61 protein-coding genes (1 of these 61 running past the window's edge) are annotated in these 57,671 nt (G+C 35.1%); 6 read left to right on the forward strand and 55 right to left on the reverse strand.

The window, feature by feature from the left end:
* Nucleotides 1-147: 147 nt before the first annotated feature.
* Together RH915_RS09325 and RH915_RS09330 are read right to left on the reverse strand one after the other, a co-directional pair.
* Nucleotides 148-1,551 (reverse strand): sensor histidine kinase, encoded by a 1,404-nt coding sequence (locus RH915_RS09325; RefSeq protein WP_310479582.1) that lies wholly within the window; start codon nt 1,549-1,551, stop codon nt 148-150.
* A 6-nt stretch (nt 1,552-1,557) separates the two neighbouring features.
* On the reverse strand, nt 1,558-2,241 hold the full coding sequence (locus RH915_RS09330; protein WP_310479583.1) for a response regulator transcription factor: 684 nt from the start codon (nt 2,239-2,241) through the stop codon (nt 1,558-1,560).
* A gap of 265 nt (nt 2,242-2,506) precedes the next feature.
* On the opposite strand from RH915_RS09330, the gene RH915_RS09335 reads away from it, so the two are divergent.
* The gene (locus RH915_RS09335; protein WP_310479584.1) at nt 2,507-3,544 is read left to right on the forward strand and encodes an HD-GYP domain-containing protein; all 1,038 of its coding nucleotides are present in this window, start codon (nt 2,507-2,509) and stop codon (nt 3,542-3,544) included.
* A 73-nt stretch (nt 3,545-3,617) separates the two neighbouring features.
* A complete protein-coding gene (locus RH915_RS09340) occupies nt 3,618-4,655 on the forward strand; it encodes an HD-GYP domain-containing protein (protein WP_310479585.1) in 1,038 nt (345 codons plus the stop codon).
* A 157-nt stretch (nt 4,656-4,812) separates the two neighbouring features.
* Here RH915_RS09340 and fabZ read toward each other — a convergent pair whose 3' ends face one another.
* From fabZ to RH915_RS09390, 10 genes are all read right to left on the reverse strand, one after another.
* Nucleotides 4,813-5,253, reverse strand: coding sequence for a 3-hydroxyacyl-ACP dehydratase FabZ (gene fabZ / locus RH915_RS09345; protein ID WP_310479586.1), 441 nt, complete (start codon nt 5,251-5,253; stop codon nt 4,813-4,815).
* Nucleotides 5,240-5,566 carry a rod-binding protein gene (locus RH915_RS09350; protein WP_310479587.1) on the reverse strand — a complete coding sequence of 109 codons (327 nt, stop codon included), beginning with the start codon at nt 5,564-5,566 and terminating at the stop codon, nt 5,240-5,242. Before RH915_RS09350 ends, fabZ begins: the two co-directional genes overlap by 14 nt.
* A 21-nt stretch (nt 5,567-5,587) precedes the next feature.
* Nucleotides 5,588-6,379: a flagellar basal-body rod protein FlgG gene (flgG, locus tag RH915_RS09355; protein ID WP_310479588.1), complete on the reverse strand. Its 792-nt coding sequence runs from the start codon at nt 6,377-6,379 to the stop codon at nt 5,588-5,590.
* Nucleotides 6,380-6,401: 22 nt separating this feature from the next.
* The gene (locus RH915_RS09360) at nt 6,402-7,478 is read right to left on the reverse strand and encodes a flagellar hook-basal body complex protein (RefSeq protein WP_310479589.1); all 1,077 of its coding nucleotides are present in this window, start codon (nt 7,476-7,478) and stop codon (nt 6,402-6,404) included.
* A 74-nt stretch (nt 7,479-7,552) separates the two neighbouring features.
* Nucleotides 7,553-8,578 (reverse strand): rod shape-determining protein, encoded by a 1,026-nt coding sequence (locus RH915_RS09365; protein ID WP_310479590.1) that lies wholly within the window; start codon nt 8,576-8,578, stop codon nt 7,553-7,555.
* A gap of 384 nt (nt 8,579-8,962) precedes the next feature.
* Nucleotides 8,963-9,214, reverse strand: coding sequence for a sporulation transcriptional regulator SpoIIID (gene spoIIID, locus RH915_RS09370; RefSeq protein ID WP_310479592.1), 252 nt, complete (start codon nt 9,212-9,214; stop codon nt 8,963-8,965).
* 141 nt (nt 9,215-9,355) lie between these two features.
* The gene (locus RH915_RS09375; RefSeq protein WP_310479593.1) at nt 9,356-10,240 is read right to left on the reverse strand and encodes a peptidoglycan DD-metalloendopeptidase family protein; all 885 of its coding nucleotides are present in this window, start codon (nt 10,238-10,240) and stop codon (nt 9,356-9,358) included.
* Between the two features lie 75 nt (nt 10,241-10,315).
* Nucleotides 10,316-11,317 carry a stage II sporulation protein D gene (spoIID, locus tag RH915_RS09380; RefSeq protein WP_310479594.1) on the reverse strand — a complete coding sequence of 334 codons (1,002 nt, stop codon included), beginning with the start codon at nt 11,315-11,317 and terminating at the stop codon, nt 10,316-10,318.
* A gap of 96 nt (nt 11,318-11,413) precedes the next feature.
* The gene (gene murA / locus RH915_RS09385; protein ID WP_310479595.1) at nt 11,414-12,664 is read right to left on the reverse strand and encodes a UDP-N-acetylglucosamine 1-carboxyvinyltransferase; all 1,251 of its coding nucleotides are present in this window, start codon (nt 12,662-12,664) and stop codon (nt 11,414-11,416) included.
* A gap of 28 nt (nt 12,665-12,692) precedes the next feature.
* Nucleotides 12,693-13,523, reverse strand: coding sequence for a YwmB family TATA-box binding protein (locus RH915_RS09390; protein WP_310479597.1), 831 nt, complete (start codon nt 13,521-13,523; stop codon nt 12,693-12,695).
* A 377-nt stretch (nt 13,524-13,900) separates the two neighbouring features.
* Between RH915_RS09390 and RH915_RS09395 the strand changes: the two genes are divergently transcribed.
* On the forward strand, nt 13,901-14,311 hold the full coding sequence (locus RH915_RS09395; protein WP_310479599.1) for a NusG domain II-containing protein: 411 nt from the start codon (nt 13,901-13,903) through the stop codon (nt 14,309-14,311).
* Between the two features lie 103 nt (nt 14,312-14,414).
* On the opposite strand, the gene atpC is transcribed toward RH915_RS09395, so the two are convergent.
* From atpC to prmC, 25 genes are all read right to left on the reverse strand, one after another.
* The gene (atpC, locus tag RH915_RS09400; RefSeq protein WP_310479601.1) at nt 14,415-14,825 is read right to left on the reverse strand and encodes an ATP synthase F1 subunit epsilon; all 411 of its coding nucleotides are present in this window, start codon (nt 14,823-14,825) and stop codon (nt 14,415-14,417) included.
* An 8-nt stretch (nt 14,826-14,833) separates the two neighbouring features.
* A complete protein-coding gene (gene atpD / locus RH915_RS09405; RefSeq protein ID WP_310479603.1) occupies nt 14,834-16,228 on the reverse strand; it encodes a F0F1 ATP synthase subunit beta in 1,395 nt (464 codons plus the stop codon).
* A 21-nt stretch (nt 16,229-16,249) separates the two neighbouring features.
* On the reverse strand, nt 16,250-17,119 hold the full coding sequence (atpG, locus tag RH915_RS09410) for an ATP synthase F1 subunit gamma (RefSeq protein ID WP_310479604.1): 870 nt from the start codon (nt 17,117-17,119) through the stop codon (nt 16,250-16,252).
* 44 nt (nt 17,120-17,163) lie between these two features.
* On the reverse strand, nt 17,164-18,684 hold the full coding sequence (atpA, locus tag RH915_RS09415; RefSeq protein WP_310479605.1) for a F0F1 ATP synthase subunit alpha: 1,521 nt from the start codon (nt 18,682-18,684) through the stop codon (nt 17,164-17,166).
* Nucleotides 18,685-18,701: 17 nt separating this feature from the next.
* The gene (locus tag RH915_RS09420; RefSeq protein ID WP_310479606.1) at nt 18,702-19,244 is read right to left on the reverse strand and encodes a F0F1 ATP synthase subunit delta; all 543 of its coding nucleotides are present in this window, start codon (nt 19,242-19,244) and stop codon (nt 18,702-18,704) included.
* Nucleotides 19,232-19,741, reverse strand: coding sequence for a F0F1 ATP synthase subunit B (gene atpF, locus RH915_RS09425; RefSeq protein ID WP_310479607.1), 510 nt, complete (start codon nt 19,739-19,741; stop codon nt 19,232-19,234). The genes RH915_RS09420 and atpF overlap by 13 nt, the downstream gene beginning before the upstream one ends.
* A 72-nt stretch (nt 19,742-19,813) precedes the next feature.
* Nucleotides 19,814-20,071 (reverse strand): ATP synthase F0 subunit C, encoded by a 258-nt coding sequence (gene atpE, locus RH915_RS09430; protein ID WP_310479609.1) that lies wholly within the window; start codon nt 20,069-20,071, stop codon nt 19,814-19,816.
* Between the two features lie 89 nt (nt 20,072-20,160).
* Nucleotides 20,161-20,706 carry an ATP synthase F0 subunit C gene (gene atpE / locus RH915_RS09435; RefSeq protein ID WP_310479612.1) on the reverse strand — a complete coding sequence of 182 codons (546 nt, stop codon included), beginning with the start codon at nt 20,704-20,706 and terminating at the stop codon, nt 20,161-20,163.
* Nucleotides 20,707-20,734: 28 nt separating this feature from the next.
* Nucleotides 20,735-21,436, reverse strand: a complete 702-nt coding sequence (gene atpB / locus RH915_RS09440) for a F0F1 ATP synthase subunit A (RefSeq protein WP_310479613.1) — start codon at nt 21,434-21,436, stop codon at nt 20,735-20,737.
* 3 nt (nt 21,437-21,439) lie between these two features.
* Nucleotides 21,440-21,853 carry an ATP synthase subunit I gene (locus tag RH915_RS09445; protein ID WP_310479614.1) on the reverse strand — a complete coding sequence of 138 codons (414 nt, stop codon included), beginning with the start codon at nt 21,851-21,853 and terminating at the stop codon, nt 21,440-21,442.
* A gap of 5 nt (nt 21,854-21,858) precedes the next feature.
* Entirely contained in the window at nt 21,859-22,095 is a 237-nt protein-coding gene (locus tag RH915_RS09450; RefSeq protein ID WP_310479617.1) for an AtpZ/AtpI family protein, read from the reverse strand.
* 588 nt (nt 22,096-22,683) lie between these two features.
* The gene (locus tag RH915_RS09455) at nt 22,684-23,142 is read right to left on the reverse strand and encodes a deoxycytidylate deaminase (protein WP_310479620.1); all 459 of its coding nucleotides are present in this window, start codon (nt 23,140-23,142) and stop codon (nt 22,684-22,686) included.
* 24 nt (nt 23,143-23,166) lie between these two features.
* A complete protein-coding gene (gene upp / locus RH915_RS09460; RefSeq protein ID WP_310479622.1) occupies nt 23,167-23,796 on the reverse strand; it encodes a uracil phosphoribosyltransferase in 630 nt (209 codons plus the stop codon).
* A 52-nt stretch (nt 23,797-23,848) separates the two neighbouring features.
* Complete coding sequence (rpiB, locus tag RH915_RS09465) at nt 23,849-24,295, reverse strand: ribose 5-phosphate isomerase B (RefSeq protein ID WP_310479623.1); 447 nt, start codon at nt 24,293-24,295, stop codon at nt 23,849-23,851.
* Between the two features lie 282 nt (nt 24,296-24,577).
* Entirely contained in the window at nt 24,578-25,273 is a 696-nt protein-coding gene (locus RH915_RS09470; RefSeq protein ID WP_310479624.1) for a low molecular weight protein arginine phosphatase, read from the reverse strand.
* A 22-nt stretch (nt 25,274-25,295) separates the two neighbouring features.
* Nucleotides 25,296-26,348: an L-threonylcarbamoyladenylate synthase gene (locus RH915_RS09475; RefSeq protein ID WP_310479626.1), complete on the reverse strand. Its 1,053-nt coding sequence runs from the start codon at nt 26,346-26,348 to the stop codon at nt 25,296-25,298.
* A gap of 2 nt (nt 26,349-26,350) precedes the next feature.
* Nucleotides 26,351-27,763 carry a peptidoglycan D,D-transpeptidase FtsI family protein gene (locus tag RH915_RS09480; RefSeq protein WP_310479628.1) on the reverse strand — a complete coding sequence of 471 codons (1,413 nt, stop codon included), beginning with the start codon at nt 27,761-27,763 and terminating at the stop codon, nt 26,351-26,353.
* 2 nt (nt 27,764-27,765) lie between these two features.
* Nucleotides 27,766-28,956 carry an FtsW/RodA/SpoVE family cell cycle protein gene (locus RH915_RS09485; RefSeq protein WP_310479630.1) on the reverse strand — a complete coding sequence of 397 codons (1,191 nt, stop codon included), beginning with the start codon at nt 28,954-28,956 and terminating at the stop codon, nt 27,766-27,768.
* The gene (locus RH915_RS09490) at nt 28,956-29,393 is read right to left on the reverse strand and encodes an FHA domain-containing protein (protein ID WP_310479632.1); all 438 of its coding nucleotides are present in this window, start codon (nt 29,391-29,393) and stop codon (nt 28,956-28,958) included. Before RH915_RS09490 ends, RH915_RS09485 begins: the two co-directional genes overlap by 1 nt.
* 175 nt (nt 29,394-29,568) lie before the next feature.
* Nucleotides 29,569-30,306: a ZIP family metal transporter gene (locus RH915_RS09495; protein WP_310479633.1), complete on the reverse strand. Its 738-nt coding sequence runs from the start codon at nt 30,304-30,306 to the stop codon at nt 29,569-29,571.
* A 435-nt stretch (nt 30,307-30,741) separates the two neighbouring features.
* Entirely contained in the window at nt 30,742-31,239 is a 498-nt protein-coding gene (gene queF, locus RH915_RS09500) for a preQ(1) synthase (RefSeq protein ID WP_310479634.1), read from the reverse strand.
* A 60-nt stretch (nt 31,240-31,299) separates the two neighbouring features.
* On the reverse strand, nt 31,300-31,806 hold the full coding sequence (locus RH915_RS09505; RefSeq protein WP_310479635.1) for a QueT transporter family protein: 507 nt from the start codon (nt 31,804-31,806) through the stop codon (nt 31,300-31,302).
* Between the two features lie 277 nt (nt 31,807-32,083).
* Nucleotides 32,084-33,379 (reverse strand): transglutaminase domain-containing protein, encoded by a 1,296-nt coding sequence (locus tag RH915_RS09510; protein WP_310479637.1) that lies wholly within the window; start codon nt 33,377-33,379, stop codon nt 32,084-32,086.
* A 335-nt stretch (nt 33,380-33,714) separates the two neighbouring features.
* Nucleotides 33,715-34,785 carry a peptide chain release factor 1 gene (gene prfA / locus RH915_RS09515; RefSeq protein ID WP_310479639.1) on the reverse strand — a complete coding sequence of 357 codons (1,071 nt, stop codon included), beginning with the start codon at nt 34,783-34,785 and terminating at the stop codon, nt 33,715-33,717.
* A gap of 64 nt (nt 34,786-34,849) precedes the next feature.
* Nucleotides 34,850-35,713 (reverse strand): peptide chain release factor N(5)-glutamine methyltransferase, encoded by an 864-nt coding sequence (gene prmC, locus RH915_RS09520; protein WP_310479677.1) that lies wholly within the window; start codon nt 35,711-35,713, stop codon nt 34,850-34,852.
* Nucleotides 35,714-35,975: 262 nt separating this feature from the next.
* Between prmC and RH915_RS09525 the strand changes: the two genes are divergently transcribed.
* Complete coding sequence (locus tag RH915_RS09525) at nt 35,976-36,815, forward strand: HAD family hydrolase (protein WP_310479640.1); 840 nt, start codon at nt 35,976-35,978, stop codon at nt 36,813-36,815.
* Between the two features lie 302 nt (nt 36,816-37,117).
* Here the strand turns inward: RH915_RS09525 and phnE (RH915_RS09530) are convergent, their stop codons facing one another.
* From phnE (RH915_RS09530) to fsa, 11 genes are all read right to left on the reverse strand, one after another.
* Nucleotides 37,118-37,924, reverse strand: a complete 807-nt coding sequence (gene phnE, locus RH915_RS09530) for a phosphonate ABC transporter, permease protein PhnE (RefSeq protein ID WP_310479641.1) — start codon at nt 37,922-37,924, stop codon at nt 37,118-37,120.
* Nucleotides 37,924-38,730 (reverse strand): phosphonate ABC transporter, permease protein PhnE, encoded by an 807-nt coding sequence (gene phnE, locus RH915_RS09535; protein ID WP_310479642.1) that lies wholly within the window; start codon nt 38,728-38,730, stop codon nt 37,924-37,926. Before phnE (RH915_RS09535) ends, phnE (RH915_RS09530) begins: the two co-directional genes overlap by 1 nt.
* Nucleotides 38,730-39,509, reverse strand: a complete 780-nt coding sequence (gene phnC / locus RH915_RS09540) for a phosphonate ABC transporter ATP-binding protein (RefSeq protein ID WP_310479644.1) — start codon at nt 39,507-39,509, stop codon at nt 38,730-38,732. The genes phnE (RH915_RS09535) and phnC overlap by 1 nt, the downstream gene beginning before the upstream one ends.
* Nucleotides 39,510-39,614: 105 nt before the next feature.
* Nucleotides 39,615-40,508: a phosphate/phosphite/phosphonate ABC transporter substrate-binding protein gene (locus RH915_RS09545; RefSeq protein ID WP_310479646.1), complete on the reverse strand. Its 894-nt coding sequence runs from the start codon at nt 40,506-40,508 to the stop codon at nt 39,615-39,617.
* Between the two features lie 735 nt (nt 40,509-41,243).
* Nucleotides 41,244-42,182, reverse strand: a complete 939-nt coding sequence (locus RH915_RS09550) for a DUF1385 domain-containing protein (protein ID WP_310479647.1) — start codon at nt 42,180-42,182, stop codon at nt 41,244-41,246.
* Between the two features lie 841 nt (nt 42,183-43,023).
* On the reverse strand, nt 43,024-44,277 hold the full coding sequence (locus RH915_RS09555; RefSeq protein WP_310479648.1) for an HlyC/CorC family transporter: 1,254 nt from the start codon (nt 44,275-44,277) through the stop codon (nt 43,024-43,026).
* A gap of 239 nt (nt 44,278-44,516) precedes the next feature.
* Nucleotides 44,517-45,104, reverse strand: coding sequence for a thymidine kinase (locus RH915_RS09560; RefSeq protein ID WP_310479650.1), 588 nt, complete (start codon nt 45,102-45,104; stop codon nt 44,517-44,519).
* A 131-nt stretch (nt 45,105-45,235) separates the two neighbouring features.
* Nucleotides 45,236-45,433 (reverse strand): 50S ribosomal protein L31, encoded by a 198-nt coding sequence (gene rpmE, locus RH915_RS09565; protein WP_310479651.1) that lies wholly within the window; start codon nt 45,431-45,433, stop codon nt 45,236-45,238.
* A gap of 191 nt (nt 45,434-45,624) precedes the next feature.
* Nucleotides 45,625-46,926 (reverse strand): transcription termination factor Rho, encoded by a 1,302-nt coding sequence (gene rho, locus RH915_RS09570; protein WP_310479652.1) that lies wholly within the window; start codon nt 46,924-46,926, stop codon nt 45,625-45,627.
* Nucleotides 46,927-46,983: 57 nt separating this feature from the next.
* Nucleotides 46,984-47,952, reverse strand: coding sequence for a class II fructose-bisphosphatase (glpX, locus tag RH915_RS09575; protein WP_310479653.1), 969 nt, complete (start codon nt 47,950-47,952; stop codon nt 46,984-46,986).
* 71 nt (nt 47,953-48,023) lie between these two features.
* Complete coding sequence (fsa, locus tag RH915_RS09580) at nt 48,024-48,665, reverse strand: fructose-6-phosphate aldolase (RefSeq protein ID WP_310479654.1); 642 nt, start codon at nt 48,663-48,665, stop codon at nt 48,024-48,026.
* A gap of 530 nt (nt 48,666-49,195) precedes the next feature.
* Here fsa and RH915_RS09585 point away from each other — a divergent pair.
* Both RH915_RS09585 and RH915_RS09590 read left to right on the forward strand, forming a co-directional pair.
* Nucleotides 49,196-50,692 carry a sodium-dependent transporter gene (locus RH915_RS09585; protein ID WP_310479655.1) on the forward strand — a complete coding sequence of 499 codons (1,497 nt, stop codon included), beginning with the start codon at nt 49,196-49,198 and terminating at the stop codon, nt 50,690-50,692.
* Between the two features lie 429 nt (nt 50,693-51,121).
* Nucleotides 51,122-52,615, forward strand: coding sequence for a sodium-dependent transporter (locus tag RH915_RS09590; protein ID WP_310479656.1), 1,494 nt, complete (start codon nt 51,122-51,124; stop codon nt 52,613-52,615).
* Between the two features lie 398 nt (nt 52,616-53,013).
* Here RH915_RS09590 and RH915_RS09595 read toward each other — a convergent pair whose 3' ends face one another.
* The 7 genes from RH915_RS09595 to hisC all read right to left on the reverse strand — a co-directional run.
* Nucleotides 53,014-53,166 (reverse strand): hypothetical protein, encoded by a 153-nt coding sequence (locus tag RH915_RS09595; RefSeq protein WP_310479658.1) that lies wholly within the window; start codon nt 53,164-53,166, stop codon nt 53,014-53,016.
* 47 nt (nt 53,167-53,213) lie between these two features.
* Nucleotides 53,214-53,840 (reverse strand): bifunctional phosphoribosyl-AMP cyclohydrolase/phosphoribosyl-ATP diphosphatase HisIE, encoded by a 627-nt coding sequence (gene hisIE, locus RH915_RS09600; RefSeq protein WP_310479659.1) that lies wholly within the window; start codon nt 53,838-53,840, stop codon nt 53,214-53,216.
* A gap of 10 nt (nt 53,841-53,850) precedes the next feature.
* Complete coding sequence (gene hisF, locus RH915_RS09605) at nt 53,851-54,609, reverse strand: imidazole glycerol phosphate synthase subunit HisF (RefSeq protein WP_310479660.1); 759 nt, start codon at nt 54,607-54,609, stop codon at nt 53,851-53,853.
* On the reverse strand, nt 54,610-55,317 hold the full coding sequence (gene hisA / locus RH915_RS09610; RefSeq protein ID WP_310479661.1) for a 1-(5-phosphoribosyl)-5-[(5-phosphoribosylamino)methylideneamino]imidazole-4-carboxamide isomerase: 708 nt from the start codon (nt 55,315-55,317) through the stop codon (nt 54,610-54,612).
* Nucleotides 55,317-55,916, reverse strand: a complete 600-nt coding sequence (gene hisH / locus RH915_RS09615; RefSeq protein WP_310479662.1) for an imidazole glycerol phosphate synthase subunit HisH — start codon at nt 55,914-55,916, stop codon at nt 55,317-55,319. The genes hisA and hisH overlap by 1 nt, the downstream gene beginning before the upstream one ends.
* 19 nt (nt 55,917-55,935) lie before the next feature.
* Nucleotides 55,936-56,523 (reverse strand): imidazoleglycerol-phosphate dehydratase HisB, encoded by a 588-nt coding sequence (hisB, locus tag RH915_RS09620; protein WP_310479663.1) that lies wholly within the window; start codon nt 56,521-56,523, stop codon nt 55,936-55,938.
* A 268-nt stretch (nt 56,524-56,791) separates the two neighbouring features.
* Nucleotides 56,792-57,671, reverse strand: partial view of a histidinol-phosphate transaminase gene (gene hisC / locus RH915_RS09625; protein WP_310479664.1) — the 3' portion only. 170 nt of this gene lie beyond the right edge of the window; 880 of the gene's 1,050 nt are visible here — the last part of the coding sequence; the start codon falls outside the window, past its right edge — the gene reads right to left on this strand; its stop codon occupies nt 56,792-56,794.

Below are 57,671 nucleotides of genomic sequence, written 5' to 3' on the forward strand. Positions count from 1 at the left end.
GCCAGTGATAATTTCATTTTACTGCGAGGTTTCTTTCTTTGCAAAGTTCAAATTTAGTTAATTACAGGAATGCTCCTCTTCTCATTTGATGTAATTAAATTATACTACCCTTTATTAAACATACCCTTAAGAAATGTAAAGAAACTGTTAAGCTTTCATTAAAGCTTCTTGAGGAATTTCAATAATAAATTTGCTTCCTACACCGAGTTCACTCTCCACATGAATGCGCCACCCATGTAAATCAATTATTTGTTCTACAATTGAAAGTCCAAGTCCAGCCCCTCCAGTATCCCTTGCTCTTGAAAAATCTGCCCTAAAAAACTTATCAAAAACCAGATCTTTATCTTTATCTGTCATAGCTATTCCATTATCAGCAATCACTAATAGATACTTTTCTTTTTTCCTTTTATCATAAATCCATATTTTATTCTTTTCTTTATTTTGATCTCTATACTTAATTCCATTGTCAATAAGATTGATGAATACCTCTTTGATCTTATTTTCATCACACTTTACTTTCAGGGTATTCTTTAAATCTATTTCAACAATTACTTTGTTTTTATCCATTAAAGGCTTCATTCCTTTAACCGCACTTTTAGCTATATTGTTCAAGGATAGGATTTCTTTCCTAAGTCCCATTGCTTCCATTTTTGTTATGGATAATAATGAATTCACTAAACTTGTCAAACGGTCAATTTCACTGTCCATATCGCCTATGTATTCTTTATACACTTCTATATCGTCTTCGCCATATATTAATGACTCAATCAAAGCCTTCATAGACGCTAGGGGTGTTTTTAATTCGTGGGATACATCCCCAATAAATTGAAGTCTCCCTTCATCTATGCGTGCTAGCTCATTACTCATATAATTAAAATTCTCAGTAAGTTTTCCTATTTCATCTTTCGTCTGAACCACTATTTTTTCTTTAAAATTCCCTTGGGCTATTTTTTTAGATGCTTTTGATAAATTTTCAATTGGTTCTGCAATTTTATTACTAGCAAAAACTGCGCCTGCTAACCCTAATAATGCTGCAGCAAAGGATATCATATATAATTGCTGTTGAAATTCATCAACCTGGATTAATTGTTCTTGTACTGAGCTAGATATCAATACAGCTCCTAAAACTTCTCTAGAGCCACTTCGTCTTTTAATAACTGGAACTGCGACATGGAGTGTGGCTTGTTCAGGATAAAATCCAATACCTTCGTTCATATTTAATGCGTTACGAATTTCTCGATTATTTATTCGCTCCCCTTCATAACTGTGAAAACTATCAGCTAATACCTCATTGTCTTTATTTAAAACGATAATCCTACCATCTATAGGTAAACTATGTTCTGTTAAAGTTCGATTAAGTTCAAAATAGTTATTAAAATCATTTTGCAATAGCGTTGAAATAATATTCGCATTTTTCAATTGGGTTACCTGAATTTCATTTAAAATGGACTCTTGCATATTCTGTATAGCAAGATAATTTATAATAATTAAAGGAACTGCGATCAAAGTTATGTATACAAGGATCAGCTTTCTTCTTATTGTTTTTAACATTGTGCATCAGTCCCTTCTAAAAAAATATCCCACGCCCCACTTTGTTTGAATAATCTGCTTAGTCTCATCATGATCTTTTAATTTTTCTCGTATATTTTTAATATGCACATCTATGGTTCGAGTATCATAGCAGGGTTCCTCCCAAATAAGTTGGAAAATCTCTTCTCTTGGAAAAACTCGGCCTTTATTTCTAATTAATAGGGATAATATATCAAATTCTTTTTGTGTTAATTCAATTTCAGTACCAGCTTTTTTTATTGTTCTAAATTTTGTATCTAGCTCTATATCTTTTGAATAATATACTTGATCTTTTTCAGTTATTTCACTTTGATTTTCTACTCGCCTTAATATTGCTCGTACCCTTGCAATTAACTCTCGGGTATTAAATGGTTTTGTCATGTAGTCATCCGCACCCATTTCCAACCCTAATATTTTATCTATATCTCCATCTCTAGCCGTTAACATAATAATCGGCGTGTCCTGTTTTTGTCTAATCATTCTACAGAGGCTTATGCCATCAATTTTTGGCAACATTAAGTCAAGGATAATTAGATCATAGGTGTGATGATTGATAAACTTTAATGCTTCCTCCCCTTCAAAGGCAACTGATACTTGATATCCTTCTGTTTCTAAACTTCTTTTTAATCCTTTTACTAAGGTTTTTTCATCATCTACAATTAATATGTGCATATTTTATCTCTCCTTTTTGTCCCTTTATAAATTTATAAGCAATGAGAAAATGAACTAGTAACGAATTTTTATAAACTTTTATTAATATACTTATCCAAAGTTTAAAAAAGAAAACCTGCAATTGTCAAATTATGTACACAGTGGTAATATATATATTATATTTTACTATACTTAATAAGTAAGCTCATTGCATTATTTACTATAAGTATCTAATTAAACTAAAAATATGATTATTTTTATTAAAAAATAGGAATGAGGGATTACTTTGCCAGCAGTAAATTTTTCAAATCTGACACCTGGTATGGTAATTGAAAAAAACTTATATTCTTCGAATGGTGTTTTTCTTTTACCTAAAGACACTGTACTCACTCAACATATTATATATTACTTAACTAAGTGGGATCTAGAGCATGTAAACATCGTTAACGAACCAAAAGAAACAATTGAAGATCGAAAAGAAAAGGATCAAAAAAAATATGATACCTATCATTTAGCAACAGAAAAAATTATTAAGTTTATGGACGGTTTAAAAGGATGTAACAAACTAAAACTTGATGAAGTACGAAATGTCGTTAATGAAATTATGCAGTTTAAAGATATCCACGAAGCACTACAGGTTATTAACAAACTAAAGGACGAAGATCATTACACCTATCAACACTGCATTAACGTGGCTATCTACACCATGTTTTTAGGACGATGGTTAGCCCTTGATACAAGCAGTTTAAAAAAGCTTGTTTATGCTGCACTCCTGCATGATATCGGCAAAAACAGAATTTCACCAAACATCATTATGAAACCTGGTAAGCTAACTGACGACGAGTTTAGTGAAATTAAAAAACACACCATATATGGATATAATATTGTTCGTTACCATACTTACTTTTGTCATGATATTACCCTGGGTATTCTACAACATCACGAAAAAGAAGATGGATCTGGTTACCCCTTTGGTATAAAAAAGAATAAAATTCACTTTTATGCTAAAATCATCGCTGTATCCGACATATTTGATGCAATGACATCAAAAAGGGTATATAAAGACAGGCAGTCCCCTTTTAAAACTGCAGAATTACTTTTATCTAGCTCCTACGGACAGCTTGATCCTTTTATTGTTTCCACTTTTATTAAAAAAATGGCTGACTTTTATATTGGTTCAAGTATTGTTCTTAACGACGGTCGTGTTGGTAGAATTGTAATGAAAAACCCAACAGAGCCAACTAGACCTTTGATAAAGATTAAAGATCAATTTATTGATTTAAGTAACGAAGGTGACCTTTACGTTCAAGATATATTGTATTAAGTTTATTAAGTAAGGAAACTGGTAAGTAATTAAACTTAGACAAGTACTTTTCATTAGAAAAGAGGGATCCCTATTGCCTAAAGTTGTATTCCATCAACTTACTAGCGGTATGATTTTAAAAACAGATTTGTATTCAGAAAATGAACTATTATTATTACCAAAGGGAACTGTTATTTCTGACCACCTTATTAACTTCTTATCGAAATGGAATATTGAGTATTTTGAAATTCTTAATGAACCACAATCTAACATTGATAAAAGATATAAAAAAGAAAAACGAATGTATGATACATATAAGAAATCTACTGAAAAAGTCGTAGATTTTATGGACGAAATTCAAAGTAATAATACTTTACAACTGGATAAAATCAATAATCTTATTGATCAAATGTCCCACTTTACTGATATACAAAAAACCTTTCACATTATGGCCCAACTTAAAAATGAAGATTTATATACTTATCAACACAGTGTGAATGTTAGTATATATGCTATGTTCATCGGTAAGTGGCTTAGTCTAAATAATTTAAAACTTAAAAATTTAATTTCTTCCGCCCTACTACATGACATTGGGAAATTAAAAATTTCTAAAGAAATTGTAATGAAACCAGGGAAGTTAACAGTAGAAGAGTTTCGTCAAATAAAATCTCATCCTACATTAGGTCATGATCTATTTAAGTTAAGTGACCATTATCAGTATGATATTGCAATGGGAATTCTACAACACCACGAAAAAGAAGATGGGTCTGGCTATCCCTATAGTATAAAAGGAAATCGCATTCATTTATTTGGAAAAATTATTGCAGTAGCCGATATTTACGATGCAATGACAAGCAAGCGCGTTTATAAAGATAAACAGTCTCCATTTAAAACTGCTGAACAACTTCTGTCCGATTGCTTTGGTCAGTTAGATTCCAAGATTGTGACTACCTTTATTAAAAAAATGAGTGACTTTTATATTGGTGCTAGTGTACTGTTAAGTAATGGTCTGATTGGACAAATTATTATGAATAATCCTCAGTCACCAACAAAACCATTAGTAAAAGTTAAAGATGAATTTATCGACCTTAATAAAGCACATTCTCTTTATGTTCAAGATATTCTATATTGAGAAAATACAAATCAATGTTAATGACTTTTTATAAGAGTGCATTTATATAGATGTTATGGAAATTCTTCAATGTCTAAAATTACTTAACCCATATTTTATCACTAGAATAATATAACCCAGTATCAGTGGATACTGGGTTATATTATATTCAAATCATTTACATGCCTTTATTTTCTATTAGGGCAAAGGTTAAAGTTGCAGAGCAGGCAAGCTCACCATCAACCGTAGCTTTTGCTTCTGCTTTACCAATACCTCGCCTTAATGAAACCATTTCGATCTCAAGGGTTAGTTTATCTCCTGGCACGACTTGTCGTCTAAATTTACATTTATCAATACCAGTAAAAACCCCAATTTTTCCTTTGTTTTCTTCTAATTCCATACAACATACTCCCGCAACCTGAGCAAGGGCCTCAACAATCGTCACGCCAGGCATGATTGGATTCCCTGGAAAATGTCCTTGAAAAAAGGGTTCGTTGATGGTTACATTTTTTATTCCCACAGCCTTTTTACCTGGTTCCATCTCGACAATTCTGTCCACTAGTAGGAATGGATATCTGTGTGGAATTCTACTCTGGATATCTATACTATTCATCTCCATCTACCTTACCCCTTTCTTGACTTCTAGACAATTGGTTATATAACTGCTTAGCAAGTCCAGTTCCTTTACCTCGTGCCATTTCAACAGATAACTTTTCATCATGCATACTTTCAAAAATTTCCCTCGCTTGGCTTTTTTCCGTCAATCCATCTGTTGGAATGGTTTTACGCATTTCCTTCATCATCATATTAAGAAAAATAGCTTCAAACTCACGGCAAGCATCCATCAGTTTTTCTCGATCGTCTATCTTATCTAATGATTTTCCATTAATTCCTTTATTCATATGTTGTAGTGCTAAGTCTTGAATGTTCATCTAATCACCACGCTCTATATTTTATCGGCGTAAATTATTCGCCATACCTAACATTTCGTCAGCGGTTTGTATCGTCTTTGAACTGATTTCATATGCCCTTTGAGCAGTAATCATTCTTACCATTTCATCTACCATTTGGACATTAGAAGTTTCTAGAAAACCCTGCCTAATATTTGTATCTCTTTCTTCTTCCATAGGAATGAGTTCCCCTGACGCTGCAGTTTCTCGATATAAGTTTCGTCCAGTAGCCTCTAAACCAGCAGGGTTAATAAAGTTTACTAATTCCACCGTTCCTAATTCAAGAATTTCTCCGGCTTCATTTTCTACAGTAATAACGCCTAACTCCGATACTGTGAAATTTTCCATTCCTGGTTCTAATACAATCGGTGTATTTTCATTATTTAATAAAGGGTATCCGTCAGAAGTAACAATGGTAGATACACCATCCTGTACACTTAGTTTAAAACTGCCATCTCTTGTATAAAGTTGCTCCCCTGCATTGCCTTGAACAACAAAGAAACCTTCCCCATCAATCGCTAAGTCTAAAGGGTTTTCCGTGCTTTCTAGACCTCCATTAGTAAAAAAGCGTGCTGTTGATCCTGGCATTACACCATGACCTACTTGCAGGTTAACTGGCCTTTCTGCTTCTAGTTCGCCATTGTTTCTTCTTAGGTTCGCATAAAGTAAGTCTTTGAACTCAACCCTTTGTTTTTTATAGGCTGTTGTATTCACATTTGCTAAATTATTCGATACTGTATCAATATTTAGTTGTTGCGACTTCATCCCTGAAGCTGCTGTCCATAAAGCTCTCATAGTTCCCCTCCTTCATTCTAAATTACAATCTTCCTATGTCATTAACTGCCTTCTGTAGTATATCATCGTAGGCTTGTATTACTTTTTGATTTGATTCATATAGTCTAAGTATGCTAATCATTTCTACCATTTCTTCAATGGTATTAATATTTGATCCCTCTAAAAATCCTTGAACTACTCTACCTTCGAAGGGCAATACTTCAATTTCTACTCCTTCGTTTACGTAGTACATACCCATTCCGTGTTTTCTTAAGTCTTGTAAATTTGCAATATTAAAAATCTGAACCGTATTAATAACCTCACCATCAACAATAATTTCTCCGTTGTCGCCTAAAATAAAATCGTTACCGTTTGTATTAATAATACCTTGTTCGCCTAAGAGGAAATTTCCTTCTGAATCTATAATATCACCGTTGGAATTTAAAGTAAAACTACCGTCTCTAGTAAACATAGTACCTTGAGGCGTTTCTACTGCAAAAAAGCCTCGACCTTCAATTGCAAAATCTAATGGGTTCGTTGTTTCTTCCATTGTTCCTTGGTTAAAATTTGTATGAATACGATCTAGTCTTACCCCACTATTCATCGTACCGATTGCCGTCCTTGGGGCATTACTCATAAGGTTTGCTACCGTTTCTCCATTTGAAACAACTTGACCTTGAGGAGTAATATCAAATTCTCCATCTCCTACAAAAACCCGATCCCCTTGTCTATTTAATATATAGTTACCCGCTGTTGTATCTGGCAGTCCATTAGCATCTCTTAAAAAAGTCCTTAAAAATCCTTCTTCATCTACTGTAAAGGCTGTCGACCGATTATAACTGGTACCATTTATTGTTTCTGAAGCGAAAAAGCCTCCTTCTGCTGAAAGATACACTTCTTGTCCACTTCTTGTTACATTCACTTCCAACTGATTGTTTAATCTATTTGTTCTTATATCTCCATTTAGTTTATGTAAAAAAACCTCTGGAAACGCCTCTGTTACAACTACATCTTTTTTAAAACCTGTTGTGTTCATATTAGACATGTTGTTAGAAGTAATGTCTAGTTTCTTTTGTGATGTTTGCATAGCTGATGTTGCAGTATAAAGCCCTCTAAACACAAACTTCACCTTCCTTCTTTATTAATTAAGTCCTACTTATTATTATCGGTTATTTTATATAAAATGTTAAGGGTTTACCTATATTTATTTCTTCCATTATTCGACTTATTCTCTATGATATTCATGGATTCTAATGCTTTTCCAGTTCCTTTTGCTACGCAGGATACTGCTTCTTCTGCTACAAAAACTGGTATACCCGTTCTTTTTTCAATTAGTCGGTTTAAGCCCCATAGTAGTGCGCCCCCACCAGTCATTACAATGCCAGTGTTTGCAATATCCGAAGCAAGTTCTGGTGGTGTTTTTTCTAAAACAGAGTGAACTGCATCAGCTATAGCCGATACACTTTCATCTAGGGCTTCTAATACTTCGTTACTTGATACTTCTAAGTTAACTGGTAAGCCTGATACTAAATTTCTTCCCCTTACGCCCATCTTGACTTCCTTATCTCTTGGGAATGCTCCACCAATTTGAACTTTCATTTCTTCAGCAGTACGCTCACCAATCATAATGTTATGTTTCTTTCTCATATAACGTACAATTGCCTCGTCAAACTTATCTCCAGCTACTTTTATTGAAGTGCTCACAACGATTCCACCTAGAGAAATAACAGCTACGTCTGTCGTTCCTCCACCTATATCTACGATCATATGTCCGCTTGGTTGAGCAATATCCATTCCAGCACCTATAGCCGCAGCAATAGGCTCTTCAATTAAGTGAGTCATCCTTGCCCCTGCTTCATTAGATGCATCTATTACTGCTCTTTTTTCAACTTCTGTCACACCGCTTGGTACACACACAATGATTTTAGGCTTGAAAACAAATCTTTTCCCTGTTGTCTTTCTAATAAAGTATTTAAGCATTTTTTCTGTTATTTCATAGTCTGAAATAACACCATCCTTTAAAGGTCTAATTGCTACGATATTACCCGGTGTTCTACCTAGCATTCTTCTAGCCTCTTGTCCAACAGCTAAAATATCATTGGTATTTTTATCAATCGCCACAACAGAGGGTTCTTGCAGTACAATCCCTTTCCCCTTTACAAAAACTAATACACTAGCCGTCCCTAAATCGATACCAATATCCGTTCCAAATCCAAACATTTTTTTCCCACCTTTAGTTAATTTTATGTGTATATCTAATCAATGAAATAATCCCTTATAACACTGATCTATTCTAATGTATAAATGCATCACTTATAAGATTTCGATATTTTTTTACAAAATCCTCTAGGAAAATACTGTTTTTTTTATATTTAAAAAATTATTTTTAAAATTAATATACAAAAGTATTATCCTAGGAAATCATATAAAAAAGGTGGCTTGCGCCACTTCGCTAGAAATCCTGGTTTTTTGACGGTAACTTTGTTACCTGAGCAACTTCGTGAAAGCGGTCATGGGATTTTGTATTAAAGGAATCCACAAAAGAAAACATAAAAGAAAAAAAGAGTGATAAATTCACTCTTTTTTTCTTAAAGATTAATTAAATTAGCACGTTCTTTTATACTTCATCCTCGTTGCTTTTCCACCTCTAATATGCCTCTCAGCTTTATTAATATCAAGTACATCTTTTACTTGATTCGCTACTAAAGGGTTTATCTTAGGAAGCCTTTCTGTCACGTCTTTGTGGACTGTGCTTTTACTTACACCAAATACTTTTGCTGTCTGTCTTACAGTCGCCTTCTCATCCAATATGTAGTTGGCTATTTGCACAACCCGCTTTTCGATGTAGTCCTTCAACGTAGCAACCTCCCCCTATTATAGTGTCTTAATCTATAATATGAGGGTATATTTTGTTTTAGAATTATAAATTTAATGATTTTCCAAATTTATCAATGATTTAGCTTGTTTTTTATTATTTGAAACCTTTAATTATATACTTTATTCTATTTTGGGTAAATAGATCTGTGGGTCTACAGGTCTTGTGTCATAAACAACTTGAAAGTGCAATAATGGTCCTTCAACCTTTTTTATCGAAGCAGTTGTTCCTACACCACTAATTACCTGACCTTTTTCCACATGATCGCCTACAGCAACCATCTTTGGTGTTGATAAGTTACTGTATCTTGTTAATAAATTCTCATCATGTTGTAGGGTAATGGTTATACCCATTAACTGATCTGTTACCACTTCTATTACTTCCCCTTCAAGGGCTGCTCTAACTGGTGTGCCCTCTTCAGCGTGTAGATCAATTCCCTTGTGGGTAGCCCAATGATTAAGGGTTCTGTGCTCTACTAGTTCATCCTCAGCAAAATGCATTCCTAGGGTCCCCATTACTGGCAATGTCATGTTGTAATTACCAACTGAATGGATCCATTGGGTTTCCTCTTCAGCTTGAGCTTGTTCTTCTTCATCTGGTTCTGTTTCATCTGGTTCTGTTTCATCTTCTGCTTCAACGGAAGCATCTACACTTTTTTCTACATTCTCGTCTTTTTGCTCATCTTCCTTTTCATCTGTCTCTTCTCTACTTTCGTTCCCCATAACCGCTTGATCCTGTTCCCCATCATCTTCATGGTTTTCTACCAGGGTAACATCTGGACGATTATAATTATCCTCAAAATCATTCCAGTCACTTTCTGAGAAATAAAAATCATCCTCTGGTTCTCTAGAAGACCAAATAGCGGCTACTCCAACAATACATATGCATACTAGTAGAATAATATAAAATCCTTGCTTGTCTAAAAAAGAATATGTACTTTCAGTTGTCTTTTTCTTTTCATTTTTCTTGTTGTTATTTTTTTTGTTATTATTGTTTTCTACAGACATAAAATCCACCTCCACCTGTAAGTATCACCAAAAATAAGTTGATTATACAGGTGGATATGGTTATTTTTTTGTTTTTCAATCACGATAACTTTTGATTTTGCTTAATGTCACCCCTAAATAGTAATGCTCTAATATCTCAACAAAGTTTGATCCTTGTTCAGCCATACCTTGTGCACCCCATTGACTCATACCTACACCATGACCATAGCCCCTTGTTGTAAATTCTACTGTATTTCCATCCACATCAATTTCAAAATCTGCAGATCTTAGTTCAAATAACCTTCTTATCTGACTTCCTGTAAGAGTCTCATTTCCTATTGTGATTTCCTTAATAGTTCCACCCTGAGTTCGTTCCCCTATCTTTATTTGGGACATTAAATTTCTTTCACTTAAACGTATATTCGATTTTTCCTTTTTAATCGTGTTGACAAATTCTTTCACACTTATACGCTTAGTGTCTACTAGCACAGGCGATTCGGTTTCATATGGGCTTGATACACTTCTTAAATAAGGAACCGCTGAAGTAAAAATATCTTCAGAGTTTTCAGTAACGCCACCACTTGTTGAATGGTACAGCGGTTCAATTGGTTTCATATCGTAAGTCATAACTATACCAGTTGTTGTGTTTACGGCTTCTTGTATTTTAGGCCAATAGGTTTTCATCCATTCACTACCGTGCCTTTCCTTTAATTCTTCTTTAGACAACCACTCCTGGCAATGTTGATGACTTGTGCACAATACCGCTCCCGGATGTTCAGGATGTCCTTCCTCTCCATGACTTAAATAGCGCCAGATTGCGTAAGTCCTTGCTGCTACACTTTGTGCTTTTAATGCTTCCATTTCAAATCTTGCCGGCATTTCCGCTGCTACTACATTTGCTATATATTCCTCTAAATCTAACTTCATGATTTCATCAGTTTTATGATTATACACTGTTACTGTTAGATCTGACTCTACTATATTTTTTTCTACATAATCATTTTTTTCTACTGATAAATCACAACTAGTAAATATAAATATGGGAATTAAAATTACTACAATGATAAATATAATTATGGCAAAAAAAATACCCCGCATAGATGACATCACCCTTAGAAATAGACTTAAAATCTTCTTCTATAAAGGTATATGTCCAAGCTAGGGAATTTAGAACTTTATAAACAATCGATTTATTTACGCTCGATAAATTTTCGCACCTAAATTTCTGAATTTTTCTTCTACACCTACATAACCCCGATCTATGTGATAAACTTCTGAAATCTCAGTTTTTCCATTTGATACCAATCCACTTATAATAAGTGCTGCACCTGCTCTTAGATCTGTAGCTTTAACCTGAGCACCCATTAATTTTTCCGTTCCTTCTATAACTGCACTACGTCCCTCAATCTTTATATCAGCACCCATTCTTTTTAACTCACTAACATGCATATATCTGTTTTCAAATACGGTCTCTATAAGTACACTTGTTCCCTCTGCAATGCTTAAAAGGGCCATAAATTGTGCTTGCATATCTGTCGGAAAACCTGGATAAGGCATTGTCTTTATATCTACCGCAACAGGTCTATCTTTCCCAATTACTCTAACTGATTTTTCCCCTTCTATAACCTCTACTCCACTTTCTCTTAACTTAGCAATCATAGGTTTTAAATGTTCTAAAATAACATTTTCTATTAGCACCTCTCCTCTTGTAGCTGCAGCTGCGACCATATATGTACCTGCTTCTATTCTATCTGGAATAACACTATGACTTGTACCTGTTAACTTTTCAACCCCTTCTATACATATTCGATCCGTACCAGCTCCCGTTATCTTAGCACCCATCTTATTTAAGAAGTCTGCTAGATCAGTAATCTCAGGTTCTTCCGCAGCATTTTCTATAATGGTTTCACCTTCGGCTAGTACTGCCGCCATCATTATATTCTCTGTTGCACCTACACTGGGAAAATCTAAGTAAATCTGATTTCCTTTTAATTTTTCTGCTCTTGCTTCTACAAAACCATGACCTATTGTTATTTCGGCTCCTAGGGACTTAAAGCCCTTTAGATGTAAATCAATGGGGCGTGTACCAATGGCACACCCACCGGGCATTGAAATTCTTGCTTCTCCTGTCCTTGCTAATAAAGGGCCCATCACTAAGAAGGATGCTCTCATCTTTCTTACAAGATGATAAGGTGCTTCAAAATTATCAATATTTAAAGCATTTATTTCAATTCTATCTCGCTCTAACCGCTTTACATCAGCTCCTAGACTTGCCAATACTTCACATATAACGTCCACATCTTTCAGAGCCGGTATCTCATCCAACAAACATTTTTCCGTTGACAATAATGACCCAGCTAAAATTGGCAGAACAGAATTTTTAGCACCACTGACCCTTACAGTTCCTTTTAATGGCCCACTTTTTTCAACAATTATCTTCGTCAACTCATTTTCCTCACTTTCCATAGATGTCTTAGTATGAAGTTGTAATTAAAGGTGTCGCAACCCATAGGTAAGTTTGATCCTCATATCCACTATAACGCATCGCAATATTAAAGTTTACTGTATTTTTTCCATATTGTATTACTTCTCCTAAGTATGGTGTATAAGCTGTTACACTAGTATATATATTGTCCGTTACCTTCTCCACTGTTTTTCCCTTAGCAAACCCGATTAATTTATCAATTTTATTTGTTGTTTCTTCTTGAGATAATCTTCCAGGAAAAGTGCCAACTAGAGAAGTGGTTATATCTATATCATTCCCATATTTCTTTAAAACATTTTTACTTTTTTCTAAATCCGAAATCATATTATCATAGCTTTTACTTTTAGTTGTGTCTAATATAATATAAGATTGCTTTTGATCCCCATATTTTGTGGAGTGCAGTATAAAGGCTGTTACATCGCCATTTCTATGTATAAAAGTACCAGTAATTTGATTCAAATCCGTCTCAGATATTTCTGTAACGTAAAAAGTATTTAAACTGAAATCTTCATGCTCATAGATAATCTGTGGATCATAAGATTCTTTATTATGTATAAGCTCAATTTCTCCTTCTAAATTAAAGTCCGTGATCAATTCTTGTTTTATTTCCTTAAGTTCTTTCAGTTCAAAAAAATGATTTTCTAAATTTAAGCTAAGGTGTACATTTGTTTCTAGTATATCTGCTTCACTTTTATCAAAAACTTTTAATAATATTTCCTCGCCGGTTTCCACAGCAGATACTTTTAAAAAAGATGTTCCTACACAAAAATAAGATAATAGTAATATACATATAATACCGAGCATAGACCTTTTTTTCATTTTTTTACCTCCTATCATATTTTTAATATTTTAGTTATCTCAAATAAAAAAAGGGCAGAGTCAGCTGTTTAAGTATGATGTTAAAGGGGGACGAAAAACATCTCCTTAGCAACTTTCTCTTCCCTTTCTAGTATCATTATTGACATGATAAATGGAGGATATACGCTCTTTTATTTTTTAAAATAATTATTTTTTTATTTAGTTATGCTTGTAATTTTTTACTGTAGAATACGTATCTGATGCATTTTACATATAAATCATATATAATATATAAGTGCGAGTAATATTGGTGGAAATTCGAGTATCAAAGATGAGGTATTATCTCTTAAATAAATTAATAAATTTAGATTAATTTAATAGGATCCAGGAGGTTTATAATGAAAATTTTTACAAAAGCAGATATTGCACTAATTGTACTTATTGTTATTTTAAGTGCCTCTTCTATATTTGCTATACCGAGGCTTTTTTTAGATGAATCAGAAGCAAAAGAAATTGTTGTTAATGTAGATGGTCAAGTGATTCATCGTTTTCCTTTAGTTAACTCCCCAGAATCTGAAATTATTGAGTTTCCATTTACTCATGATAATGAATCATATACAGGAAGGCTAGAAGTGAAAGACGGTGCTGTGAGGCTACATCGTCTATCTAAAGACATCTCTCCCCGATCTATACATGCAGATATGGGTTGGATACAACACTCCTATCAAATGATCATTGCCTTGCCAGTTCGATTACACATTACAATTGAAGAAATAGAAGACCATGAATTTGATGCTATTTCATACTAGGTTTCTTTCGACAACAAAGCTGTCTGATCACTTTCCTACTATATAAGAAGCCCCATCGGTTATCATTAAACCGATAGGGCTTCTTATAATTTAAACACTTATATTATTTTCTAAAGGTTTCCCTTACATAAATACGATTAAGTGCTTTATTAAGTGCAATTTCTGCACGCCTAGTATTTACATCCTCTGTTTTTTGTTGCAAGCGTTTTTCAGCTCGTTCTTTTGCAGCTTCAGCTCGCTCCGGATCTATTTCATCAGGCCATTCTGCAGCATCTGTTATGATGGTTGTTTTATCTAACCCAACTTTTATAAATCCACTTGCTACGGATGCGCCTAAAATCTCACCATCTTTTTTTATTTTAACTCTACCAATAGGTATTCGTGATGCCATTTGTATATGATCACTCATAAGACCTACGTCTCCGTCGTCAGTGCGGACAACTACCATGGTTACTTCTTCATCAAAGAAAACCCGATCTGGTGTAACAATCTCTAAACGAAACTTAGAAGCCATAATTTCACCTACTCTCCTTTAGCCTTCTCCACCACTTCATCTATGCTTCCAACAAATAAAAAGGCAGACTCAGGAAGGTCGTCATGCTTACCATCTAAGATCTCTCTAAATCCTCTAATTGTCTCTTTTAAAGGTACGTACTTCCCATCCATACCTGTAAACTGTTCTGCAACATGGAATGGTTGTGATAAGAAACGTTGAACTTTTCTTGCCCTTGATACCACTAATTTATCTTCATCGGATAACTCATCCATACCAAGAATAGCAATAATATCTTGAAGTTCTTTATACCTTTGAAGTACTTCCTGAACATCCCTAGCTACTGCATAATGTTCTTCTCCAACAATAGCAGGATCTAAAATCCTAGAAGTAGAATCCAAAGGATCCACGGCTGGATAAATCCCCAACTCTGCAATTTGTCTTGAAAGAACAGTTGTTGCGTCCAAGTGAGCAAAAGTTGTAGCAGGTGCAGGGTCAGTTAAGTCATCCGCTGGTACATAAACCGCTTGAACAGAAGTAATCGATCCTTTTTTAGTCGAAGTGATTCGCTCTTGTAACGCCCCCATCTCGGTCGCTAAGGTTGGTTGATAACCAACGGCACTAGGCATACGTCCAAGTAATGCAGAAACCTCACTACCTGCCTGGGTAAACCTAAATATATTATCTATAAATAAAAGAACATCCTGATTTTCTTGATCTCTAAAGTACTCTGCCATTGTTAGTCCTGTTAAACCAACACGCATTCTTGCCCCAGGTGGCTCATTCATCTGACCATATACCAAGGTGGTTTTATCAATAACCCCTGAATCAATCATCTCGTGATATAGATCATTTCCTTCTCTCGTTCTTTCTCCAACACCAGCAAATACAGAAAGACCACCATGCTCTTTAGCTATATTGTTAATAAGCTCCATAATCAAAACAGTCTTTCCTACACCAGCTCCACCAAAGAGTCCAATTTTTCCACCCTTAGCGTAAGGAGCAATTAGGTCAACAACTTTTATCCCTGTTTCTAATATTTCTGTCGCTGCTTCTTGTTCATCGAAAGCTGGTGCAAGTCGATGAATTGGTGACTTGAACTCCGAGTTTACACTTTCTTTTTCGTCGATCTCTTCACCTAATACATTAAATATTCTTCCTAAGGTTGCTTGCCCAACAGGAACTGTGATTGGAGCACCAGTGTCTACAGCTTCTAAACCTCTTACAAGCCCCTCTGTTGAACTCATAGCAATACATCTTACTGTATCATCACCAGTGTGTTGTGCTACTTCAACGGTTACATTTTCCTTAGGTCCTTGGATCACAATAGCGTTTAACAAAGCTGGAAGTTGACCATTGTTAAACCTAATATCTACAACCGGTCCGATTATTTGAACCAGTTTACCTACATTTTGTTCTGGCATTCCTGTACCTCCTTTTTACGATCATTTAAGTGCTTCTGCTCCACCAACAATCTCAGCAATCTCTTGAGTTATTGATGCCTGTCTTGCACGGTTATATTTAAGCTCTAGCTTATCAATCATATCTATCGCATTATCTGTCGCACTTTCCATTGCTACCCTTCTAGCACCTTGTTCACTTGTAGCGGATTCAATTAAGGCACCATAGACCATGCTTCTGACGTATTTAGGAATCAAGTAATCTAAAAATACCTCAGCGGATGGCTGAAATTCCATAAATTCTTGTTCCTCCATAGTATCTTCACTGGTTTCTGAAGCATCCACCTCTAGGGGTAGTAATTTCATGACTTTTGGTTGATGAGAAATTGTACTTACAAACTCTGTGTACACTAAATTAACCTCATCTACCTCCCCTTGATCATATAAATCTATTGCTAGCCCTGCTACGTTTTCAGCATCTTGCAAACTAGGGTTTTCAGAAATTTGCATAAAGTCTCCAAACAGATGATAGTTACGTTTTTTAAAATAATCCCTTGACTTTGTGCCAATAGCAACAATGGATGTATTGTCTTTATGATCCATGTGATTTAGGGCGGCTTTGATGGCATTTGTATTATAACCTCCACACAATCCCCTATCTCCAGTAATCACAATATATAATGCTTTTTTCACTTCTCTTTTATTAATATATGGATTGTTAATATTATTAGCAGAAGCCATTAACTCTCCAACTGTATTTTTAATTGTTGTAAAATATGAACGAGACTGTTCCAAGCGTTGTCTTGCTTTTCGAAGTTTTGCTGATGAAACTAACTCCATCGCCTTAGTAATCTGCTTTGTACTGTTAACGCTTTTAATTCGTCTCTTTATATCTCTCATACCTACTCCAGCCAATATTTCACCTCCCATATTTGGGTATTTAGCCGCTGGCTACATGTTTAAGCTTGTTTTTCTTCTTTAAATTGTTTTTTGAACTCATTTATTGCATCAATTAGTTTTTGTTCTGTTTCTTTATCTAAATTTCCAGTATCAATGATATTTTTTCCGATTTCCGAGTACTGAGTATTCACATAATCTAAGAAACCTTTTTCAAATGCTTTTATATCTTCTACTGCAATATCCGCCAAATATTTATTAATAACCGCGTAGATGATCATTACCTGATTTTCAACAGGCATTGGGTCATATTGTGGTTGTTTTAACATCTCAACCAGTCGTTCCCCTTGTGATAATCTCGCTTGGGTTTCTTTATCTAATTCAGAACCAAATTGAGCAAAAGCTGCAAGCTCTCTGTATTGGGCTAGCTCTAACCTTAGCTTTCCAGAAACTTTTTTCATTGCTTTAATTTGCGCTGCGCCCCCAACCCTGGATACTGAGATCCCAGCATTAACTGCAGGTCGTACTCCCGAGTGAAATAACTCTGACTCAAGGAATATCTGACCATCAGTAATCGATATAACATTGGTTGGAATATACGCAGATACATCACCAGCTTGGGTTTCAATAATCGGTAGGGCGGTTAATGATCCTCCACCACGTTCATCATTTAGTTTCGCTGCCCGCTCAAGAAGTCTACTATGTAAATAGAAAACATCTCCTGGGTAAGCCTCACGACCAGGTGGACGTCTTAATAATAACGACATTGTACGGTAAGCTACCGCATGCTTGGATAAATCGTCATAAATGATTAAAACATGCTTACCATTTTCCATAAACTCTTCACCCATAGCACAACCTGAATATGGTGCTATATATTGTAATGGTGCAAGCTCACTAGCTGTAGCAGATACAATAATAGTGTAATCCATTGCACCATTTTGCTCTAATGTATCTTGTATTTGTGCAACGGTAGATTTTTTCTGTCCAATAGCAACATAAATACAGATTACACCAGTATCTTTTTGATTAATAATTGTATCAATGGCTATAGCAGTTTTACCTGTCTGTCTATCACCGATGATCAGCTCCCTTTGACCCCTTCCAATTGGAATCATAGAGTCAATGGATTTCAGCCCTGTTTGTAATGGCTCTTCAACAGACTTTCTTGCAATAATTCCCGGTGCTACTCTTTCAACTTCTCTATGTTTATCCGTGTTGATTGGTCCTTTACCATCAATGGCTTGCCCTAATGCGTTTACAACACGACCAAGTAGTGCATCTCCAACCGGCACCTCAACAATTTTTCCAGTTCTTTTAACCGTGTCGCCCTCTTTAATGTTGTCATCTGATCCTAAAAGAACACAACCTACATTGTCTTCCTCTAAGTTTAGGGTCATACCATATACATCTCCAGGGAATTCAAGAAGCTCACCAGCCATACATTTTTCTAAACCATGTATTCTGGCAATCCCATCACCCACCTGAATAACAGTACCGACATCTTTGATTTCTAATTTATTTTCGTACCTTTTAATTTGCTCTTTAATAATAGAGCTAATCTCTTCAGGTCTAAGATTCACGCATTTCACCCCTATTCCTATATTATGATTTCCGCTAATTGTTGTTTTACATGTCCTAAACGCCTTTTAAGGGTACCATCAATGACTTTATCTCCCATTTTTATTAGCACGCCACCTAGGACAGTGGTATCTACTTCATTTTTTAATGACACAGTTTTTTTAGTAACTGAGGACAGCTTTTGCTCTAATACAGAGATATCTGCCTCACTCATAGGAATAGCAGTTATTGCTACAGCCTCTTCACGATTTTCTACTGCATCACACATGGTTTTAAATTTTTTCGAAATATCTTTTATGTAACTATATCTTGTTTTATCCAGTAAAATAGATAGAAAGTTTTGTACTTCTTGAGAGACTTTTCCCTCTAGCACTTTAGATAATACCTGCTTCTTTTCTTCCGATGTCACCAAAGGAGTTTTTAGCAGTTCATCGAATTCTGGATGTGCTTTTAATATATTTACAATGCTCTCTAATTCACCTTGCACTTCTTTATGTTTATTCGATTCATAAGCAACGTCGAAAAGGGCTCTGGCGTATCTGTTTGCAACTAATTCAGCCATTGTTCTTCCCCTACCTCTTCAATAAACTCTTTTATAAGCGCATGATGGGATTGTTCATCAATCTCTTTTTCAATTACTTTCGTCGCAGCTAAAATGGAAAGTCCAGATATTTCATCCTTAAGTAAGTTAGCTGCTTTTTGTCTTTCTCTTTCTATATCACGCATGGCCCTATCCATAATTTTTTGCGCTTCATCTTGTGCTTCTTTAATAATTTCATTGCTGCGCTCATCGGCTTTTTTCGTTGCCTCTTTAATCATTTGATTTCTTTCTTCTTTTATGTTTTCAAGCTTAGCCGTGTACTCCGCTTTCACTTGATCCGCTTCTTCATTTTTAACCTTAGCCTCTGTTAAAGCATTTTCTATCCCTTTGGTCCTGTTTTCCATAAACTCTGTAACAGGCTTAAATAATAGTCGCTTTAATATGGCATAGATAATTAAAAAGTTAATAATAGTGAAGAAAAATGTCCAACCAAATTCCACTAATCCCATAGATCCCATATACTATTGCCTCCTTTCTTTACCTTTGGAAGGTCCTCCTTCCTGTTTTAAAAGCTATAGATAAAATCTGGATTATACTAGTGGATTTGCAAATAACAGTAGTAATGCAATAATTAATCCGTAGATACCAGTTGTCTCCGCAACCGCTGCACCAAGTAGCATTGTTCTTGTAATATCCCCTTGGGCTTCTGGCTGTCTTCCTACACTCTCTGCTGCTTTACCTGCGGCGTATCCCTGACCGATCCCAGCTCCGATACCTGCGATCATTGCTAATCCTGCTCCTATTGCTGATGCTGCTAAGACTAAGGCTTCTCCTGTAATTGGTTCCATAATATAACTCCTCCTTTAAATTTTAAATTATTTTTATATTTTAAATTTTCCTCTGTATTGACCTTTACTTTTAAAATCAAGTAATGCGTCTATAACAGTGGGTTTGCAAACAATAATAATAAGGCAATAATCATGGCATATATACCCGTTGTTTGGGCAACTGCCTGTCCTAGAAACATTGTTCTAATGATAGCTGACTGATGTTTTGGTCTTTTCCCTACCATCTCAGCCCCTTTTCCTGCTGCAATTCCTTGACCTATTCCTGCTCCAATTCCTGCAATCATCGAAAGACCTGCACCAATTGCGGATGCAACCATTACGATTGCTGTTCCCTCCATGCCTATTAGCGGATTGGCAAATAACATAATGAGGGCAACCACCAAGGATAGGATCCCGGATGTTTCTGCTACTGCAGCCCCTAAAAGCATTACCATCGTTGCCTGCTTCCCACTTTTACGATTGTAACTTACTGCTTCGGCGCCTTTTCCTGCAGCGATTCCTTGGCCTATACCAGGACCAATTCCAGCAATCATTGCTAAACCGACACCAATAGCCGTGGCGGCAGCTACAAGGGCACTTGTTTCAAAGGTCATTAGCCAATCTAAAAATACTGTTATAAAATTTGCATTTTCCAATTTTTCACCCCCTAGGCGGCAAATTAAATTAATCCATTGCTACGGATACAAATACCATCGTAAGCATGATGAATATGAAACTTTGTAATACACCTGCAAAAATATCAAAATATAGATGCAGTGCTACTGGTATCCCCGCTTGAAATATGGGGAAAAACTCTAACCCTACTGCTTCACTTACTGACAACAACCCACCATAAGCCAGTGCCATAATGATTAAGCCACCTACAATGTTACCAAACAAACGAAAGGAAAGAGAAACAGGGGTTGCCAATTCACTTATAATATTCAATGGTAACATAAATGGAAATGGTTCCATGAAACCCTTCAGATAGCCTCCTACACCTTTGCTTTTTGCGCCAAAGAAGTGAATCATCAGAAAGGTCAAAGCTGCTAAGGCAAAGGTTGTATTGACATCTGCAGTCGGTGGTCTTAGCCCTACTAGCCCTAATACATTTGAGACTGTTATAAATAGAAAAAGTGCCCCAATGTAGCTGCTAAAGTATTTTTTATCTTCTCCCATGGTCTGAGATGTTAAATTGTTAATTACTTCTACTAAAGCTTCTACTACATTTTGTTTCCCTGTAGGCACTTTTTTCATGACCCTGGTGCTTACAATTGCAAATATGGTTAATGCAATCATAATAATCCATGTATTTACAACAGTATCAGTAATAGGGATGCCACCAAAAATCGGAATTTCAAAGATAATCTGTGGTCCAAACTCCATCTATTATTCCTCCTTTCTTTGAAAAATATTTTTAAAATATTGTTTGTTATTAAATAAACCTTTTTTTATTATTACAAATTTAATTGTAATTAATCCTATTATTGTTCCTAGTACATGAATATGTGGCCTGATGATCGATATGTAAATGACAATTCCAGTTAGGGCATATCTTATTAAGTATCTTGAAGCAGCATAAAATTTCGCCTTAGAATCAGACATATTCAGTGCTTTGTTTAAAGTTATGTACAATAGTCTGAAGTTCAATATTGCAATAATTGTGCCAAATAGCATTCCGACAACAAAGGGCCTACCTAAATCTGTAAGAAAATAAGTCAATAAAGCAATCAATGCATTAAGCATTATAACGCCTTTGACTATTAAAATCTGTGTGCTTTTTACCTCGGTACTTCCATTCAATATATTCACTTCCTTGGATTTTTTTTCGTGTCTTTTAATCCCAACTTAAATAAATTCATAAAAGCAACGATTATGCCACAAATAATTAGGATAAATAAAAATATTGGACCTGTATTTAAGCGGCGATCAATCCAGTTACCTATATATACCCCCGCAATAATTGGTATAATCATAGAAATTCCAATCTGGGTAACTAATGCTAAATTTTCTAATATGCCTAAATTTTTATATTTGTTACTCATAATGTCCCCTTTCAAACTTATAATTACACGTAATCAAACTAAAATAGTTTAAATATTTGGGGGAAGTCTTTATAAATTTGTTAAATTACTGTACACTAATTTAATTCCACTTAACAATCCCAAACATTTTTATTATATTATCTGTTATTCAATAAAATACTAGAAATATCCTTTAAAGAAAAATTAAATATTTTTTTCACAATCATTTTTCTGTTAGTCATCCTGAGCAAGGGGCAAGTTGGAAAGCGAAAAGTTGGAAAGTTGGAAAGTAGAAAGTTGGAAAGGGAAAAAACAAAACCGGATACTTCACTTTCGTTCAGTATGACGGAAAGTTGGAAAGCGAAAAGTTGGAAAGTAGAAAGTGGGAAGGGAAAAGACAAAAACAGGATACTTCACTGTTGTTCAGTATGACGGGAAGTTAGCAAGTGGAAAGGGAAAAAATAAAACCGGATACCTCACTTTCGTTCAGTATGACGGGAAGTTAGCAAGCGGAAAGTTGGAAAGCAGAAAGTGGAAAGGGAAAGATAAAACCACAAAAAAAAACACTGAGTCATTGACTCAGTGCAGAAATAACGACTTATTAATTTGTTATACAACCACTTCTTTTGCATTCGCTATAATCATCTCTACTCCAGCTTCCTTTAGGATATTCTCTGATAAAGCATCTGGATAATCCCCTTGGAATACTAAAGTATTTATCCCAGCATTCACGATCATTTTGGCACAAATCACACAGGGTTTATGGGTAACATACATGGCTGCCCCTTTAATAGATGCACCATGTAGTGCAGCTTGTATAATAGCATTTTGTTCCGCATGAAGCCCTCTACAAAGTTCATGTCTTTCTCCAGAAGGAACATTTAATTCCTCCCTTAAGCATCCTGTTTCATCACAGTGGGCAATACCTGTGGGTGCACCATTATAACCACTTGCCAAAATGCGTTTCTCTTTAACAATAACTGCTCCAACCTTGCGACGACTGCAAGTCGCTCTTTTTTTAACAACTCCGGCTATTTCCATAAAATATTCATCCCAATGTGGACGCATGTTTATCCCCCTTTTAAAACCTAACTATTTTGTTCCAAATAGACGATCTCCAGCATCTCCTAATCCTGGAATGATGTAAGCATGTTCGTTTAATCTCTCGTCAACTGAAGCAACGTAAATATCAACATCATCATGAGCTTTTTGAACCGTAGCAACGCCTTCCGGTGATGCGATTAAGCAAACTAACTTTATTGAAGTTGCGCCTCTATCTTTTATAAACTGAATCGCTGCATTAGCAGATCCACCAGTCGCTAGCATTGGATCAAGAACGATCAGCTCTCTTTCTTCAACATCTGAAGGTAGTTTACAATAGTATTCTACCGGTTGTAATGTTTCTGGATCTCTATATAACCCAACATGTCCAACTTTTGCAGCTGGCATAAGTTCTAGCATCCCATCAACCATCCCTAAACCTGCTCTTAGAATCGGTACGATCCCTAGTTTTTTTCCTGCAATCGCTTTAGACTTGGTTTTACAAACCGGTGTTTCTATATCTATTTCCTCTAAAGGTAAATCCCTTGTAATTTCATATCCCATTAGCATAGATATTTCTTTTACTAGGTCTCTAAAATCCTTAGAACCTGTATTTTTATCCCTAATTAATGTTAACTTATGTTGAATTAATGGATGATCAATTGTTACTACTTTGCTCATTAATAATTTCCTCCTAGTTAGTTTTATTCATTTTTTATATTCTAAATTTCCTCTAACAATACTTCTTTTCTAGGTCAGCTATTTTATCTATTCTTTTTTGATGTCTGCCCCCTTCAAATGCTGTCGCAATCCATATATCAACAATTTCTAAAGCTAGTCCTGGACCTACAACTCTGCCTCCTAGGGCAAGTATGTTACTATCGTTATGCTGCCTTGTTGCTTTTGCAGAGAAACAATCAGACACTGTAGCACATCTAACTCCCGGCACTTTATTTGCAGCAATGGAAATGCCAATCCCTGTACCGCATATGAGAATGCCTCTGTCAAATTCACCTTTCACTACTGCTTCACTTACGGGTAAAGCAAAGTCAGGATAATCACAAGAATCTTGTGAATCCGTACCAAAATCCTTTAGTTCAAATCCCTTTTTTTCTAGATGGTCCTTAATTAATTCCTTTAATTCCAAACCGCCATGGTCACTTCCTAGGGCAATTTTCATTTCTTATCCCTCCTAAATCTAAATTGATAAAGGTACTTTAACAACCTCTACTACAAAGTCAAACCCGAGATCCTTTATATACACTCAGGATGACATCCACTATCAAACCTGATTTTAAATACTTAAGCGCTCCACACTAAGATATTTTGTCATTCTGAACAGCGTGAAGAATCTCAGTTTTGTGATTCTAAATACTTAAGTGAACAAGTTGTAAATATATTTCATTGATAGCATCCGATACTAAATATAATTTAACACTTTCCTAAAGTACAATAAAATCCTCTATATATTAAATACTTTTTGAAGCAATTTTTCAAGACATTCTTCGATTTCTTTTGCACTATGTCTATAAACATCGATTGGTTGACCGAATGGGTCCATAATATCGATATTTGGCATTTTCTTTTTTAACCGAATTAGTTCATCTTCATCTTCTCCAATTTCTTCTCGAAATTCATCTTCGATACGATTTAATTCCTTCGTAATAGCATCTAATTCTTTCAATAAAGCTTCCCTCTTTTTCTTTAATTCTTGAAGCCTATCAATATTATTAGCCAAAAACTTCTGTTTCTTTCCTTCAATATTTTTATATACTTCATTCATTGCATCCAAAACATCATCTGTTTTTTCTACACCATTAACATACTCTTTAAGTGTAAAAACTTTATCCTTTGATTCGGGCTGCAATTCCAATACAGCATGCTTATGATTACTTGTCATTGTAAGGACAATATCTGCATTGTCAATCATATCTATTGTTAATGGTTTGGACTTATGTTTTTCAAGACTAATTCCTTTTTCTTTTAGAACTTCAACGGCCTGAATCGAAGCTTTATCTTCATCCATAGCACTTACTCCCGCTGATAATATTTCGATTTCATTGTCACCCTTACTGGAATTTAGTTTGTTTTTTAGCAATGCTTCAGCCATTGCACTTCTACAAGTATTTCCTGTACATACAAACAAAATACGCTTCATCATTAACACCCTTTCTAACTAACTACACACTTATAATCCGATAAGCAGCCGCTTTTGTTAGACGATTCATTACGGCCTGTCCGATTTCTTTTTCTTCTACCCCTTCTGTTAATATAATATCCACGTCGGTTTTATCAAATTCTCTCAGTAGACGAAATACATTTGAAGCAACGATCTGTAAATTTTCACGACTCCCCATAGATTTTGCAATAACCCCTTGGTAATTAGAAATCGTTTCATCAAAACATAGTACACCAACTTTACTCCCTTGATCCATATAGTTCTGAGACATTTTTTTTATTTCACTTATTACAGGCGATTCCTCCCCTTTAATAATGATCACCTTTGCCTTTGGAGCATAATGGGTATATTTCATTCCTGGGGACTTAGGCTTATTTTCTGTGTGTTCTTTACTATTAAGGTTCGGATCTACTTCCACTTTTCCTAACACAGTTTCTAAAGCCTCCCTTGTTACGCCCCCTGGTCTTAAAATCATAGGCACTTCCCCGGTCATATCGAGCACTGTCGACTCTAGCCCTACATGACAATCATCACCTACAACAATCCCTTCAACACGATTATTCAAATCCTCTATAACATGCTCGCCTTTTGTTGGACTAGGCCGCCCAGAAATATTTGCACTAGGCGCAGCAATGGGTAACAAGGTTTCCTTAATTAAGGCTAAGGCAATAGGATGATCTGGCATGCGCAGTGCCACTGTGTCTAGGCCAGCTGATACCACACTAGGAATTTTTTCTGACTTTTCTAAAACAATGGTCAAAGGACCAGGCCAAAAACTTTTCATTAGTGCTATAGCAGATTTAGGTAATGCTTTTACTAAAGGGTTTACTTCATCTATGCTAGACACATGTACGATTAAGGGATTATCAGAGGGTCTTCCTTTTGCTTTAAATATTTTTTGTACCGCTTCTGTGTCTAAAGCATTTGCACCTAACCCATAGACTGTTTCTGTAGGAAAAGCAACTACCCCACCGTTTTTGATCATCTGAGCCCCTTTTTTTATTAAATTACTATCTAAATTATTTTCTTCCATGTCTAAAATTACTGTTTTCAAAGCTAGTTCCCACCTTTTCTTAAAGCCGCATTTATCATTTCTCTAGCCATAGGTGCCGCGGCTGCTCCTCCGGTTCGACCTTCATTCTCTAACACAACAGCAACTGCTATTTGGGGATTTTCCTCCGGTGCAAAAGCAATAAACATTGCGTGATTATCCCGGCCGCCTACTTGGGCAGTGCCAGTTTTCCCTCCTACATTCACACCTGGTATGCCCGCAGCCCTACCAGTACCTTGATCTACCGCCGTAACCATCATTGCTTTTAATGCTTCAGCAGTATCTTCAGCGATTACCCTATAGGATTCAGTGGACAGGCGATCGATAACCCTACCTCCAGGACTGTGAACTTCTCTTACAAATCGTGGCTCTATTAAAATTCCGTTATTGGCAATCGTGCTTGCTACTAAGGCCATATGCATTGGTGTCATTTCTACTTTACCTTGACCAATAGCAGCTTCCATTAATTCAGATGTCGTCATTTCCCGTCCTTCCGGAATGCGACTTTGTATTGCAACCATATCCGTGTTGATCGACCTTCCTAGGAAAAATCTATGAGAAATGTCCAAAACTTTTCTTGGTCCTAATTCATGGGCCATACGTACAAAATTCGTATTGCATGACACTGCAACGGATTGCGTTAAATCTACAGGGCCGTGACCATCTAGATTATAATCCTTAATCTGATGTCCCTCTATTTCTATTGAGCCTTCACAGCTATATTCAGGTTCAATTTGATCCAGGTTTTCTAATACTGCCGCAGCAATGACCATCTTAAAGGTTGAAGCAGGAGGATATAAGTCCTGCAGACTTCTATTTACTAAGGGACGTCCTTCAATATCACTGGTTAAATCATCCCAATTTTCTCTTAAAGTATTTGGATTAAAATCTGGCTTACTAACCATGGCTAATACTTCTCCAGTATTAGGCTGCAACGCAACAATAGATCCTCTTTTCCATCTAAGTAGCCTTTCAGCTGTACTTTGCAGTTCGTGATCTATTGTTAGTATTAAATCGTTTCCTTGGATCATATCTCCAGTAATTTGTTCTCTAATTCTTGAAACAGGACTGTCAGTTAACCCCATTAAAGTATCATTAAAATGAGACTCCAGCCTTGTTCTTCCGTACTGTTTACTATTGTAACCAATTACATGACTATATAGGTTATTATGTGGATAGATCCGCGTAGGAACCCCGCCTATGACTTCAGTATCTGCTAACAAAATCGTATTACGATCAAAAATTCTTCCTCGCATTGTATTATCTTCTCGAATCCACTGTCTTCTATTGTAAGGATTTGAAACAATTTCCTGACTAACAGCGATTTGAAAATAAGTCATATACACAATGATACTTAAAAATAAGCAACTACTGAGAATAATGAGATGAATGATTTTTTTGTTATGATTTGCTCTCAAAATCAGCTCAACTCCATTTGAGTATTTTTTGATATCCCTTGTAAAATCCCAAAAGCAATAAAGGCAGTAACCAAGGAACTACCACCATAGCTAACAAAGGGTAAGGTTATACCTGTAAGCGGAATTAGTTTTATCACCCCACCAATGATGATAAATGTCTGATAACTATAAGTAAGTGTAATACCTAAGGCTACAATTCTTTTAAATTTATCCTCAGTATGTAATACAATTTTGAAGCCTCTGTACACCAAAATAAAGTATAACAATACCACACCTATTCCACCAAACAAGCCCATTTCCTCACAAATAGCTGAAAATATGAAATCCGTATGCACTTCCGGAATAAAATCCGGGCGTCCCATCCCTAAGCCTGTCCCAAAAAAACCTCCTTCAGCAATTGCGAAAAGAGATTGGGTAATTTGATACCCTCTACTTGCAATATTTTCCCATGGATTAATCCAGGCTTCAAATCTAATTTGAACGTGATTCATTGTGTAGTATCCTACAATAACAATAGCAAAGGCACCTGCTATATTCAAAAGTAGTAGTTTTTGGTCTTTGCTAAAAACATAAAAAACACTTAAAAATATACCATAAAACAACATTGCCATGCCTAAATCTCGTTGAAAAAAAAGTAGTAATATATGTAAATATGCAATACCAGTAAAAATATATACATTTTTTAGCTTCTTGGGATAGGTAAAGTATGCAGCTATAAAAAAAACATAAATAATCTTAATTATTTCAGCTGGTTGAAAAGTAAAATTACCAATACGAATCCAGTTTGTTGCCCCTTTTACCGTTGTACCAAGCGTAAAAGTTAATAAAAATAATAATAATCCTCCAGCAATATAAAGGTACACATAAGATTCCCAGTTCCTTATTTTAATAAATATCACATAGCTTAAAAAGAATAATATTACACCAAACACGTACCACAGGATTTGCCTTAGCCCTGTTGATGGATTCAAGCGATAAATCATTGTAATCCCAATACTAGAAAGCAAAGATATAATTAAAAATAAATAAGGATCACCCATTTTTGCTTTTTTTATGATGTAGTATCCTAATACCGTAACTAATGTAAGGCCTGCACCTGCGGCTAGTATGTACATATTTTCATGATCAATGAATAAGTATATTAGTAAGAAAAATAATGTATTTATTATGACCACAATGTTTAATGGACGCATCAACCCGTCTCCTTTATAAAAACGAATTCACTTAAACCAAAACTCATTCTATCGCCGTTTTTAAGTTTAACAACATCTTCTATTTTTTCACCATTTAAATAAGTCCCATTCACACTACCTAAATCCTCTAAGAAATAATCCTCATCATAAGTAATTAAGGCATGCTTCGTAGATACGAACTTATCATTTAGAAAAATATTATTTTCTTTTCCTCTACCTATTGAAGTTTTTTCTTTCATTGGATAAAAAGAATCTACCTCAAAATCAAGCTTTTTACTCGAGGTAAGTAATTTTAAAATGGGACCATCTATATTATTTTCTTCACTTTTTTGCATGGTTTTTACATCCATATAAATTAGTCGGATAATACTAAATATGAAGTAATAAATTAAAAATATAAAAACATAACGTATTGTCCATGATAGTATCGCAAACATCAAGATCCCTCTTCTTTATGATTTCAATTTGTTGCTTGTGTCACTGTATTACAAAAGAAAACAAGACAGCAAAATTTTAAGCATTTAAGGTGTATTTTTTATACTTATTTTAATCTAACTTTAGAATTTCCCTACTTATATTCTATACCAAAAAGTAGTAATTAAACAACTGTTGCTAAAATGTTTTAGAAACAATCATACCTAGTATAAAGCCAAAAACAGAGAAAACAGTAGAAAAACGTCCTTGATTTAAGGACTTTGACCTTGGAATCAACTCTCCAAAAGTAATATAGAGCATCGTACCTCCCGCAAAAGCTAAGCATATTCCTATAAATTCATAAGCGACACTACCAATTAAAGCCCCTAAATAAGCGCCTAATCCCATTGGTGCCCCCGCTAATAACGTAAGACTAAAGGCTTTTAACTTTGAGTACCCTGCAACTCTCAATGGCGTAACCATTGCAATACCTTCAGGCATATTATGTAAAGCAATTACTACGGCCAAACCAATTCCTAAACGTTCTTGGGCAACAAATCCTGATCCGATCGCTAACCCCTCTGGGAAATTATGTAATGCAATACCAATTCCTAATAGTACAGAGGTTTTTATGTAGGCAGCATGCTTCCCTCGGTTTTTAAACTGGATCTTTGATACAAACCCATCAAGATATGCTGCCCCCATGGTCCCAATACAGACCCCAGCAGCAGTTCCCCACACACTTCCTAAGGCAAAAGCCTCGGGTAGTAGCTCAAAAGTTACAATAGCAACCATTAATCCACTGGAAATACCAATTACACCACTTAAAAACTTTTTTGAAGGACGATTTAAAATAAAAGCCATAATACCACCCATACCAGTACCAATTATTCCTACAGATAAGCCAATGAGCGTCGTTCTAAGTATTACATTCATCAGTGGTCCCCCCTTAAATTCCCCTTGTTAAAAGACAATTATTATATGTATATTCTATAGATTAGAAAAATATAGCTTTTGTTTTTAATGATGGGCTAATAAGGAGTTATATTTTATTTATTTATTTATTTATTGGACTAAATTTAATTGTGCAATTCTTCATTTAACTTTCTCAATAGATGAAATTGCATAATTACATTATTGAAGGTTTTCATAGAATAAATTTAAAGAATGTTACCTGAGGTCGCGCCTCATTTGTTGACTTTTATCATTGAATTTATAGTAAAAAATAAGTCGACAAATTCGAAGCAGGGAAGGTATATTTTTTATATTTATTCGTCTAAATTTAATTATGCAATTTCCTCAAATATATAGTTTCCTCAATAAAAAAGAGTTCTAGGTTTTTATTTTAAATAACCTAGAACTCTTTTTTATTTATCGATTGTCAATTGTCTCTGGATACATGTCATGCCACATCAAACGTTTCTCCGCAGTTTTTTCCCATTTCGTTCCCTCTTTACCATAATTACAGTAAGGATCAATAGAAATACCGCCTCTTGGTGTAAACTTACCCCAAACTTCAATATATTTAGGATTCATTAGTTTAATTAAATCTTTCATAATAATATTAATACAATCTTCATGGAAATCTCCGTGATTTCTAAAACTTAATAGATACAGTTTTAAGGACTTGCTCTCAACTAAAGTTTCATCTGGAACGTAAGATATATATATTGTAGCAAAATCTGGCTGACCTGTCTTAGGGCAAAGACTTGTAAATTCAGGACAGTTGAATTTTACAAAATAATCATTTTCAGAATGCTTATTCATAAAGCATTCTAATACTTCTGGATCATAGTCATAGTTATACTTAACCCCTTGATCCCCTAATAAGGTTACGCCTTCTAATTCTTTTTCATCTCTACCATCCATTTATAATCCTCCTCATTCTTTTCTTCTGAATTGTCTTCTTCTGAATCATCTTCTTATGTCTTAAATTTTATGTCTTAAATTTTTCACTAATAAAACACCTAATATTCCTGGAATAATTTGTCCTATAATAATACTTGTCGCTAAAATCTGATAAGGGACACCGATTAAATAGGACAACCATATAGGTACAATTAGCCCAGGTCCTAATATAATGGGTATTGCAATTAACCAATCGCTTAGTTTTAGTTTTTTAATAAAGTACACTGCCGACGTTGTAATAACACCTACAATAAAACCACCAACAATATCAAAAATGCCCAATCCACCCATTAAGGTATTACTTAGAAGATTACTTAGTCCTAAAGGGATAATTAGAAAAGGGTATATTGCACCTAATCCATATATTGATGTTGCTACCCTAATTTGATATTGTCCAAATGCAAAATGTTGTGTCATGATCATAATCGTTATATATAGGGCCATAACAATTCCAGAAATGGTTAATTTCCTTACTAAGGGTATTGATTCGCTATTTTCTTTTAAACCTTTACTAGTTTTTGATTTCATTGTTTCCTCCTTGTTTTCTTAAGATATGCATCCTAGGTCATAAAACAAAGCACTTAAGCAAACAGGAGTGGTATTTTATTGCATGAGAAATTTGCATATCAAATTTACACAAATAAAAAAGGGCCTACTGGCCCCAATAAAATTAAAATCAAAAGATTTCACTCAAATCGCCTAGTTTTGTTTTTAGACAGGATGGTCTCGAACTGAACTGTCTTATTTAGTTTTGTTTATTATATCATAATTCTCCTAAACACTTCAACAACATTGAAAATAATCATTAACGATATCTAAATTGCACCCTTAGAATCCCTTGTTTTTCATTCATGCTAAAGCTATAGCTAGCTAAAGTGACTTCACTACCACGATTCATAACCACTTCGTCAATTGCCCTTTTAAGATCATAGGTGTTTTGATTGTAGTTTAAGATTTTTAGTTCCATACTTGCATTTTTATTGATTACCGCTGTTTCCACTTTATTATAAAATTCATTGTAATTTCCCACTACAAGACCGTTATAGTAGTGATAATTATGCTTAGTACTAGTGGCAGCTGGGTACTTGTTTCTATCCCATGTGTGTTCTTTTCCTATCTCACTGTCCGTTAGGTTAAAATAGTCATATCTTAAAACATCGCTTCCATCTTCCATAACAGGATCATTCCAAGTTGCATCTACATGATAATAGCGACCTGCTATTTTCACAAGATTCCAAGCATGGTTTTCCCCACCTGCAACCCCAACAACAATTTGGTTTTCAATCCCAACCTTATCAAGAAGAAGCTTCATGCCCCCGGCATAACCTTCGCACACACCCACACCTTTTATTAGTACACCATAGGCATTATAGGATTCAGGTGGTATCGTATTGTTATTGTAATTATAGCTATCATATCTTGCATGATTGACAATATAGTCATGAATGGCTTTTTGTTTTTGAAAATCATTCATCTGTCCCTTTATCACATTAGCAATAATTTTATCTAATTCCTTTTCAAGCTGTTTTCGGTGATTCATTATTGTATTTTGGTCTTTGAAATAACTAGGCTCAAAAATCCCATTGGTCCAGTGTTGTGCCCCTTCATAATATAAAATCAAGGGATTTTCCCGCACAGCCCTTTCAGCCAAATCAAATACGGTTTGTGCATTTTTCGCTTCGGGAAAATCTGATAAATCAATTCGCCTAGAACCTTCTAATAGTCCTCTCGCAATGGTATCATACATTGTCTTTTGAGATTGTACTGCCACTTCATTAGTCTTAGGTTCTTCTTGCTCAGTAAATGTACTATTACTTGGCTCAGCATTTTCATTTATAATTGTAACTTCATTATTGTTTTTATCTTTGTTATTTTCATCTTTGTTATTTTCATCTTTATTGGTTTCATCTTTGTTGGTTTCATCTTGGAAGTGATCAGTGATAATATCTGTATTACTATTTTTTATAAGACTTTCAAGACTTGGATATTTTGTAGTGTTGTCTATTACTTTAAAAGCCAGTATAACAAAAACAATTACTACAAAAATATTAAAAAGGATTAAATTTCTCCAAAAATTATTTTTTTTCGCTCTTTTACCCATAAGCCCTCCACCAATTTAGACATCTTTTAAAGCTTGAATAAATTATATTCTTACCGTTTATTCTGCCCAATAAAATTGTAAACTTATTATATATAATCCTTTACCAATAAACAAGTGTTTGTTAAATCTACCTATTACAATAAATTGTATATTAGCATTATTGAGAGTTTTTAAAATTAATATACAAATACTTCTAATGTATCATCTTATTTTTAACAATAAACAAGTTGGTAAACTCGAAGCAGGGAAAGTATACATTTATATGTATCAACTAAATTAGATATAGAATATAATTTCCTCAAACAAAAAGAAAGAAGCAGCAAAATTGCCACTTCCTACTCTACCGCTTTTAATTTTTCAGCTTGGTCCGATGTAATCAAAGCATCTATCAAGTCAAAAATATCACCTTGTAAATAACTGTCTAACTGATAACTTGTTAAGTTAATTCTATGGTCTGTAACACGTCCTTGTGGGAAGTTATACGTTCTAATTCTCTCACTACGATCTCCAGATCCAACTTGGCTTCTTCTATTTTGGGCAATTTCATCGTGTTGCTCCTGTACCAACTTGTCATACAGTCTTGCCTTTAATACTTTTAAAGCCTTTTCCTTGTTTTTTAACTGAGACTTTTCATCCTGGCATGATACAACAATACCAGTTGGCTCATGGGTCGCTCTAACTGCTGAGTCAGTTGTATTAACACTTTGTCCCCCACACCCAGATGACCTAAATACATCAATTCTTACTTCATTCATATTTAATTCAAAATCTACATCATCTACTTCTGGCAACACCGCTACAGTCGCTGCAGATGTATGAATTCGACCACCAGATTCTGTAGAAGGAATTCTTTGGACTCTATGGGTACCACTCTCATATTTTAGTTTTGAGTAAGCTCCTTGTCCCTTAATCATAAAGATTACCTCTTTATAACCACCTACTCCGGTTTCATTTATACTCATTATTTCAACTTTCCATCCATTTTTCTCTGCATATCTTGAGTACATTCTAAATAGATCCCCAGCAAATAGTCCGGCTTCGTCTCCACCAGTACCCGCTCTAATTTCAACAATAACGTTTTTATCATCATTTGGATCTTTTGGTAAAAGTAAAATTTGTAGTTCCTCTTTAAATGCCTCTATTTTATCTTCTAATTCATCAATTTCCATCTTAGCCATTTCCTTTAACTCATCATCTGCACTCTTATCGTAGAGTATTTCCTTTGCTTCTTTGTACGCTTTTTCCGACTCAGTATACTCATTATATTTAGCAACAATCGGCTCAAGATCAGAGTGTTCTTTCACAAGCTTTTTCCATTGATTTTGATTGTTTATAATATCGGGATCACTAATTTTTCTCCCTAAATCCTCATATTTTTCCTGTAAAAACATTAGTTTTTCCAGCATCTTATTCACCTCTACATCTATTTTTTCACCATTAGATTATTATATCAGATATATTGTCATTTCGCTACTTATTTATTCTCCCTCTAACCACTCTATCCTTTCCTGCAAGGTCTTGTAAAACCTCTACATCTACAAAACCCACTTTTAGCAATAATTCTTTTACTGCCTTTCCTTGATCATACCCAATTTCAAACAAAAGCCATCCATTTTTCTTTAGAAATTCTGGAGACTTAGTTGTAATTTTTCGATAAAAATCCAAGCCATCGTTCCCACCATCTAGGGCCAACCTAGGCTCATAGTCCTTCACTTGACGATCTAAACCCAAAACATCTTCAGAAGGAATATATGGTGGATTTGATACAATAAAATCGAAGTGTTTCTCCATTTTAAGTGCATCTATTGGATCAAACATACTTCCCTCTAGAAACTTTACTCGACTATCTACTTTATTTGTTATGGCATTTTTATTTGCTACCCTCAAAGCCGTTTCCGATATATCTACTGCATAGACCTGTGCTTTTGGAATATACTTTGCTAGACTAACACTAATCGCCCCACTACCTGTACCAATATCTAAAATACTGACATCTTGTTGGTGTTCCTTTTCTTTATATATACGAAGGGTTTCTTCAATCAATATTTCCGTATCTCCCCGAGGGATCAACACCCCTTCTTCTATATAAAAATCTAAGCCCATAAACTCTTGTTTGTTAATAATATATTGAATAGGTACCATGTTCACTCTTTTTTTTATTAATTCCCCAAATTCACGACATATTTCCCGGGAAATTTCCCTTTCTGGGTAAATATGTAGATTAATGCGATCTATATTCATAACGCTACACAAAAGCACTTGTGCATCAAGCTTTGGCGTGTCAACCCCTGCCTTTTCAAGCTGCTCTGTTGCTTCTTTAAGTACACTTGCCACTGTTTGCAAAATAGTCCACCTCATTTTATTTACTTTAAGATGAATTACTATATAATTTCATAAACAAAACATCTACTTACTAGTTTATACTATTATCGCCCTAATTGTCTATCTTACACATTTTTTGACTTATCACTACTTTTGTTTTATGCTAGTTTAACAAAAATATAATTTAAATTATATTTTCTGATATAATGTGTTATGTTATTACATAAGCATTTTTATTTGACCTATAATTTAAGCTACGAAAGGAGATTTACATATGATTAATAACAACATAAAAGTGATTGTATTTGATTTGGATGGAACTTTATACGAAGATACCCATCACTTCGATTACTATGTAAAGAAAATCAAAGAACAACTGCCAGAAAAAGAGCAAAATGCTTTTGCAGAAGAATATGCCCAGTTTATGAATGACAACCACACACTAAAAATTGGACGTATTTATGATGTTCAAGAAGACTTAATCATTGACCAAGTAAAAGATAAAATTAAAAACGTATTCACTTGGGAAGGGAACGTTTTAGCGGATTCTGAAGTTAAAAAACTTTACCCGGAAGCAGTACCTATAGATATGGAACGTTTCTTTAGCATCGGAGACATGTGGTGGGTACCAAATGCCCTAGCAAGACATTATGGACTTGAGCGTAGTCACACACAGGATGCCTTTTTAAAGACAAGAGAGCATATGATGACCGAAGCTTTTAAAATGAATCCTGTTCCTGGTTTTAGTAATTGCCTAGAATCCCTAAAGGATAAAGTAAATTTAGTCTTAATGACCAATAGTCCTGAACCAGATAGTAGAGTCATCTTAGAAAAATTAGGTCTGTCCAATGTGTTTAAAAAGCTTGTATTTAATGCGAAAAAACCAACAGCAACCAATGATCATTTTCTTGATTTTAAAGAAACTTTTAATGTTTCCTACAATGAAATTCTAAGTGTGGGGGATAATTATCTAAATGAAATTTTACCAGCCAATCTATTAGGCTGCTCAACCATTTATATTGATCCTCATAGCACGCTTGTAGATCGTTCTTCAGAAATTGTTGTTAAAAGTATTACTGAAGTAATACCAATGATTGAAAAGTTAGGAAAATAAACTAAAACCCTCTTATATCTTATATAGAGGGTTTTCTTATAGGTGTCATATTAAACAATGGTTTAACAATCGTTCAACTATGGTTCAACACTGAACGTAAGAGAAGTATCTAAATTTCCCCTTTCTACTTTCCAACTTTCCAACTTATTAACCATGGTTTAACTATGGTTCAACTATGGTTCAACTATGGTTCAACTATGGTTCAACAATTGTAAACGAAGGATCTCGGTTTGCTTTTTTCTCAGAATGACAATCACAGAGACACAAAATGGTCCCTCATATGAGCGACCATTTGTAAAAAATTATACAATTCTTTTTCTTATTCTTGAACTACAATAGTCAATTACAATAACCGTAATTACAATTATATAAAGCATCATACCAATTGCTTCCCAGTTTCTTTGATTTGCATCAAGAATTAACTGGGTACCAATTCCACCTGCTCCTACAAATCCTAAAACTGTTGATGCCCTTACATCAATTTCATATCTATAAACTGCAAAAGACTGAAACTCTGGTATTACTTGGGGTAACACACCATGCCACATGGCTTGGAGCCTGTTTGCACCGGAAGCCTTTAGCGCATCAACCACTTGCATATCAATCCCTTCTATTGCCTCTGAATAAAGCTTTCCAAGCATACCTACAGAGTTAACACTAATTGCTAAAACGCCGGCATAAGGTCCCATTCCAACTGCAGAAACGAATATAATTGCAAATAAAATCTCTGGAAAAGTACGGATCCCATTTAGAATCATCTTCCCAATAGGTGCAACTCCTTTACTTACATTCTTTGCAGCTAAAAAACCAAAAGGTATAGCTAAGATTGATCCGGCTAGGGTACCAGCATAGGCAATAGCAACCGTTTCTCCCATTAGTCCAATATATCTAGGTACAGAAGCTCTTACATCTGCATCAAAGAACGGATTCCTCACGAACCTTAAAAAAAGTTGTGTTGTTGATTGTGACGTGCTACGTGTACTTAAATCGGTTTGAGAGAAAGCAATATAATATAAGGTAGCTAGTATAACTGTAGTTATAATCGTTATACACCAAAACTTCGTTCTATTGGGTTTTTTAATGTTCACTGTATTCGGTACATTGTTCATTATACTAACCTCTTTCTTATTTGATAACTAATAAAATCAATTGTCACTACTGCAATAAGGGTAATGAATAAAATCATAGAAACATTTTCATAATTAAATAGTGCTAATTGACGTCTAAGCACCACACCTATACCCCCAGCACCAACATAACCAAGTATTAAAGATGCTCTGATGTTAATCTCTAAAACATATAATGTGGAAGAAACAAACTGGGGTAAAATTTGAGGTATCGCACCGTACCAGATAACCTGAAACACATTACCACCGGTTGCTCTTATGGCTTCTAGAGGCCCTTTGTCAATCACTTCAACAATTTCACTCATTAGTTTTACAAGAATTCCAAAAGAAAACATAAATAGGGCCATCACCCCAGCCAAAGGTCCTAATCCTAGGATGGCAACAAAAACAACTGCATAGATCATATCTGGAATTGTACGTAAAATATTCAGTAGTAAACGGACGCTATAGTATAAATATTTGTTTTGATTTATATTTGATGCAGCTAAAAAGGTAAACGGCAAACAAAAAATAGCCGCAAGGGTTGTACTTAAAAAAGCAATATTCCAGGTCTCCAGCAGTCTTTCAAAGACTCTATTATAATACCCCCAGTTTGGCGGAATCAAATCATCAAAGACAAAACTAAAAATATGAGGCAGTCCTTCTAAAATTCGTATTGGATTTGCACTAGTTCTTAGTGCTGCCATTATATATAAACCAATAACTACCGTTAGGGTTAAGGTTAAAGTCTTTTTTGCTTTAGGTGCAACTAATGGAATTGATTTTGTTGTATCTACTTGATTTTTCATCATAGAGCCTCTTCAACTCCTCCAACCATATCTTCTTCCTTAATTGGTCTACCGTATATTTCTTCGAAGGTCTTTTCCGTAACAGAAGAAGCCGGGCCATCAAATACTAGTTCTCCACCTCTTAAACCGATAATACGCTGACCGTATTCCATTGCTAAGTCAATGGCATGAAGGTTAACAATTGTTGTAATACCATCTTCTTTGTTTATCCTTTGTAAATCCTTCATTACTTGATTTGCTGTAGGAGGATCCAAACTTGATACTGGCTCATCGGCTAAAATAATTTTTGGCTTTTGTGTTAATGCCCTAGCAATACTCACCCTTTGTTGTTGTCCACCACTTAGTTGATCTGCTCTTTGATATGCTTTTTCAGCAATATCTACACGGTCCAAACTGTTCATGGCTAAAGCGATATCCTCTTTAGAAAATAAGTTCAAAATACTTTTAACTGTACCTGTATAGCCTAATCTGCCAGATAAAACATTTTTCAATACAGAAGATCTTTTTACTAAATTGTGTTGTTGAAAAATCATTCCAATTTCTGTTCTAAGCTTTCTAAGTTGCTTTTCTTTATAATTTAATATATTTTCCCCGTCAACTAATAATTCTCCCTCATTAGGCCTAACCATTAGGTTAAGACTTCTGATTAAGGTTGATTTTCCTGCACCAGATAAACCGACAATGACAATAAACTCACCAGGGTTAAATTTTAGATTAATGTTTTTCAGTGCCTTAAAACCATTTGGATAAGTTAATGAAATGTTTTTATATTCAATCATAAGGGCCTCAACTTTCTATTGTGTAATTTTTGAAACTTCTTATCTTCTCACAAATAGAGAGAAGAATCGCTTCCTCTCTCTATCTACTATTTTGTAATTATTTTATTAGTTGCTTAATTGTTCTTCAAATCTTGCATAAGTTTCTCTTACAATATCATAGTCTTCTGAAGCTGCTTCTTCAATGCCAGACCATTGATATACTTGATCCATAACAGCAATCATTTCTTCATCATCGTTAAAGTTTAGGAAAGCTTCTGTAATTTTTGTTTTCCACTCTTCAGGTAATTCTGAACGAACTGAAATTGTATCATTTGGAATTGGTTCTGTGTAACCAAGCACTCTAATCTTTTCTAATGCATCTGGATAATCCCCTTCAATCCTTGTACGCGCATCATCAAAAGTTGTTGCTACATCTGCTTCACCTTCATACAGGGCAATTAAAGCATTGTCGTGGGACTGAGTGTTTATATGTTGAAAGTGTCTATCAAGATCTTCTACACCTAAATCCATTAATTGAGACGCTGGGAATAGGAATCCAGAAGTTGATGTTGGGTCTGCATATGCCCAAACTAATCCTTCCATTTCTGCTAAATCTTCTATTGTTTCAATATCAGAATCTGCTCTTACGTTATATTGTGCTTTGTATGAACTTGATCCGTGTCTTACTGATTTAAGAATAACTTCAACGTTAGCTCTTTCTTCAGCTTGTACAAATCCAAAAGGTGGTAAGAATCCAATGTCTACATGTTGTGTTCTCATACCTTCAACCAAAGCTGTGTAATCCACCATAATTTGTGCTTCTACTGGCACACCTAATACTTCGCTAAGTTTTGCCTCTAATGGTTTTACTGTATCAGCCATACCATCCGCATCACTAGATGGAACGAATCCCATTGTTAATTTAGTAATCTCCGTTGCTGTTTCTTTGCTCCCACCTGTACACGCTACTAAAGATAGCATTAATAATACTCCCACCAAAACTATGGCGATTTTTTTCATAAGTCATCCTCCCTCAAATTATCTTTCTTAAACAATTTTAACACCTAAATTATTGTACCATAAAAAATGTCGATTTGTGTAAAGAATATGTAAAACTTATATTGTTGTAATTTTCTGATAGTTGATTAGTTGGACAGTTGGTTAGTTGGTTAGTTGGAAAGTTGGACAGTTGGAAAGTTGGAAAGTAGAAAGAGGAAAGTCAAAATCTAGATACTTCACTGACGTTCAGTATAGTGGAAAGTTGGAAAGTAGAAAGGGGAAAGGGGAAAGGGGAAAGTCAAAAACGAGATACTTCACTGGCGTTCAGTATGACAAGTACCAACTATATAGATTTTACTATGAATATCAGGTTATCTTTCATGGTTGTCATTCCTCTCTGTGTAAGCGACTGACACGAAACTTCTCTTCGGTCATCTGCTTATGAGCTTTGGCGAAGAATCTCAGACCCCCAAGACAAACCCGAGATACTTCACTGGCGTTCAGTATAGTGGAAAGTTGGAAAGTTGGACAGTTGGTTAGTTGGTTAGTTGGAAAGGAAAGTCAAAATCTAGATACTTCACTTACGTTCAGTGTTGAGCCATAGTTGAACGATTGTTGAACCATTGTTAAACCATTGTTAAACCATTGTTGAACCATTGTTAAAATCGCAATCCTTCGTTTACACTTAGGATTACAAAACAAAACTGAGCTTAAGTTAAACTCAAGCTCAGTTTATTAAATCAATAATATTAAGATTTAAGCTAAAGGAATTTCCTCATCATCCCCTAATGCACTTTTTAAAGCTTCTAAGGCAACCTCAAGTTGACTGTCATCCGGCTCCTTTGTGGTTAGCTTTTGCATCATCATTCCAGGGAAACTTACTAGTTTCATAACTGGAGATTGACTTTTACCAGCATATTTAATCACTTCATAGGATATGCCTGCCACAAGCGGAAGTAAAGCTATACGTAAAGCCACTCGCATAAACACACCTTGCCAGCTAATCAGGGAAAATACAATGATACTAACCATCATTACGATAAATAAGAAACTAGTACCACATCTTGGGTGTAATGTCGTATATTTTCTTGCATTTTCAACGGTTAATTCATCCCCTTGCTCATAGCAGTAAATCGCTTTATGTTCAGCACCATGGTATTGAAAAACTCGCTGTATATCCTCCAACCTAGAAATTGCTACGATATATATTATAAACATAACCAGCCTTATAATCCCCTCTATCATACTGAGAACTATTCCCCGATCAACGAACCGTGTTAACACCCCAGAAATTAGTGTTGGGCTAACCATAAATATTAGTATTGCTAGGGAAAGGGCGATAAAGACAGAAAAATAAATCAGCACATCGTCTGCTTTTTCTTTAAAAACTTTACGCATAAACCTTTCAAAGCGATCTGGCTCTTCGTTTACCGGTATTCCTTCTTCCGCTATTTCAGCAGAGTACATTAGAGATCGCACCCCTAGTACCATAGAATCAATCAGTGCAAATCCACCTCTAACAATAGGAAGTTTTAATCCTTTGTGTCGTTGCACTACATTTGAGACTGCCTGCTTTTTTACTTCAATCCCATTGTCAGGCTTTCTTACAGCCATGGCAATATCTTTTGGCCCTCGCATCATAACCCCTTCAATAAGTGCTTGACCCCCTACACTTTTTATATTTGAATTTGCCATTTTATCGTTCCTCTCTTTTTAACACTTTCTTTTATTATAACCTAATTTTTATGTCTATGCCAATGATTAAACAGACTGTCTTAGGTTTTAGCTTTGTTATCTACTAACAAACTGTCATCTTGAGTACAATTAGAGAATCTTAGTTTTCTTAACTAACTAGTTCCGGCGAATGAATTCACCTCTACACTTAACCACTTAACTACGATGTTACATTACAAGCTTCTATCATCTTAAGTATACAGGGTAATCTTTGTATTCGCTTTTTTGATGTCATTCCTCTCTGTGTAAGCGACTGACACAAAACTACTTTTTGGTCATCTGCTTATGAGCTGTAGGCGAAGAATCTCAAGACCTTAAAGGCAAACCCTAGATACTTCACTAACGTTCAGTATGACAGAAAGTTGTAAAGTGGAAAGAAAAAGTTTAAGTCCGGATCCTCCTTTTCTCACAGGATAACGTAATAACTATATTATTCATTCCGCATTTTTCAATAAGTATCGGGTTAGATATTCTAAATTGTAAAAAAATTTAACTTTTTTATAAAAAAAGTGATTAGACAAGCTTATTCCTGGTATATATATAATACAAAAGAATCCGGTAGCTTCCTACCAATCACAGTTTCAATTCAAGTAGTAAAATATGTTGGAAAATAGTTTGAAGTATAACAAAAACCCTATTTCAGATTTCTAAAATTACACTAAAGAAAATAGTCAAAGGAGCGTTGATAATTTAAATGAAAAATACTGAACCACCAAAGTCAAAAAGTGATTGGTATAGCTACTTCCGATTCTTTGTTAAATAAAAGAGATGATTTTCTAAAATATATTGAAAATCATCTCTTTTATAGTTTTTTTGTCTTTAGGATTTTTACTCTTTTTATTTTCTTCCCCTCTGTTTCTTCAGCTATTAATTTAATATTATCCAAAGAAATGTATTCACCTTGTCTTGGAAACCTAGATAGTTCACCAATAATAACCCCACCAACAGAATCAAAATTTTCCGACTCTATGTTTATTCCAACAATTTCGTTTACTAAACTAATTTTCGCGCTTCCCTTTACTATATATTCCTCTTCTGATATTTTTTGTACTTCAGCTTCACTTTCATCATACTCATCTTTAATTTCTCCAACAATTTCTTCAATTAAGTCCTCTAAAGTAACAATCCCCGCAGTTCCACCATATTCATCTAACACAATCGCAATGTGGGCCATATTCCTTTTCATGTCCTTAAACAAGTCTACGGTTTTTCGGTACTCATAAGTGTAAAATGGTTCTCTCAAGAATGCTTCTAAGTCTAAGGTTTCTTTATTTTCCCTAAAGATTAAGTCCTTTATATTTAGTACTCCAATAATATTATCAATTTCTCCTTTGTATACAGGGTATCGAGAAAACCTTTTGTTTTTAATTTTTTCAAAAATTTCTACAATAGGTTCATCTATATCAACAGCTCTAATCTCAGTTCTCTGAACCATAACATCCTTTATTTTCATGTCTCCAAACTCAAATACTTTATGAATCATTTCCTTTTCATGAATTTCAAGTATACCCTCTTCTTGACTCATGGTAACGACAGTTCTTAATTCATCCTCAGTTATAAAAGGGGACTCAGCTTGCTTTTTAATGCCCATAGTTTTCATTAGCATTCTTGTAAATATATTAAAAATATCAACAATTGGATTTAACCCTTTAACGATAATATTCATTGGGTTAATAATTTTAAAAGCTACCTTTTCCGCACTTTGTACAGCCCATGATTTAGGGGTTATCTCTGCAAATACCAATACTAATATTGTCATTGCTAAGGTCGCAACAAGCACTCCCTTTTCTCCATACAGATCAATTGCTAAAGAAGTCGCAATAGCAGCACCAGCAATATTAACAATATTATTTCCTATCAAGATTGTACTTAAGAGTCTATTAGGTTCTTTTAGTAACTTTACTACTAAAGCAGCTTTTTTATCTTTTTCATAGGCTAAATTTCTTAATCTAATTTTGCTAATTGCCATTAATGCAGTTTCCGAGGCGGAAAAAAAAGCTGACACCAGAATAGTCAAAACTAATAAAATTATTCTTATAAAACTATTCCAATTCAATACACAACACTCCAACCACTCTTTAATATGACTAAGTAAATTGCATAATTCTATCTGAGGTCCCTCCCACTAAATTAAATTATGCATTTATCTTATTTTTTAAAGAGACTTTTTTTTAGTTTGTGTTTTTTCAAAAAAAATAGACATAGAATTTATAAATCCTAGTCTAAATGAATTGATTAGATTTCGTTTTAATCTTCACAGATAAATACTGAGTCTAAGCAAGGATATATTAAAATTTACACTCTTACCTCATGACATCTACGACATCTAGCCTCGTAACTTTCTTCTGCTCCTACCATAATAATTGGATCACTATATTTAGCAGGTTGTCCATTTACAAGTCGTTGAGTCCTCGTTGCTGGTTTTTTACACACCATACATATAGCTGTTAACTTCGTCACCTGCTCTGCTATGGCCATTATTTCGGGGACAATTTGAAAAGCTCCCCCTTTAAAATCCATGTCTAATCCTGAACAAATTACTCGCTTACCGCTATCAGCAGCTTCCTTACAGACTTCAATTATATCTTCACCTAAAAATTGTACTTCATCTATTGCAAGCACATCGTAGGCTGCGTCTTTTATGTATTCTCTAACTTCCTTAGCAGATTCAACAGGGACACATTTCATTGTTTTACCACTGTGGCATGCAACACTATCCAATGTATATCGATCATCAATTCCAGGTTTAAAAAGCAATACTTTTAGTCCTGCAATTTTCGCTCGATTTACCCTTCTAAGCAACTCTTCACTCTTTCCAGCATACATTGGCCCAACAATCATTTCTATGCTTCCAATTTGAGAATACTCCATTATGTCAACCATATTCTCTTCTCCCCCTAAGAAAACTTTAGACCGCTGAAAATTTCCAACAGTCTATGTGTTTAATAATACATATTTGGATGCAACTTTATTTTTACAAAGCAAATAAAAAGGTTAGAAAATAATTTCTAACCTTACATATTGAATTTCTTTTTGAATTTCTCAACACGTCCACCTTTTTCCATACTCTTTTGTTTACCAGTATAGAATGGATGACATTCTGAACAGATTTCTACTCTGATTTCATCATTTGTTGAACCAGTTTTGAAACTGTTTCCACAAGCACAATGTACTTCTACTTCTTTGTAATTTGGATGGATTCCTTCTTTCACACTATTCACCTCTTTCTATGAAAAGCTCTATATTAAAATAAGGCATATTCAAATTTAACTACTACATTATAGCATAAGGCATATAGCCTTGCAACAGAATTTAAAGATTATATCTTCTGAGCAACATAATGTAATAGTAACGCTATTATCTACTATATCTTAATTGAAAGATTAACACAACAAATTATTTGTTATATTGTTTTTCTGATCATCTCTATCAATTCTGTATTTTTCTTACTCTTCATAAGCATATTGATAATTTTCTCCGTTATCTCTTGTACAGGGAAGTTACCTAGTGCTCTACGAATATTAAGTACCGCTTCCATTTCTGTCTGACTCAATAATAACTCTTCTCTTCTAGTACCAGATTTATTAATATCTACTGCTGGGAATATTCTCTTTTCAGATAGCTTTCTATCTAAATGTAGTTCCATATTTCCAGTACCTTTAAACTCCTCAAAGATAACATCATCCATACGACTGCCTGTTTCCACAAGAGCTGTGGCAATTATGGTCAAGCTACCACCCTCTTCTAGGTTACGGGCTGCACCGAAAAATCGTTTAGGCTTATGCAGTGCTGCTGGGTCTAATCCCCCAGATAATGTTCGTCCTGAAGTCGGGATCGTAAGGTTGTACGCCCTTGCTAGCCTAGTAATAGAATCCAATAAAATAAATACATCTTTACCATGTTCCACTAACCTTTGTGCTCGATTTAAAACCATTTCAGCTACTTTAATATGGTGACTTGGCAACTCATCAAAGGTAGAGTAAATCACTTCTCCATTAATGGACCTTTGCATATCTGTAACTTCTTCTGGTCTTTCGTCAATCAATAACACTAAAATTTCTACATCGGGATAATTTTCTGCTACACTGTTTGCAATCTTCTTCATTAAAATTGTTTTACCAGCTTTCGGTGGCGCAACAATAACACCCCTTTGCCCTTTTCCGATTGGTGCAATTAAGTCAATCAATCGGGGAGCTAAGTCGGTAGCACTTTTTTCTAAATTAATTCTTTCCTTGGGATATATCGGGGTAAGGTCTTCAAAGTTTGGTCTGCGAATGGCGGATTCTGGACTTTGATCATTGATTTTCTTTACATAAAGAAGAGCTTTAAATTTTTCACCACTTTTTGGTGGACGTGTAATCCCTGTTATTTTATCACCGGTACGCATATTAAACTTGCGAATTTGTGAAGGCGAAATATAAATATCATTTTCGCTGGATAGATAATTTTGTCGCCTTAGAAAACCATATCCATCTTGATGGATTTCCAATATCCCTTCAACAATCTCTACTTCCCCACTTTGAGGCAACTCATCTGTCAATCGTTGAGGTAATACCTGCTTCTGTTGGTTCATTTTTTTATCCTCCTGGGAAATCTGTTCAATGAGTTCAGCTTTTTTGTACCGACCAATGTTCTTGATCCCCATCTCTTTTGCGATGTCCCTTATTTCTTGTAGCTTTTTACTTTCAATATCGGTTAAATCCAAACCAGCACCCCCTGGATTTATAAGGACAAAGTAGCCTTTGTCCTTATATTATTTAAATTAATATGCATACTCAGGTTTTTTGTTTAACTTATGAATTGCCTCTATAAATCGAATGGTTCCCGTCTCTGAACGCATCACTAAAGAGTGAGTTCTAGCAGTGCCATTTCCTGTATATACAACACCTTTTAATAAATCCCCATCAGAGATTCCTGTAGCAGCAAAGTACGCTTCATCGCCTTTAACTAAGTCGTTCATATATAGGACTTTATTAACATCTACTCCCATTTTTATACATCTTTCTCTTTCCTCATCTGTAAATGGCACTAGTTTCCCTTGGAAATCGCCACCCATACACTTCATTGCAGCTGCTGCGATTACCCCTTCTGGAGCCCCTCCAATACCAAGCATAATATCAATGCCAGTATGGTCAAAGCATGTTGCTAAAGCAGTTGCTACGTCTCCGTCACTAAATAGCTTAATTCTAGCTCCAGCCTCTCTACACTCTCTTATTGTTGCTTCATGTCTTGGTCGATCTAATATAGTAACCGTTAAATCATCAATACTTTTACCTAAGGCCTCTGCAGTTGCTTTTAAGTTTTCAGTAACTGAATGATTTATATGTACTCGTCCTGCTGCTTTTGGTCCAACGGCTATTTTATCCATATACATGTCAGGTGCATTTAATAAACATCCTCTTGGCGCCATTGCCACTACTGCAATCGCATTAGGTGTTCCTTTAGCTACGGCATTAGTCCCTTCAACTGGGTCTACAGCGATGTCTACTTTTGTTGATCCTTCACCTTTTGCTCCTACAACTTCGCCAATATAAAGCATAGGTGCTTCGTCCATCTCACCTTCACCAATTACGACAACACCCTCTATATCTAAAGTATCGAACATTTTACGCATACCATCAACCCCAGCTTGATCCGCTGCGATTTTATTTCCTCTACCTAAGTGCTTAGCTGCACCCAAAGAAGCAGTTTCTGTAACCCTTACTAAGTCAATTGCTAAATTACGATCCAACCCAATTCCTCCTCATTCTTCATCCTATTGTTTTTTATCTTACTATAGTATATGCAACTTAGTACAAGGTGTCAATGAGCCGAATTCCAATCTTTGAGAAATTTCTCTATGCCTATATCTGTTAGTGGGTGTTTTACACCTTGTTTAAATACACTGTATGGAATAGTTGAAATATGGGCACCAGCCTTTGCTGCATCAGTCATGTGAGAAGTGTGACGGATACTAGCGGCAATTATCTTAGTGTTAATGCCGTGAATATTAAATATATCAACAATCTCTTCTATTAAATACACCCCATTTTGACCCATATCATCCATCCTACCTAAAAATGGACTAACATATGTTGCGCCAGCCCTTGCTGCCAGCAAGGCTTGGTTTGCAGAAAACACCAAGGTCACATTTGTTTTAATCCCTAATTCATTAAGCTTAGAGACAGCTTTTAATCCTTCTTCTGTCATTGGAATTTTAACAACAACATTTTCATGAATGGTGGCTAGTTCCCTGCCTTCCTTGATCATCTCTTCTGCTTCTTGGGCAATTCCTTCCGCACTAACAGGACCTTTTACAATTGTAGTAATCTCTTTAATAACCTGTTTCAGATCCCTTCCTTCTTTAGCAATTAAAGAAGGGTTTGTTGTTACTCCTGATAAAATTCCCCAGCTTGCAACTTCCCTTATTTCGTCTATATTGGCCGTGTCTATATACAGTTCCATCATGCTCACTCCTTTAAATAAATGATTAAAACCTTTAATGGTTTTCTATATGCTATTTAATACTATTGTATGTATATTCCCAATTTCCTCTTTTTTTACCCATAAAGGATTATTTAATTGGGACTAACTTAGTCAAATGTTTAATATCACTATATAAAAGTAACTTTATTTTTCAATTAAAGATTTTTTGTTTGTTTCAATTTTGCGATTACTTTATTAAATTGTATAGAATAACTATACAATTTAATAACTAAATTTTCTTACTTAAGCTCTATACTAGTTTAATTGTCTCAACCTAAAATGAATGATCGTATATTTATACATCTGTATGGGTTCAATTTTTTTTATTAAGTAATATTAATTTTTACCAAAAAACAAATTTCGACTTTTTCCTTGCAAAATACCCCGGGTACGTTTATAATGAGAACGTCTTTAATTTAAATTTTCAAAACATTCAAATTTGTCCGATGTTTCATACTTATTGGATTTTAAATTGTTTTGTAAAAAATATCACCTTAAGGAGGTACATCATGAACTTAAACGAAACAAAAAAAAGGGAGCAATGGGGATCTAAACTTGCTTTCATACTAGCGGCTGCTGGTTCAGCTGTTGGTCTAGGAAACATATGGCGTTTCCCTTATGTAGTTGGCGAAAACGGAGGGGCCGCATTTGTTATTATTTACTTATTTATTATTGCACTAATTGGATATCCAATGATGGTTACAGAAATGACTATTGGACAAAAACATCACAAAAATCCTATTGGCGCATTTAAGGCATTAGCACCAAACACACCTTGGTGGATACCAGGAGCACTTGGCGTTATTGCTGCATTTGTTATCCTTTCCTTCTATTCAGTTGTTGGTGGTTGGTCTTTATCCTACTTCTTTAAAACAATTACTGGTTCATTGGGAACAGGAACAGATTTTGCAGATACTTTTATCGGTCACATTACTAGTGATTGGGGTCCATTGCTATGGCACTTTATATTTATGGGATTAACGTTAGGTATTATCGCTGCCGGAGTTGTTAAAGGAATTGAAAGAACGGTTAAGGTTTTAATGCCTGCATTATTCGTACTGCTTGTATTACTTGTTTTTAGATCAGTAACACTTGAAGGTGCAGGGGCAGGAATCAACTACTACCTAAGCCCTGATTTTAGTCAAATAACTGCACAGTCCATTTTAACAGCAGTAGGACAAGCATTCTTTACTTTAAGTTTAGGTATGGGAGCCATGATCACTTATGGTAGTTACTTAAGCGACGAAGAAAATATTAATGACAATGCTGGTTGGGTTTTAGGTCTTGACACAGGTGTTGCATTGCTAGCTGGTTTAGCTATATTCCCAGCGGTATTTGCTTTAGGTGGCACACCAGATGCTGGAGCAGGTTTAGCATTCATAACACTTCCAGCAGTATTTGCAGAAATGCCTTTAGGCGCTGTTTTCGGAGGTGCTTTCTTCCTTCTATTATCCGTTGCAGCTGTTACTTCCGCGATCTCATTACTTGAAGTTGTTGTTTCTTGGGTAATTGACGAAAAGGGCTGGTCAAGAAGAAAAGCATCATTAGTAATAGGAACACTTATATTTTTACTTGGAGTACCAGCCAGTCTTTCAAATGGTAGATGGGCAGACTTTACAATGCTTGGATTTAACTTCTTTGACTTTTTAGACTTCTTCCAAGAAGCAATTCTATTACCTTTAGCAGGTCTGTTAACAGCAATATTTGCAGGTTATGTATGGACAGCTAAAAGAACAAGAGAAGCAGCAAATAAAAATAAATCAAATATTGTACTTGGAAAATGGTTTGATATATTAATAAAATACGTATCCCCAATTGCAATTGCAGTTGTTATGATTGCTGGATTAGTTGATATCTTTAAGGATAGCGTAGACTTCGTACCAGTGATTACATTGGGAAATGTACTTACTATTGTCTTTATGGTTGTTGTACTAGTTATACATGGCATTTCAAAACATGAGAAAAAACAACAGACTTCGGAGTTAGAAGAAGCAGATAACGTTTAGAATATGTTTTTAAGGGTGTGCTTCCATGCACACCCTTATTTTTTTTAACCTTCAATACATAAATTTGTATCATATTTAAAATAAACTAGGAATATTTATAACAATAATCTTTACGGAAATGGCATAAAGGTGTAAGACAATTAACTAAAAAATAATTGATGTAAATTAATACAATTTAAAATCAATCTTCTATTTTATTTGATTTTTTCAATCCCATCTAGAAAAAATGACAAAATACGACTTTTGTAAAAAAATTATCTTGCATAATAATCATTATCCGTATATAATATTTAAGTATATAAAAATATATATTGAATTTTCTAAAAATTCACATTTATGTGGCTATTTTGTTTTACTTAAAAATATACTTTAAATATATTTTTATCCTATTCAATTTAGTTTGCAAAAATTAAAAAGGAGGTACATTGTATGAACTTGAATGAAACAAAGCAAAGAGAACAGTGGGGTTCTAAAATTGCTTTCATTCTAGCTGCTGCTGGTTCAGCCGTTGGACTTGGAAACATTTGGAGATTCCCATACGTCGTAGGAGAGAATGGTGGGGCTGCTTTTGTAATTATTTATTTATTTATAATCGCTCTTATTGGTTATCCTATGATGGTTACTGAAATGACCCTTGGTCAAAAAACACATAAGAATGCAATTGGTGCATTTAAACAGTTAGCTCCAAAAACACCTTGGTGGATTGCAGGATCCCTTGGTGTTATCGCAGGATTTGTTATTCTTTCTTTCTACTCCGTTGTTGGAGGTTGGTCATTATCTTACTTCTTTAAAACAGTAACCGGAGGACTAGGCGCAGGTACAGATTTTGCTGACACTTTTGTTGGTCATATTAGCAGCGACTGGTCACCACTATTATGGCACTTTGCATTTATGGCTATTACCTTAGGAATTATTGGCGCTGGTGTTGTAAAAGGTATTGAAAGAACAGTTAAGGTTTTAATGCCAGCTTTATTTGTTTTACTTGTACTACTTGTTTTCAGATCTGTAACACTAGAAGGCGCTGGAGAAGGTATTGCATATTACCTAAACCCTGACTTTAGTCAAATAACTGCTCAATCCTTACTAAGTGCTGTTGGGCAAGCGTTCTTTACCCTTAGTTTAGGTATGGGATGTATGATCACATATGGAAGTTACTTAAGTGACAAAGAAAACATCAATGACAACGCTGGATGGGTTGTTGGTTTAGATACAGGTGTTGCTATCATTGCAGGTTTAGCTATTTTCCCAGCAGTTTTTGCTTTAGGATTTGAAGCAGATGCTGGTGCTGGATTAGCATTTATTACACTACCAGCAGTATTTGCAGAAATGCCTTTAGGTCTTTTATTTGGTGGTGCATTTTTCTTATTACTTTCTGTTGCTGCAGTTACATCCGCGATCTCTTTATTAGAGGTTGTTGTAGCATGGGTAATCGATGAAAAAGGTTGGTCAAGAAGAAAAGCATCATTAGTAATTGGTTCACTTATCTTTTTACTTGGTATCCCTGCAAGTCTTTCTAACGGAAGATGGGCTGATTTTTCAATCATCGGCTTTAACTTCTTTGACTTCTTAGACTTTGTTCAAGAAAGTATTTTACTACCATTTGGTGGTTTATTAACTGCAATATTTGCAGGATATGTTTGGACTGCTAAAAGAACAAGAGAAGAAGCAAACAGAAACAAATCTGCTATTGTTCTAGGTACGTGGTTTGACGTATTCATTAAATACGTAGTACCAGTTGCTATCGCAGTTGTTATGGTTGCAGGTTTAGTTGATACATTTAAAGATCAAGTAGCTTTCGCACCTGTTATTACTTTAGGTAACGTTCTTACTATCGCTTTCATGGCTATTGTCCTTGTTGTATTTGGATTAGCTAAAAGCGAAAAGAAAACACCAGAACAAGAAGAAAGCGAAGCTGACGCATAGGATTTAGAATACAAAAATATATTAAAAAGGAGTACCTATATGAAAATAGGTGCTCCTTTTTATGTATGATGAAACTATTCAATTTAAAGTCAAAACCGAGATGCTTCACCGTAGTTCAGCATGACTTCCCCATTTCCATCATCCTGCTATTCTGAGAATAGCTTCGAATTCATTTGAAGATTTCTTGTAGAAAGCTTCTCAGAAGTGCAGTACAGAATCTCGCTTTTGACTTTACCTTTCCAACTTTCTACTGTCCAACTTTCCGCCGTTCTGCGAATGAATTCGCCTCTACCGATTACGATAGTGGATCAATAGTTAAACAATGGTTTAAGTAGAACGATCGTCAAGCAATGGTTAAACAATGGTTGAACAACCGTTTAACTACGGTTTAACAATTGTTAAAACTTTTTCCACTTTCCAACTTTCCACCATTCGGCGAATGAATTGGCCTCTACAACTTTTTTAAAAATTAAAATAAACCAAGGTTCTTCATTATCGTTAATAAGCGATGAAGAACCTTGGTTTTGTCTTTCCACTTTCCAACTTTCCAACTTTCCAACTTTCTACTTTCCAGTAGCTTTTCCTTCTTCTATTTACCTTACTTTGTTCGCTTAGCTAACTCTTTATAAATTTCTTCTAGTGGTATTTCACGCTCATTTAATAATACAAATAAATGATACATTAAATCCGATGCCTCATAAACTAACTCTTCTTTTTCAGGGTTTTTTGCGGCTATAATCACTTCTGCATTTTCTTCCCCTACTTTTTTGAGAATCTTATCAATTCCTTTTTCAAAAAGATAATTTGTGTAAGACCCTTCTTTTGGGTTTTCTTTTCTATCTTTTATTACGTTGTACACTTTTTCTAAAATCGTTATATCAATATTTTTCTCTTCATCTGCCTTCATCAAATCTTTAAAAAAACAATTTTTTTCTCCAGTATGACAGGCAACCCCTACTTGGTCTACCTCAACCAAAAGTGTATCCCCATCACAGTCATATTTAATGCTTTTGACGTGCTGAAAATGTCCAGATGACTCTCCCTTATTCCAAAGTTGGCCTCGACTTCTACTCCAAAACCATGTTTTTTTCGTCTCTATGGTTTTTCTTAAGGAAGCTTCATTCATATAAGCCAACATAAGTACTTCTTTTGTCTTTGATTCTTGTACAATCGCTGGTACTAGTCCATCACGATTAAATTGAATTTCTTCTATTTTTACGTCCATTCCCCGGCACCTACTTTCTTATTTCTATATCATTTTCCTTTAAATAATCCTTTAGCTCGTTAATGCCAATCTCTTTAAAATGAAATAATGAAGCCGCTAAAGCAGCATCTGCTTTTCCTTTTGTAAATGCTTCTAAAAAGTCTTCTTTTTTACCAGCACCACCAGAAGCAATGACAGGAATATTAACTGCTTCGCTAATCAATTTTGTAATCTCTAAATCATAACCAGCCTTTGTGCCGTCTCTATCCATACTTGTTAAAAGAATCTCACCAGCACCTAAATCAGCCACCTTTTTCGCCCAAGATACAGCCTCTAAGCCTGTGTCTTCTCTACCACCTTTCACATATACATGGTAGCTCCCATCCTCTTGACGCTTTACATCAATAGCAATCACCACTGCTTGGGTACCAAAAAGCTTTGCACAATCCCTAATAATTTCAGGATTACTTACTGCCGCAGAGTTAATAGAGACTTTGTCTGCACCGGCCTTTAGTACGCGACGAAAATCATCTACACTTCTTATGCCTCCACCAACGGTTAGGGGAATAAATACTTGTTCCGCTGTTTTTGTAACAACATCCATTATAATATCCCTTTCTTCATTTGAAGCGGTTATATCAAGAAATACTAATTCATCTGCCCCAGCTTCATTATAGGCCTTAGCAATCTCTACAGGATCCCCAGCATCCACCAGGTTTACAAAATTTACACCTTTTACAACCCGTCCTTTGTTTACATCTAAACATGGAATAATTCTTTTCGTTAGCACCTAGATCACCTCCAGCTTTTCTAGATCTACTTTACCCTCGTATAATGCTTTTCCAACAATGGCACCAGCAACATCTATCTCTTTTAACTTCGTTAGGTCCTCCGGACAGGACACCCCACCAGAAGCAATAATATCTATATCTACTTGTTTCTTTAAATGCGCAATGGATTCGAAATTTGGTCCTTTCATCATCCCATCTCTTGCTATATCCGTATAAACAATGGTTTTAACCCCAATTTCCTGAACTTCCTTTGCAAACTCAACTGCGGATACCTCACTAGTTTTAACCCAGCCATCTACTGCAACAAATCCGTTATGGGCATCAATAGATACAACGATTTTATCTTTGTATAAATTAACTGCCTCTTTTAACATCTCTTTATCTTGTAGTGCTTTTGTTCCAAGAATCACCTTGCTTACTCCTACATCTAATAAACCTTTAATGGATGCTAAGCTTCGTATACCACCACCAACCTGAATTGGAATATTTACAGCGTCAACAATCTTTTTTATCACTGGTAAGTTTTTTGATACACCATCAAAAGCTCCATCCAAATCAACTACATGTAAAATTTTTGCCCCTTTACTTTCCCACTGCTGAGCCACATCCTCAGGTTTTTCAAAGTAAATCGTTTCCTCATCCTTTTTCCCCTGGGTCAGCCTTACACATTTCCCATCTTTAATATCTATTGCTGGATATACTAACACTAAATCAACTCCCCAAAATTCTTTAAAATCTTTAATCCTGATTTTCCACTCTTTTCAGGATGAAATTGTATTCCCCATACATTATCTTTTTGTACAATTGCTGGAATATCCATTTTGTAATCTGTAGATGCAACCACCACATCTTGATGACACTTTGCATAATAAGAATGAACAAAATAAAAATTCGTTCCTGGTGTAATCCCTTTTAAAATAGCACTTTCCTGATTTATATTTAGCTGGTTCCATCCCATGTGAGGAACTTTTCTTCCCTCGGGAATTTTAACAATGTCCCCTTCAACTAATCCTAGTCCTTGACACTTCTCCACTTCGTAACCATGATCAAATAAAATTTGCATACCAAGACAGATGCCAAGAAAAGGTTTTCCTTTACTTACTTCTTCTAAAATACTTTCCTCTAAATTTAATGTTTTTATATTTTCCATTGCGTCATAAAAAGCACCTACTCCTGGTATCACAATGCCTTCAGACGCTTTCAACACCTCAGGATCATGGGTCACTACAGCCTCCAAACCTACAGTCTCAAAGGCTTTTTGAACACTCCTTAAGTTCCCCATACCATAATTCACAATAGCAATCATATTACTGCCTCCTCAATGACTATAAGGCACCCTTGGTTGACATGACTCCTTTAATCCGCTTGTCAATCCCTGTTGCCTCATCTAACACCCGACCAAAAGCTTTAAAGATACTTTCAATTATATGATGATCATTTTTACCGTACATATTTTTAATATGCAGCGTCATTCCACTATTAAAAGCAAAGGCTCTAAAAAACTCTTCAACCAATTGCACCTCAAAATTTCCCGTAGTATGGGCAATGTAGGCCACATCAAAATGCAAATAAGGTCGTCCACTTATATCCACAGACACCATAGATAAGGATTCATCCATAGGTGTAAAAACCGTAGCATAACGCTTTATGCCTTTTTTATCCCCCAAGGCCTTAGCAAAGGCTTTACCTAATACAATCCCTACATCTTCCACCGTGTGATGAAAGTCAACCTCTAAATCCCCGGTTGCCTCAACATTTAAATCAAAAAAACCATGCTTACCGATTTGAGTCAACATATGATCAAAAAATCCAATACCCGTATTAATGTTTGTTTCTCCTGAACCATCTAAGTTAATATTAACCAAAACTTCTGTTTCAGCAGTTTTTCTTTTTTCTTCACAATAACGCGCCATATAATCCCTCCTTTTTTGTGCTAAATATGATAAATATCGGCGAATGAATTCGTCGCTACAACCACAAACTAGCACTAGTATTTTGTCATTCCTCTCTGTGTTAGCGACTGACACAAAACTTCTTTTTGGTCATCTGCTTATGAACGAAGTGAAGAATCTCGGGTTTTATGCCTATAATAAAAGTCAAACCCGAGATCCTTCGTTACACTCAGGATGACAACCACAACTCAAACGAATCCCCTTATACAATCAAAACCCGACTTATCCTCTACAAAAACTCCCCAATCAATCGAAGTACCTTTTTATTTTCCTCCGGCGTTCCGATGGACATTCTCAGGCATCCAGCCAAAGGTCCTGTTTCACCAAAGTATCGAATCAATATTTTGTTCTCCAAAAGATATTCATATAAGCCTTTTGCATTCTCCATCTTGAATAAAATAAAGTTTGCCTCACTGTCGAAAACTTTAAGACCAAGTGCTTTTAATGCCTCAGAAACAACTTCCCGTTCTTTAATAATGTCATCAATAATCTCCATAGCCCAGCTTTTGTTTTCTAAGCATACCTTAGCCGCCACCTGATCAATGCTACTGACATTATAAGGTGGCTTTACACGATTAACAGCTTTCGTAAGCACTTCAGATGCAATAGAATATCCTATTCTCGCTCCTGCTAATCCAAAGGCCTTTGAAAGGGTTCTTAATACCATTAAATTTGGATACTTATCTACCAAATCCACTGCACTTTCATTGAAAAATTCCATGTACGCTTCATCTACTACAACAATGCCTTTTGCCTTTTTTGTAATTTCTATAATGTCTTCCTTTGCAATTACGCCCCCAGTAGGATTATTCGGATTTGTCATAAAAACAATTTTTGGTTGCTCTTTTTCCATCACATTAATAAAATTTTTACAGTCAAATTCAAAATCGTTACCCAAAGGCACCTCAAGGGTTTTGCCCCCGGCAATTTTATTTGTAATTCGGTACATATCAAAGGTGGGCGTATGAATGAGAATCTTATCCTCCGGATCGATAAATGCATTAATAATGAGTGTAATAATCTGATCAGATCCACAGCCTAAAATCACTTGATTAATATTAATATTAAAATCATCAGCGATCATCTGTCTAACCACTGTTGAATCACTA

It is taken from the genome of Serpentinicella sp. ANB-PHB4 (assembly GCF_031432315.1).
GTDB lineage: Bacteria > Bacillota > Clostridia > Peptostreptococcales > Natronincolaceae > Serpentinicella.

Bases quoted from the DNA above. Each gene is read 5' to 3' on its own strand.
- RH915_RS09325 (WP_310479582.1), bottom strand. From the start codon at position 1,551: ATGTTAAAAACAATAAGAAGAAAGCTGATCCTTGTATACATAACTTTG.
- RH915_RS09330 (WP_310479583.1), bottom strand. From the start codon at position 2,241: ATGCACATATTAATTGTAGATGATGAAAAAACCTTAGTAAAAGGATTA.
- fabZ (WP_310479586.1), bottom strand. From the start codon at position 5,253: ATGGAGATGAATAGTATAGATATCCAGAGTAGAATTCCACACAGATAT.
- RH915_RS09350 (WP_310479587.1), bottom strand. From the start codon at position 5,566: ATGAACATTCAAGACTTAGCACTACAACATATGAATAAAGGAATTAAT.
- flgG (WP_310479588.1), bottom strand. From the start codon at position 6,379: ATGAGAGCTTTATGGACAGCAGCTTCAGGGATGAAGTCGCAACAACTA.
- RH915_RS09365 (WP_310479590.1), bottom strand. From the start codon at position 8,578: ATGTTTGGATTTGGAACGGATATTGGTATCGATTTAGGGACGGCTAGT.
- RH915_RS09375 (WP_310479593.1), bottom strand. From the start codon at position 10,240: ATGTCTGTAGAAAACAATAATAACAAAAAAAATAACAACAAGAAAAAT.
- spoIID (WP_310479594.1), bottom strand. From the start codon at position 11,317: ATGCGGGGTATTTTTTTTGCCATAATTATATTTATCATTGTAGTAATT.
- RH915_RS09390 (WP_310479597.1), bottom strand. From the start codon at position 13,523: ATGAAAAAAAGGTCTATGCTCGGTATTATATGTATATTACTATTATCT.
- RH915_RS09395 (WP_310479599.1), top strand. From the start codon at position 13,901: ATGAAAATTTTTACAAAAGCAGATATTGCACTAATTGTACTTATTGTT.
- atpC (WP_310479601.1), bottom strand. From the start codon at position 14,825: ATGGCTTCTAAGTTTCGTTTAGAGATTGTTACACCAGATCGGGTTTTC.
- atpD (WP_310479603.1), bottom strand. From the start codon at position 16,228: ATGCCAGAACAAAATGTAGGTAAACTGGTTCAAATAATCGGACCGGTT.
- RH915_RS09420 (WP_310479606.1), bottom strand. From the start codon at position 19,244: ATGGCTGAATTAGTTGCAAACAGATACGCCAGAGCCCTTTTCGACGTT.
- atpF (WP_310479607.1), bottom strand. From the start codon at position 19,741: ATGGGATCTATGGGATTAGTGGAATTTGGTTGGACATTTTTCTTCACT.
- atpE (WP_310479609.1), bottom strand. From the start codon at position 20,071: ATGGAACCAATTACAGGAGAAGCCTTAGTCTTAGCAGCATCAGCAATA.
- atpB (WP_310479613.1), bottom strand. From the start codon at position 21,436: ATGGAGTTTGGACCACAGATTATCTTTGAAATTCCGATTTTTGGTGGC.
- RH915_RS09450 (WP_310479617.1), bottom strand. From the start codon at position 22,095: ATGAGTAACAAATATAAAAATTTAGGCATATTAGAAAATTTAGCATTA.
- RH915_RS09455 (WP_310479620.1), bottom strand. From the start codon at position 23,142: ATGCGTCCACATTGGGATGAATATTTTATGGAAATAGCCGGAGTTGTT.
- upp (WP_310479622.1), bottom strand. From the start codon at position 23,796: ATGAGCAAAGTAGTAACAATTGATCATCCATTAATTCAACATAAGTTA.
- rpiB (WP_310479623.1), bottom strand. From the start codon at position 24,295: ATGAAAATTGCCCTAGGAAGTGACCATGGCGGTTTGGAATTAAAGGAA.
- RH915_RS09470 (WP_310479624.1), bottom strand. From the start codon at position 25,273: ATGAAGCGTATTTTGTTTGTATGTACAGGAAATACTTGTAGAAGTGCA.
- RH915_RS09485 (WP_310479630.1), bottom strand. From the start codon at position 28,956: ATGCGTCCATTAAACATTGTGGTCATAATAAATACATTATTTTTCTTA.
- RH915_RS09490 (WP_310479632.1), bottom strand. From the start codon at position 29,393: ATGTTTGCGATACTATCATGGACAATACGTTATGTTTTTATATTTTTA.
- RH915_RS09495 (WP_310479633.1), bottom strand. From the start codon at position 30,306: ATGAATGTAATACTTAGAACGACGCTCATTGGCTTATCTGTAGGAATA.
- queF (WP_310479634.1), bottom strand. From the start codon at position 31,239: ATGGATGGTAGAGATGAAAAAGAATTAGAAGGCGTAACCTTATTAGGG.
- RH915_RS09505 (WP_310479635.1), bottom strand. From the start codon at position 31,806: ATGAAATCAAAAACTAGTAAAGGTTTAAAAGAAAATAGCGAATCAATA.
- RH915_RS09510 (WP_310479637.1), bottom strand. From the start codon at position 33,379: ATGGGTAAAAGAGCGAAAAAAAATAATTTTTGGAGAAATTTAATCCTT.
- prfA (WP_310479639.1), bottom strand. From the start codon at position 34,785: ATGCTGGAAAAACTAATGTTTTTACAGGAAAAATATGAGGATTTAGGG.
- RH915_RS09525 (WP_310479640.1), top strand. From the start codon at position 35,976: ATGATTAATAACAACATAAAAGTGATTGTATTTGATTTGGATGGAACT.
- phnE (WP_310479641.1), bottom strand. From the start codon at position 37,924: ATGAACAATGTACCGAATACAGTGAACATTAAAAAACCCAATAGAACG.
- phnE (WP_310479642.1), bottom strand. From the start codon at position 38,730: ATGAAAAATCAAGTAGATACAACAAAATCAATTCCATTAGTTGCACCT.
- phnC (WP_310479644.1), bottom strand. From the start codon at position 39,509: ATGATTGAATATAAAAACATTTCATTAACTTATCCAAATGGTTTTAAG.
- RH915_RS09545 (WP_310479646.1), bottom strand. From the start codon at position 40,508: ATGAAAAAAATCGCCATAGTTTTGGTGGGAGTATTATTAATGCTATCT.
- RH915_RS09550 (WP_310479647.1), bottom strand. From the start codon at position 42,182: ATGGCAAATTCAAATATAAAAAGTGTAGGGGGTCAAGCACTTATTGAA.
- RH915_RS09560 (WP_310479650.1), bottom strand. From the start codon at position 45,104: ATGGTTGACATAATGGAGTATTCTCAAATTGGAAGCATAGAAATGATT.
- fsa (WP_310479654.1), bottom strand. From the start codon at position 48,665: ATGGAACTGTATATAGACACGGCCAATATAGACGAAATAAGGGAAGTT.
- RH915_RS09585 (WP_310479655.1), top strand. From the start codon at position 49,196: ATGAACTTAAACGAAACAAAAAAAAGGGAGCAATGGGGATCTAAACTT.
- RH915_RS09590 (WP_310479656.1), top strand. From the start codon at position 51,122: ATGAACTTGAATGAAACAAAGCAAAGAGAACAGTGGGGTTCTAAAATT.
- hisIE (WP_310479659.1), bottom strand. From the start codon at position 53,840: ATGGACGTAAAAATAGAAGAAATTCAATTTAATCGTGATGGACTAGTA.
- hisH (WP_310479662.1), bottom strand. From the start codon at position 55,916: ATGATTGCTATTGTGAATTATGGTATGGGGAACTTAAGGAGTGTTCAA.
- hisB (WP_310479663.1), bottom strand. From the start codon at position 56,523: ATGGCGCGTTATTGTGAAGAAAAAAGAAAAACTGCTGAAACAGAAGTT.